The sequence below is a fragment of the Enterococcus sp. HMSC072F02 genome, from assembly GCF_001837725.1.
GTDB classification, from domain to species: domain Bacteria; phylum Bacillota; class Bacilli; order Lactobacillales; family Enterococcaceae; genus Enterococcus_B; species Enterococcus_B lactis.
On the sequence record NZ_KV833961.1, the window covers coordinates 3,716 to 61,386 of the forward strand.

At 38.5% G+C, this 57,671-nt stretch carries 48 protein-coding genes, 2 pseudogenes and 1 riboswitch; of the genes and pseudogenes, 36 read left to right on the forward strand and 14 right to left on the reverse strand.

The features are described from left to right. The first annotated feature begins 115 nt into the window (after window positions 1-115). The 4 genes and pseudogenes from HMPREF2731_RS08150 (at window position 116) to HMPREF2731_RS15540 (ending at window position 5,686) form a co-directional block, all read left to right on the forward strand. Window positions 116-1,552, forward strand: coding sequence for a glycoside hydrolase family 1 protein (locus HMPREF2731_RS08150; protein ID WP_002293561.1), 1,437 nt, complete (start codon window positions 116-118; stop codon window positions 1,550-1,552). Between the two features lie 188 nt (window positions 1,553-1,740). Beyond that, window positions 1,741-4,188, forward strand: a complete 2,448-nt coding sequence (locus tag HMPREF2731_RS08155) for a DNA translocase FtsK (protein WP_070872710.1) — start codon at window positions 1,741-1,743, stop codon at window positions 4,186-4,188. A 233-nt stretch (window positions 4,189-4,421) separates the two neighbouring features. After that, window positions 4,422-5,489 (forward strand): dual-specificity RNA methyltransferase RlmN, encoded by a 1,068-nt coding sequence (rlmN, locus tag HMPREF2731_RS08160; RefSeq protein WP_002293564.1) that lies wholly within the window; start codon window positions 4,422-4,424, stop codon window positions 5,487-5,489. Further along, window positions 5,479-5,686 (forward strand): annotated as a pseudogene (locus HMPREF2731_RS15540) (hypothetical protein). The gene rlmN and the pseudogene HMPREF2731_RS15540 overlap by 11 nt, the downstream one beginning before the upstream one ends. Here HMPREF2731_RS15540 and HMPREF2731_RS08165 read toward each other — a convergent pair. Continuing rightward, the gene (locus HMPREF2731_RS08165) at window positions 5,683-6,786 is read right to left on the reverse strand and encodes an iron-containing alcohol dehydrogenase family protein (protein WP_002293566.1); all 1,104 of its coding nucleotides are present in this window, start codon (window positions 6,784-6,786) and stop codon (window positions 5,683-5,685) included. The pseudogene HMPREF2731_RS15540 and the gene HMPREF2731_RS08165 overlap by 4 nt on opposite strands. 551 nt (window positions 6,787-7,337) lie before the next feature. Between HMPREF2731_RS08165 and aac(6') the strand changes: the two genes are divergently transcribed. Then, on the forward strand, window positions 7,338-7,886 hold the full coding sequence (gene aac(6') / locus HMPREF2731_RS08170) for an aminoglycoside N-acetyltransferase AAC(6')-Ii (protein ID WP_070872712.1): 549 nt from the start codon (window positions 7,338-7,340) through the stop codon (window positions 7,884-7,886). Window positions 7,887-8,013: 127 nt separating this feature from the next. On the opposite strand, the pseudogene HMPREF2731_RS15545 reads toward aac(6'), so the two are convergent. After that, window positions 8,014-8,115, reverse strand: a pseudogene (locus tag HMPREF2731_RS15545) (ribonuclease P); the annotation flags it as partial. A gap of 193 nt (window positions 8,116-8,308) precedes the next feature. Between HMPREF2731_RS15545 and HMPREF2731_RS08175 the strand changes: the two are divergent. Beyond that, complete coding sequence (locus HMPREF2731_RS08175) at window positions 8,309-9,970, forward strand: peptide ABC transporter substrate-binding protein (RefSeq protein WP_002289796.1); 1,662 nt, start codon at window positions 8,309-8,311, stop codon at window positions 9,968-9,970. Between the two features lie 69 nt (window positions 9,971-10,039). Here HMPREF2731_RS08175 and HMPREF2731_RS08180 read toward each other — a convergent pair whose 3' ends face one another. Beyond that, window positions 10,040-10,387 carry a DUF3899 domain-containing protein gene (locus HMPREF2731_RS08180; RefSeq protein WP_002293571.1) on the reverse strand — a complete coding sequence of 116 codons (348 nt, stop codon included), beginning with the start codon at window positions 10,385-10,387 and terminating at the stop codon, window positions 10,040-10,042. Between the two features lie 83 nt (window positions 10,388-10,470). Between HMPREF2731_RS08180 and opp3b the strand changes: the two genes are divergently transcribed. From opp3b to HMPREF2731_RS08205, 5 genes are read left to right on the forward strand one after another with little or no spacing between them, the layout of a single operon-like run. Continuing rightward, window positions 10,471-11,412 (forward strand): oligopeptide ABC transporter permease, encoded by a 942-nt coding sequence (opp3b, locus tag HMPREF2731_RS08185; RefSeq protein WP_002293573.1) that lies wholly within the window; start codon window positions 10,471-10,473, stop codon window positions 11,410-11,412. Continuing rightward, on the forward strand, window positions 11,413-12,456 hold the full coding sequence (locus HMPREF2731_RS08190; RefSeq protein ID WP_002293574.1) for an ABC transporter permease: 1,044 nt from the start codon (window positions 11,413-11,415) through the stop codon (window positions 12,454-12,456). A gap of 5 nt (window positions 12,457-12,461) precedes the next feature. Further along, window positions 12,462-13,532, forward strand: a complete 1,071-nt coding sequence (locus HMPREF2731_RS08195; RefSeq protein WP_002293575.1) for an ABC transporter ATP-binding protein — start codon at window positions 12,462-12,464, stop codon at window positions 13,530-13,532. After that, a complete protein-coding gene (locus HMPREF2731_RS08200; RefSeq protein ID WP_002293576.1) occupies window positions 13,522-14,475 on the forward strand; it encodes an ABC transporter ATP-binding protein in 954 nt (317 codons plus the stop codon). Before HMPREF2731_RS08195 ends, HMPREF2731_RS08200 begins: the two co-directional genes overlap by 11 nt. Before the next feature lie 11 nt (window positions 14,476-14,486). Then, the gene (locus tag HMPREF2731_RS08205; RefSeq protein ID WP_002293578.1) at window positions 14,487-15,497 is read left to right on the forward strand and encodes an RNA-guided endonuclease TnpB family protein; all 1,011 of its coding nucleotides are present in this window, start codon (window positions 14,487-14,489) and stop codon (window positions 15,495-15,497) included. A 282-nt stretch (window positions 15,498-15,779) separates the two neighbouring features. Here HMPREF2731_RS08205 and HMPREF2731_RS08210 read toward each other — a convergent pair whose 3' ends face one another. Together HMPREF2731_RS08210 and HMPREF2731_RS14445 are read right to left on the reverse strand one after the other, a co-directional pair. Further along, window positions 15,780-16,601, reverse strand: a complete 822-nt coding sequence (locus tag HMPREF2731_RS08210) for an NUDIX domain-containing protein (RefSeq protein WP_002293580.1) — start codon at window positions 16,599-16,601, stop codon at window positions 15,780-15,782. 97 nt (window positions 16,602-16,698) lie between these two features. Then, on the reverse strand, window positions 16,699-16,977 hold the full coding sequence (locus HMPREF2731_RS14445) for a hypothetical protein (protein WP_002293582.1): 279 nt from the start codon (window positions 16,975-16,977) through the stop codon (window positions 16,699-16,701). Between the two features lie 268 nt (window positions 16,978-17,245). On the opposite strand from HMPREF2731_RS14445, the gene metG reads away from it, so the two are divergent. Then, window positions 17,246-19,255, forward strand: coding sequence for a methionine--tRNA ligase (metG, locus tag HMPREF2731_RS08215; RefSeq protein WP_002293583.1), 2,010 nt, complete (start codon window positions 17,246-17,248; stop codon window positions 19,253-19,255). A 475-nt stretch (window positions 19,256-19,730) separates the two neighbouring features. Here the strand turns inward: metG and HMPREF2731_RS08220 are convergent, their stop codons facing one another. Beyond that, on the reverse strand, window positions 19,731-20,318 hold the full coding sequence (locus HMPREF2731_RS08220) for a hypothetical protein (RefSeq protein ID WP_002315757.1): 588 nt from the start codon (window positions 20,316-20,318) through the stop codon (window positions 19,731-19,733). 174 nt (window positions 20,319-20,492) lie between these two features. Here HMPREF2731_RS08220 and HMPREF2731_RS08225 point away from each other — a divergent pair, with 174 nt between their 5' ends. The 5 genes from HMPREF2731_RS08225 (at window position 20,493) to HMPREF2731_RS08245 (ending at window position 25,128) form a co-directional block, all read left to right on the forward strand. Continuing rightward, on the forward strand, window positions 20,493-21,815 hold the full coding sequence (locus tag HMPREF2731_RS08225; RefSeq protein WP_070872731.1) for an APC family permease: 1,323 nt from the start codon (window positions 20,493-20,495) through the stop codon (window positions 21,813-21,815). A gap of 154 nt (window positions 21,816-21,969) precedes the next feature. Beyond that, on the forward strand, window positions 21,970-22,746 hold the full coding sequence (locus tag HMPREF2731_RS08230) for a TatD family hydrolase (RefSeq protein WP_002293591.1): 777 nt from the start codon (window positions 21,970-21,972) through the stop codon (window positions 22,744-22,746). Beyond that, a complete protein-coding gene (rnmV, locus tag HMPREF2731_RS08235; RefSeq protein ID WP_002315760.1) occupies window positions 22,739-23,308 on the forward strand; it encodes a ribonuclease M5 in 570 nt (189 codons plus the stop codon). Before HMPREF2731_RS08230 ends, rnmV begins: the two co-directional genes overlap by 8 nt. Next, complete coding sequence (gene rsmA / locus HMPREF2731_RS08240) at window positions 23,301-24,185, forward strand: 16S rRNA (adenine(1518)-N(6)/adenine(1519)-N(6))-dimethyltransferase RsmA (RefSeq protein WP_002293596.1); 885 nt, start codon at window positions 23,301-23,303, stop codon at window positions 24,183-24,185. Before rnmV ends, rsmA begins: the two co-directional genes overlap by 8 nt. A 313-nt stretch (window positions 24,186-24,498) precedes the next feature. Next, entirely contained in the window at window positions 24,499-25,128 is a 630-nt protein-coding gene (locus HMPREF2731_RS08245) for a hypothetical protein (protein ID WP_002291071.1), read from the forward strand. Between the two features lie 118 nt (window positions 25,129-25,246). Here HMPREF2731_RS08245 and HMPREF2731_RS08250 read toward each other — a convergent pair whose 3' ends face one another. Further along, a complete protein-coding gene (locus HMPREF2731_RS08250) occupies window positions 25,247-26,356 on the reverse strand; it encodes an ABC transporter ATP-binding protein (protein WP_002291070.1) in 1,110 nt (369 codons plus the stop codon). Window positions 26,357-26,564: 208 nt separating this feature from the next. On the opposite strand from HMPREF2731_RS08250, the gene mgsA reads away from it, so the two are divergent. Both mgsA and HMPREF2731_RS08260 read left to right on the forward strand, forming a co-directional pair. Next, complete coding sequence (gene mgsA, locus HMPREF2731_RS08255; RefSeq protein WP_002291069.1) at window positions 26,565-26,987, forward strand: methylglyoxal synthase; 423 nt, start codon at window positions 26,565-26,567, stop codon at window positions 26,985-26,987. Between the two features lie 186 nt (window positions 26,988-27,173). Beyond that, window positions 27,174-27,272: riboswitch (THF riboswitch) on the forward strand. A gap of 37 nt (window positions 27,273-27,309) precedes the next feature. Further along, window positions 27,310-27,846, forward strand: coding sequence for a folate family ECF transporter S component (locus HMPREF2731_RS08260; RefSeq protein WP_002291062.1), 537 nt, complete (start codon window positions 27,310-27,312; stop codon window positions 27,844-27,846). Window positions 27,847-27,885: 39 nt separating this feature from the next. Here HMPREF2731_RS08260 and HMPREF2731_RS08265 read toward each other — a convergent pair whose 3' ends face one another. Next, window positions 27,886-29,649 (reverse strand): ABC transporter ATP-binding protein, encoded by a 1,764-nt coding sequence (locus HMPREF2731_RS08265; RefSeq protein WP_070872714.1) that lies wholly within the window; start codon window positions 29,647-29,649, stop codon window positions 27,886-27,888. 2 nt (window positions 29,650-29,651) lie between these two features. Beyond that, window positions 29,652-31,367: an ABC transporter ATP-binding protein gene (locus HMPREF2731_RS08270; protein ID WP_002291058.1), complete on the reverse strand. Its 1,716-nt coding sequence runs from the start codon at window positions 31,365-31,367 to the stop codon at window positions 29,652-29,654. A 598-nt stretch (window positions 31,368-31,965) separates the two neighbouring features. Between HMPREF2731_RS08270 and HMPREF2731_RS08280 the strand changes: the two genes are divergently transcribed. After that, a complete protein-coding gene (locus HMPREF2731_RS08280) occupies window positions 31,966-32,589 on the forward strand; it encodes a hypothetical protein (RefSeq protein ID WP_002291054.1) in 624 nt (207 codons plus the stop codon). Between the two features lie 249 nt (window positions 32,590-32,838). Here the strand turns inward: HMPREF2731_RS08280 and HMPREF2731_RS08285 are convergent, their stop codons facing one another. Continuing rightward, entirely contained in the window at window positions 32,839-33,063 is a 225-nt protein-coding gene (locus HMPREF2731_RS08285; RefSeq protein WP_002315767.1) for a hypothetical protein, read from the reverse strand. A 193-nt stretch (window positions 33,064-33,256) separates the two neighbouring features. Here HMPREF2731_RS08285 and HMPREF2731_RS08290 point away from each other — a divergent pair, with 193 nt between their 5' ends. The 7 genes from HMPREF2731_RS08290 to HMPREF2731_RS08320 all read left to right on the forward strand — a co-directional run bounded on the left by HMPREF2731_RS08290 (window position 33,257) and on the right by HMPREF2731_RS08320 (window position 40,703). Next, window positions 33,257-36,034: a sigma-54-dependent transcriptional regulator gene (locus HMPREF2731_RS08290; protein ID WP_176747858.1), complete on the forward strand. Its 2,778-nt coding sequence runs from the start codon at window positions 33,257-33,259 to the stop codon at window positions 36,032-36,034. Window positions 36,035-36,114: 80 nt separating this feature from the next. Beyond that, window positions 36,115-36,534, forward strand: a complete 420-nt coding sequence (locus tag HMPREF2731_RS08295) for a PTS sugar transporter subunit IIA (RefSeq protein WP_002291050.1) — start codon at window positions 36,115-36,117, stop codon at window positions 36,532-36,534. An 11-nt stretch (window positions 36,535-36,545) separates the two neighbouring features. After that, window positions 36,546-37,016, forward strand: a complete 471-nt coding sequence (locus HMPREF2731_RS08300; RefSeq protein WP_002287114.1) for a PTS sugar transporter subunit IIB — start codon at window positions 36,546-36,548, stop codon at window positions 37,014-37,016. A gap of 16 nt (window positions 37,017-37,032) precedes the next feature. Next, complete coding sequence (locus HMPREF2731_RS08305; protein WP_002291049.1) at window positions 37,033-37,812, forward strand: PTS mannose/fructose/sorbose/N-acetylgalactosamine transporter subunit IIC; 780 nt, start codon at window positions 37,033-37,035, stop codon at window positions 37,810-37,812. Then, window positions 37,799-38,620 carry a PTS system mannose/fructose/sorbose family transporter subunit IID gene (locus tag HMPREF2731_RS08310; protein WP_002291048.1) on the forward strand — a complete coding sequence of 274 codons (822 nt, stop codon included), beginning with the start codon at window positions 37,799-37,801 and terminating at the stop codon, window positions 38,618-38,620. The genes HMPREF2731_RS08305 and HMPREF2731_RS08310 overlap by 14 nt, the downstream gene beginning before the upstream one ends. A 16-nt stretch (window positions 38,621-38,636) precedes the next feature. Next, window positions 38,637-39,686 carry an SIS domain-containing protein gene (locus HMPREF2731_RS08315; RefSeq protein WP_070872718.1) on the forward strand — a complete coding sequence of 350 codons (1,050 nt, stop codon included), beginning with the start codon at window positions 38,637-38,639 and terminating at the stop codon, window positions 39,684-39,686. A 12-nt stretch (window positions 39,687-39,698) separates the two neighbouring features. Continuing rightward, window positions 39,699-40,703 carry an SIS domain-containing protein gene (locus HMPREF2731_RS08320; RefSeq protein ID WP_070872720.1) on the forward strand — a complete coding sequence of 335 codons (1,005 nt, stop codon included), beginning with the start codon at window positions 39,699-39,701 and terminating at the stop codon, window positions 40,701-40,703. Window positions 40,704-40,766: 63 nt separating this feature from the next. On the opposite strand, the gene HMPREF2731_RS08325 is transcribed toward HMPREF2731_RS08320, so the two are convergent. Then, window positions 40,767-41,411 carry a lytic polysaccharide monooxygenase auxiliary activity family 9 protein gene (locus tag HMPREF2731_RS08325; RefSeq protein ID WP_002291044.1) on the reverse strand — a complete coding sequence of 215 codons (645 nt, stop codon included), beginning with the start codon at window positions 41,409-41,411 and terminating at the stop codon, window positions 40,767-40,769. A gap of 131 nt (window positions 41,412-41,542) precedes the next feature. Further along, window positions 41,543-42,427, reverse strand: a complete 885-nt coding sequence (locus HMPREF2731_RS08330; RefSeq protein WP_002310160.1) for an Rgg family transcriptional regulator — start codon at window positions 42,425-42,427, stop codon at window positions 41,543-41,545. 206 nt (window positions 42,428-42,633) lie between these two features. Here HMPREF2731_RS08330 and HMPREF2731_RS08335 point away from each other — a divergent pair, with 206 nt between their 5' ends. From HMPREF2731_RS08335 to HMPREF2731_RS08370, 8 genes are all read left to right on the forward strand, one after another. Beyond that, window positions 42,634-44,370, forward strand: a complete 1,737-nt coding sequence (locus HMPREF2731_RS08335) for a fibronectin type III domain-containing protein (protein WP_070872723.1) — start codon at window positions 42,634-42,636, stop codon at window positions 44,368-44,370. 731 nt (window positions 44,371-45,101) lie between these two features. After that, window positions 45,102-46,121 carry an NAD(P)H-dependent glycerol-3-phosphate dehydrogenase gene (locus HMPREF2731_RS08340; RefSeq protein ID WP_070872725.1) on the forward strand — a complete coding sequence of 340 codons (1,020 nt, stop codon included), beginning with the start codon at window positions 45,102-45,104 and terminating at the stop codon, window positions 46,119-46,121. Window positions 46,122-46,163: 42 nt separating this feature from the next. Continuing rightward, window positions 46,164-47,045 carry a UTP--glucose-1-phosphate uridylyltransferase GalU gene (gene galU / locus HMPREF2731_RS08345; protein WP_002310162.1) on the forward strand — a complete coding sequence of 294 codons (882 nt, stop codon included), beginning with the start codon at window positions 46,164-46,166 and terminating at the stop codon, window positions 47,043-47,045. 300 nt (window positions 47,046-47,345) lie between these two features. Then, complete coding sequence (locus tag HMPREF2731_RS08350) at window positions 47,346-47,723, forward strand: hypothetical protein (protein ID WP_002291036.1); 378 nt, start codon at window positions 47,346-47,348, stop codon at window positions 47,721-47,723. 604 nt (window positions 47,724-48,327) lie between these two features. Continuing rightward, on the forward strand, window positions 48,328-48,942 hold the full coding sequence (locus HMPREF2731_RS08355) for an SIS domain-containing protein (RefSeq protein WP_070872727.1): 615 nt from the start codon (window positions 48,328-48,330) through the stop codon (window positions 48,940-48,942). 777 nt (window positions 48,943-49,719) lie between these two features. After that, window positions 49,720-51,459: a putative basic amino acid antiporter YfcC gene (gene yfcC, locus HMPREF2731_RS08360; protein ID WP_002291032.1), complete on the forward strand. Its 1,740-nt coding sequence runs from the start codon at window positions 49,720-49,722 to the stop codon at window positions 51,457-51,459. Between the two features lie 159 nt (window positions 51,460-51,618). Further along, window positions 51,619-52,803 (forward strand): beta-aspartyl-peptidase, encoded by a 1,185-nt coding sequence (gene iadA, locus HMPREF2731_RS08365; RefSeq protein ID WP_002310168.1) that lies wholly within the window; start codon window positions 51,619-51,621, stop codon window positions 52,801-52,803. A gap of 111 nt (window positions 52,804-52,914) precedes the next feature. Beyond that, window positions 52,915-53,118 (forward strand): CsbD family protein, encoded by a 204-nt coding sequence (locus tag HMPREF2731_RS08370; protein ID WP_002291027.1) that lies wholly within the window; start codon window positions 52,915-52,917, stop codon window positions 53,116-53,118. A gap of 114 nt (window positions 53,119-53,232) precedes the next feature. On the opposite strand, the gene HMPREF2731_RS08375 is transcribed toward HMPREF2731_RS08370, so the two are convergent. Continuing rightward, a complete protein-coding gene (locus HMPREF2731_RS08375) occupies window positions 53,233-53,895 on the reverse strand; it encodes an ABC transporter ATP-binding protein (RefSeq protein WP_047928053.1) in 663 nt (220 codons plus the stop codon). Window positions 53,896-53,907: 12 nt separating this feature from the next. Further along, a complete protein-coding gene (locus tag HMPREF2731_RS08380; RefSeq protein ID WP_065772655.1) occupies window positions 53,908-55,404 on the reverse strand; it encodes an ABC transporter permease in 1,497 nt (498 codons plus the stop codon). 547 nt (window positions 55,405-55,951) lie between these two features. On the opposite strand from HMPREF2731_RS08380, the gene HMPREF2731_RS08385 reads away from it, so the two are divergent. Further along, window positions 55,952-57,631 carry a ribonuclease J gene (locus tag HMPREF2731_RS08385; RefSeq protein WP_002287130.1) on the forward strand — a complete coding sequence of 560 codons (1,680 nt, stop codon included), beginning with the start codon at window positions 55,952-55,954 and terminating at the stop codon, window positions 57,629-57,631. Window positions 57,632-57,671: the final 40 nt, after the last annotated feature.

Genomic DNA, 57,671 nt, shown 5'->3' on the forward strand with positions numbered 1-57,671 from the left:
ATGATGTTCCCCTCTAATCTTAGTATGTTTTACATAATTTTATTTTGTTATGGAAGGGGTTTCGTGTTATTCTAAAAAGAGGAACGATTGAAGGTTATAGGAAAGGAAGAGATGAATGGAACACAAAGAACTTACCTCATTTCCAAAAGATTTTCTGTGGGGCTCTGCTTCTGCAGCGTATCAAGTAGAAGGAGCTTGGCAAGAAGATGGGAAAGGCGAATCAGTCTGGGATCGATTTGTTCGAATTCCAGGAAAGACATTTAAAGGAACAAACGGTGATCTGGCAGTAGACCACTATCATCGTTATAAAGAAGATATTGCTTTAATGAAAGAACAAGGTCTGAAAGCTTACCGCTTCTCTGTAGCTTGGACACGGATTTTTCCTAATGGGCGCGGAGAAGTCAATCAAGCTGGGCTCGCTTTTTATGAGAGATTGATCGACAAATTGATTGAAAACGGTATCGAACCTATGTTGACTTTGTATCATTGGGATCTTCCACAAGCGTTGCAAGATGAATATAATGGTTGGGAGTCACGTCAGATTATTGAAGATTTCACTCATTATGCAGAAACATTATTTGAGGCATTCCGCGGGAAAGTCCATTACTGGATTAGTTTGAATGAACAAAATATCTTCACTTCATTAGGCTATTTATTAGCAGCACATCCGCCAGGCGTGACGGATCCAAAACGAATGTATGAAGTCAACCATATCGCAAATCTAGCAAATGCATCTGTCATCAACAAATACCATGAGTTAGAAATGCCTGGGAAAATCGGACCAAGCTTTGCGTATACGCCAAATTATCCAATCGACAGTAATCCTGAAAATGTTCTGGCAGCCGAAAATGCAGAAGATCTAATGGCCAATTACTGGATGGATGTCTATATGTGGGGGAAATATCCTATTGCTGCTATGAGATTCTTAGAAGAAAAAGGATGGGCGCCAACGATTGAAGCGGGCGATGCAGAATTGCTAGAATCAGCCAAGCCAGATTTCCTTGGGATCAATTACTATCAAACAGCGACGAATGCATTCAATCCATTAGATGGGGTTGGAGCAGGAAAAATGAATACGACCGGGAAAAAAGGTTCATCAGAAGAAACAGGGGTTCCTGGAATGTATAAAAAAGTTGAGAATCCATTTGTCGAACGAACAAATTGGGACTGGGAAATCGACCCAGAAGGCTTAAGGATCGGATTGCGTCGTATCACGAGCCGTTACCGCATGCCGGTGCTGATCACGGAAAATGGCTTAGGAGAGTATGACAAGTTGACAGAAGACAAACAAATCCATGACGACTATCGAATCCATTATTTACAAAGCCATGTCAAAGCAATCAAAGAAGCAATTTCAGATGGAGCAGAAGTATTAGGCTATTGTACATGGTCTTATACAGATTTGCTTAGCTGGTTGAACGGTTATCAAAAACGATATGGATTTGTATATGTCGATCAAGATGAAACACAAGAAGGATCTTTGGAACGATATAAGAAAGACAGTTATTACTGGTACCAAAAACTGATCGAAGAAAATGGAGAGAACCTTTAGTTCTCATGCTTAAAACAAGAAGGTACGGCTGGATATGGCCGTGCCTTTTTTTGATAAAATCATTTATAAATTAAGAAAAACTGTAAAATAAGCTGAAAAGTAAAAGAAAGCGTCAGTTCTTTCAAACAAAACTTTAGTTCCCTTGCTTTTTTTTGTATAATGAAACTTGATGAAATGAGGGATAATAAATGGCACAAAAGAAACGGCCTACTAAGAAAAGGAAAAAGACGAAAAAAACGAAAAAGCAAAAACAGCAGCAAGAACAAATGCTGACGATTGGTGTTGGATTTGCCTTGATTCTATTTGCTGTATTCGGCTTTTTAAAATTAGGTTTTTTAGGAATATTGATTGCAAACGGCTTTCGGATCATTGCAGGAAATACTTACCAAATCCTCTGTCTTTTATTAGCCGTATTAGGATTTTGGATTGTCATTAAGAATACAGAGTTTTCAATTGGCAAAAACCGACGCTGGTTTGGCGGTATACTCTTTTATTTCGGTATCTTATTATTGCTACATGCCCATTTATTCGGCAAACTCCATACTGGGGAACCAAATATCATGGGAACGACATGGGACTTATTAGCTAGCGATATAAAACAAAGTCAAGTAGATAATAACGTTGGCGGAGGAATGATCGGAGCAATTCTTTATCATTTCACTTATTTCTTGATTGCACAGCCTGGAAGTTATTTAGCAGCTGTTTTATTACTGGCGGGTGGAGCATTCTTGTTCAGTAATTTGGAAGGCTATCAGCTGCTGAATGGTATCCAATCAATTGGAGAACGGGTACAGGAATTATTAGAAGGTGATCCTGCCAAGCAAGCTCAAAAGCAAGCGGCAAAGGAAGAAAGAATGAAACAGCGTGCAGAAGCGAAAGAAGCAAGACGCTTAGCGGCACAAGAAGCAGCAGAAAAAGAAGCTGCAGAATATGAGAAGAAAAAAGCTGTGAACCAGCAAAGGAAAAATACTCCTGATGAATGGCAGGAACCAGAAAATGCCGAACCTGAGCAGTTAAGTTTTGTTCCAATTGACAGTTTTCAAGAAAATATCCATCCTGCGAATCTAGAGAAACCAGTACCAGATACACCAAAACAGATCAATACAGCGGAAGGTTTAGCTGATGAGTTGCCAGAGGATGACGGTACTTCATTAGAATTTGAGATCGAAGCAGAACAGGAAAATCAAGATTATGAATTGCCGACAGTTGACTTACTTGATTCTATACCAACTGTGGATCAAAGTGATGAGTATAAAAAAATTGAAAAAAATATCGGTGTATTGGAACAAACTTTCCAAAGTTTCGGTGTGGATGCTAAGGTCGTCAAAGCTAGTTTAGGCCCATCCGTCACAAAATTCGAAGTCCAACCAGCTGTAGGGGTAAAAGTAAGTAAAATCGTGAACTTAACAGATGATATCGCACTTGCTTTAGCGGCGAAAGATGTTCGGATGGAAGCGCCGATCCCAGGTAAATCACTGATTGGTATTGAAGTACCAAATGGAAAGATCAGTATGGTTTCCTTTAGAGAAATCATCGAAGCTCAGCCAAACCATCCAGATAAATTACTGGAAGTACCTTTAGGACGTGATGTTTCTGGACGAGTACAAACGGCTGACCTTTCGAAAATGCCTCACTTACTTGTAGCTGGTTCGACTGGTAGTGGGAAGTCAGTAGCAATCAATGGAATCATTACAAGTATATTGATGCGTGCTAAGCCCCATGAAGTAAAACTGATGATGATCGATCCGAAAATGGTTGAATTAAATATGTACAACGGGATACCTCATCTGTTGACGCCGGTCGTGACGAACCCTAGAAAAGCGGCACAAGCCTTACAAAAAGTAGTACAAGAAATGGAAGAACGATATGAAAAATTTGCGGCAACTGGTGTAAGAAATATTTCTGGTTACAATGAATTTGTTCAGCAGAAAAACTTAGAAAACGGAACGAAACATCCAACCTTACCATTCATCGTAGTAATCGTAGATGAATTAGCTGACTTGATGATGGTAGCTAGCAACGAAGTCGAAGATGCGATTATTCGTTTAGCGCAAATGGCTCGGGCAGCGGGCATCCACATGATCCTAGCTACTCAACGTCCAAGTGTGGATGTTATCACAGGGATCATCAAAGCAAATGTACCTTCCAGAATGGCATTTGCTGTATCAAGCGGTACAGATTCTCGGACGATCATCGACTCTAATGGAGCAGAAAAGCTCTTAGGGCGAGGAGATATGCTGTTCTTGCCAATGGGTGAGAATAAACCTATCCGTGTGCAAGGAGCATTCATCTCTGACCATGAAGTGGAGCGGGTCGTTCAATTTGTTACAGATCAGCAAGAAGCTCACTATGAAGAGAAAATGATGCCGACAGATGAAGTTGAAACGGCAGGTGCCCCAGAACAGCCACAAGATGAACTGTTTGAGGAAGCAAAAGCACTTGTTGTTGAAATGCAAACAGCAAGTATCTCCCTTCTCCAAAGAAGGTTTCGAATCGGTTACAACCGAGCCGCTCGACTCGTAGATGAACTGGAAGCTCATGGAGTTGTTGGCCCATCAGAAGGAAGTAAGCCTCGTAAAGTATTCATTGAGCAAGAGGAAACATCAGAACCACTGCCGGAAGATAATGAAATGTAAAACTTGTTCGATGAACGGTTGAAAAACGAATAACTATATAAAAAAGACAAGACATGATGATACCAAGAGAAAAAATGGCTTTTTTCCCATCTTTTCTAATACGGTAGGATGTCTTGTCTTTTTTGCTTTTTATGAGATGAAAGTTCTATTCGATTTATTTGTGAAGTATTGCATTAACTAAACGAATCATGTATAGTATGTAGCGAAACTTTGAGAAAAAGAGGGAAAATACTTTGGAAAAACAATCCATCTATGGCTTGACGAATGAAGAATTAATCAATTGGTTTATAGAAAACGGTGAGAAAAAATTCCGAGCTGCCCAAGTTTGGGAATGGTTGTATCAAAAACGTGTAAGTAACTTCACAGAAATGACGAATCTGTCAAAACAATTGATAGAAAAATTATCGGCGCATTTTATCATCAATCCTCTGAAACAAATGGTCGTCCAAGAAGCTTCGGACGGTACAGTTAAATATTTGTTTGAACTTCCTGATAAAAATATGATCGAGACCGTACTAATGAGACAAGAATACGGCTTGTCCGTTTGCGTGACGACACAAGTAGGATGTAATATCGGCTGTACATTTTGTGCAAGCGGGTTGCTTAAAAAGAACCGTGATTTGACCGCTGGAGAAATTGTTGCGCAGATCATGATGGTTCAACATTATTTTGATGAGCGCAATCTTGGCGAACGTGTTTCCCATGTCGTCGTAATGGGAATCGGTGAGCCATTTGATAATTACGACAATGTAATGGACTTTTTGCATATTATTAATGATGCCAAAGGATTGGCGATTGGTGCGCGACATATTACAGTTTCTACTAGTGGCTTAGCACACAAAATCAAGGAATTCGCTAATAACGGCTTACAAGTCAATCTGGCTATTTCCTTGCACGCGCCGAATAATGAGGTGCGAACATCGATCATGCGGATCAACCGAAGTTTCCCAATTGAGAAATTGATGGAAGCTGTGGATGAGTATTTAGAGAAAACAAACCGTCGAATCACGTTTGAATATATCATGTTGAATCAAGTAAATGATAGACCAGAGCATGCGCAACAATTAGCAGATCTATTAAAAGATAAGAAAAAATTAGCATATGTCAACTTGATTCCATATAATCCAGTCAGTGAACATGATCAATATTCTCGCAGTCCAAAAGCTGATGTATTGAGATTTTATGATGTATTGAAGAAAAACGGCGTAAACTGTGTGATACGTAAAGAACATGGTACAGACATTGATGCAGCTTGCGGACAATTGCGAAGCAAGCAAATGAAAAAAACAGCTGCCAAATAATCGTAGCCTACTTCGTTTTTTCAATTACCATAAAAGGAGCAGTTTTCTTAATTAAGGAACTGTTCAACTTAAATAAGTGAAAAGATTCTATAGCGAAAGTTATAAAGCGTTTTTTGACAAGAAAAGCCCTCATTAAGCAAAGAAATGTCGTCAATTTGATGACAGCCTGCTTGATGGGGGTTTTAGCAATTATTTAACTGATTTTCTTATATCCTTGCTGGCTTTCTTGTGTAGCATGATAAGTTTCTACGTCAAGAATGGCCTGTTTAAATTTTTCTCGGGTGATTTCATAAGGCACATGTTTGATATCATTTGTGGTCATGGCTTTATCTAAGATTGCTTCTAAATCGGTCGTGACATTGAGATTCATGTCGGCTAACGATACTGGAAGTTGGTTCTTTTTCATAAACACATAGATTTTATCAAACAAATCGAACTGCTGATCCATCATCAATAAGGTCAGTACACCATAACTGACAGATGCTCCGTGAAGGTATCCCTCCATTTTTTCTAGAACAGTCGTACCGTAATAGAATGAGTGTGCCATAGCAGAATTATAGTTATTGTTAACTAAAACAGAAACCAATCCGGTAGTAACAATGATATCCGAAACGACTTGTTCAATTGCATATGAGGGACGATCGTCGGCACTATCTTTCAATGCTTGCGTACCATAAGTCAAGAGGCGATCAATGCACATTTTTCCAATTTGGATTCCTAATCTATCCGTGTAGCCTAGATCATCGCCACGAGCAGAAAAAGTAGATTCGACTTCTTTGGATAAAGCATCGCCAATACCTGCCCATAAGTATTTATCAGGTGCTTCGGCAATAATTGCTGTATCAATGAAGGTGTGTACAGGTGGTTTTGAAGGAAAGAAGAGTCCGTCCATTACGCCTTCTTCGTTATAGATGACACATACCGCCGTGACGGGCGAACAGTTCGAACCAATAGTGGGGAAGGTGAAGACTGGTTTAGCTAGTTTTTCACCAATGACTTTTACAGTATCGCAAGCACGGCCACCGCCGACTGCAAACAAGACGTCTGCTTTTTGGACACTTTCATGTTGGATCAACTGTTCAATATTTCCATAAGTTGAATTACCCCCGTACCAGAGACTGGCGATAACTTCTATTTCCTGAGTCAAAGCTGCTTTTATTTTGTTTTCTGCCTTTGAAAGTGCAGTCTTCCCTCCAATCAGCACTACTTTTTTCCCATATTCTTTGACGATTCCATTTGCTTTTTCATACGCATCTGTTCCAATGGTATAATTTGGTAAGAAAACACTTTGACTCATATTCTTTTCCTTCTTTCTTCGTTGAAACGGGTTAAAATTTTAAAGAGTGATCTTTCTGACCGCGGCTGTAGATGGAGTAGAGGCGAATCTAAGACAGGATAAGTAATGAATAAGGTGGCATGAACACCTTGAAATCATCAATAAGTATCCTAAAAATAAAAATAAGTACATAAACATTGAAAACGACAATAATGAATTTTTGTTCCTCCTAGTATTTCTACGATTCCTCTTGCTTATTTAAATAATCTAAAAATTCTGAACATTTAGATTATTTTATAAAAATGTGTTTCATTTGTCAATTCATAATTGGTTTTTTTAAAGCAAAAGATAATCTATATCATGATGAACAAACAGAGTTTTTTCCTCCAATTGATGGCTTTCCTGATCTTTCCTATTTTGAATAAAGTGTTTCTGTATAATTTTTTTATTTTATAAGTAAGGTTAATAATGAAAGAATAGAGATACTGATTGGTAGCTAAAGATTTTTGAGCGAGAACATTTCGTTTTTTCAAAAGGACTGTTAGAATAAGCAAGAACAAGGGGGAAGACGTATGATAATCAGTGAATTTGACCGTAATAATCCAGTATTGAAAGATCAGCTTTCTGATTTACTGAGACTGACTTGGCCGGAAGAATATGGAGACAGCTCGGCAGAAGAAGTAGAAGAAATGATGAATCCAGAACGGATCGCGGTAGCAGGGGTTGACCAAGATGAGTTAGTAGGATTTATTGGTGCAATCCCTCAATACGGTATCACAGGTTGGGAATTGCATCCATTAGTTGTAGAAAGCTCCCGACGAAAGAACCAAATAGGTACTCGATTAGTCAATTACTTAGAAAAAGAAGTAGCTTCCAGAGGAGGAATCACGATTTATTTAGGTACGGATGATTTAGACCATGGAACAACGTTAAGTCAAACGGACCTGTATGAGCATACGTTTGATAAAGTGGCCTCCATCCAGAACCTTCGTGAACATCCCTATGAGTTCTATGAAAAATTAGGTTATAAAATCGTAGGTGTCTTACCAAATGCAAGTGGTTGGGACAAACCGGATATTTGGATGGCAAAAACGATTATTCCTCGACCAGATTCTCAATAATAAAAAGAGGTGGTGAAATCAGCGTCCTGACCTGAGTATTAGAGAAACAAACGGAAAAATAGTTCCTCATATTTTGCCGTTTGTTGAGCTAATATCGAGGGTCAGCTGATTGAACACCGTTTATTCGGATAAGGAACTGTGACAAGACTTTTGTCAGAGTTCCTTTTTGTTTATTCTTTTTTATCTTTGTATGGCAATAATAGACAATATAACAAAAATTATTTAATGGCTACTGAAAGACAATAGAAAACCTTGTACAAAGCTATTTTTTCTGAAAAATTCCTTGAAACCTCACGAAAAAATCATTATTTTATGAAAAAGACAAAAAAAAGTGTTGATTTTTTAATAATTATTCATTAAACTCTTAAACAACTTCAGAAAATATTAATTATTCTGAAAATTCCAATAAAGGGGTACGTAAAATGAAAAAGAAATTTACATTTGGGTTGGTTGCGGTATGCGGCCTTGTACTTGCTGGATGTTATGGCGGCAGTTCAGCCACAAGCAGTAGTTCAGCAAAAAGCGGTTCAGCAGATGGAGGAGGCGTATTTAACTTAGTCGTGCCTCAAGAAATGCCTACAGCTGACTTATCAGTTGCAACAGATACAATCAGTTTTACAGCATTGAATAACGTTTATGAAGGTATTTACCGTCTTGATGAAGATAGCAAACCACAGCCGGCAGGAGCTAGCGAGTTGGCAGAAGTCAGTGAAGACGGATTAACTTACAAAATCAAATTACGAGAAGACGCAAAATGGTCAAATGGTGATCCTGTTACAGCAGCGGATTACGTTTATGGCTGGCAACGAACAGTAGACCCAGCTACAGCTTCTGAATATGCTTACCTGTATGCGCCAGTTGAAAATGCAGAAGACATCACAGCTGGAAAGAAAGATAAATCAGAACTAGGGATCAAAGCAGTTGGCGACTATGAATTAGAAATCAAATTGACGAAACAAACACCATATTTCCAATACCTGCTTGCTTTCCCATCATTTTTCCCACAAAAACAATCCGTAGTGGAAGAAAATGGGGATGCCTATGCATCTGCAAGTGATAAAGCTGTTTATAATGGACCATTCACATTAGAAGATTTCGATGGACCAGGAACAGATACAGAATGGACTTATAAGAAAAATGACCATTACTGGGACAAAGACACAGTAAAACTTTCTGAAATCAAAGTCAGTGTAGTAAAAGAATCTTCTACTGCTTTGAACTTATTCAAAGATGGCCAAGCAGATGATGTGATCTTGTCTGGTGAATTAGCACAGCAAAACGCAAACGATCCAGCTTATACTTCTGTTAAAGAAGCACGAACAAGCTATATCGAATTCAACCAACGCGAAAAGAATTCACCATTCAACAATGTGAACCTAAGAAAAGCTATTTCTTATTCTATCGATCGTGAAGCTTTAGTAAAACAAGTACTAGGTGACGGATCAGTTGTCTCTACAGGATTGATCCCATCAGATATGGTAAAAAGTCCAACAACGAACGAAGACTTTGCAAAAGAAGCTGGAAAATTAGTTTCTTATGACAAAGACAAAGCAAAAGAATATTGGGAAAAAGCGAAAAAAGAATTGGGCGTTGATTCTTTAGAATTTGATTTGATGGCTTCTGATGATGATTCATCGAAAAAAGTAATCGAATATGTTCAAAACTCAATCCAAGAAAACTTGGATGGCGTAACAGTCAAACCAACACCTGTTCCATTCTCTGTACGTCTTGACCGCTCAACTTCGGGTGATTTTGACGCAGTACTAGGCGGATGGGCTGCTGACTATGCAGACCCAAGCAGCTTTACTGATTTGTTTGTCACAGGTAATTCATACAACCGTGGTCGCTGGAGCAATGCAGAATATGACGAAGCAGTTAAAGCAGCTTCATCAACAGATGCTGGCGATGAACAAGCACGTTGGGATGATTTCCAAAAAGCAATCAAGATCATCTCTGATGATATGGGTGTCGTTCCGGTGTACCAAAAAGCAGAAGGTCACCTAGTGAATGAAAAAATCAAAGGTATCGTTCACCATGCTGCAGGCGCTTCATGGGATTACAAATGGACATACGTTGAAGAATAATCGTTAATACCGTGAGCATGAGAAAAAACGAGGCTGCGGCAAATGTCGCAACCTCGTTCTCATATTTACTTATCCTAACAAAGAAAAAAGCATGAAAATAGCAGAAAGAGCAATTAGTATTCCGGCAATGATCAGCCAAAAGCTGTACATACCGTAGCTGGCAGACGAGAGCGAGGAAAATTCTGGTTTTTTCTTTCGGTTCCTTGTTCGTGCAAGATGGACTGATCGCTGAAAATGATCGAAGAAACCCGAAGAAAAGACCCATAAAAAACCGCCGATAATCAGAAACGGCAATGACCATAAGAATAGATCATTAGATAATTGAATGAGTGTAAAGGAATGGTTGATGACGTTTTTTATTAAAATAACCAGAATCAGTAGAAAAGCTACTGCGTAAGGGATAGATTTTTTTTTCATTTGATTGCTCCTTTATTTTTGGTTCATTATCTAATAATGTAGCGAAACATCTGTCAGAAGTCAAAAGCTAGGGGGAAACATTAGTGAATAGTTATATCAAATATGTATTAAAACGTGTCTTTTTCATGATCATCACGCTTTGGTTAATTGCAACAATCACCTTTTTCTTGATGCAATTGCTGCCGGGCACGCCATATACGAATCAGGAACGTTTGAGTCCTGAAACAATCGAGATGCTAAATAAACAAGTCGGTTTGGATAAACCAGTTATCGTACAATATGGGATTTATCTTTCTAATTTGCTTCAAGGCGATTTTGGAATTTCCTTCCAATTTAAAAACCAGCCAGTCGCACATTTGTTAGCTGGAAGAATCGGACCATCTTTGCAATTAGGGTTACAGGCAATTATCTTTGGAACAGTCCTAGGAACGATTTTAGGAACGATTTCTGCCATGAAGCAAAATACATGGGCAGATACATCTTCTACACTTGTAGCGATATTAGGTCGTTCCATTCCAAACTTTGTATTTGCTGTTTTACTACAATATATCTTTGCAATCAAATTACAAGTTTTACCAATCGCAAAATGGGATGGCTTTGTGTACACGATCTTGCCGACAATTGCATTGGCCATGTCGCCGCTTGCTGATTCTGCTCGATTTATCCGGACGGAAATGGTGGAAGTACTGCATAGTGATTACGTGGAATTAGCAAAAGCAAAAGGGTTGAGCCGTTGGGAAATCGCCTTTAAACATGGTCTTCGAAATAGTTTGATCCCATTGATGACTTTATTAGGACCCTTGGCTGTCGCATTGATGACCGGATCACTGGTGGTAGAAAATATCTTTGCTATTCCTGGTATCGGGGAACAATTCGTTAAGTCGATCACAACAAATGATTATCCTACGATCATGGCTGTAACGATCCTTTACTCATTTATGTTGATTTTTGTTATTTTGATCGTTGATTTGTTGTACGGTCTAGTTGATCCAAGAATTCGTGTTTCAGAAGGGAGCCGAGGATAAATGGAAATGACACCAAAGCGTTATGAAACAGTCGCAGATATTCCTGCGGATGAGTTTCTTCCATTACAAAAAAATACCGAAGAAGAACGTGAGCAGATTACTGCGCCTTCTTTGAATTTTATCCAAGATTCATGGCGCCGTTTAAAGAAAAACAAAGCTGCCGTTATTTCAATGTTTTTACTGTTGGTCATCATTTTGATCTCTGTGGTCACGATCTTTGTTTCTCCACATGATCCAACTGCCCAAAATGTGGCTTATATCAATTTGCCTCCTCGTATTCCGGGAATCAATATCGATGGATTGAATGGAAAAGCAATGGTCGGCGGTGAACTGGTGGATAAATATGCTCAAGCAAACGTTCCTTCAAATGTAAGTTTCTTTTTAGGAACAGACGGTTTGGGCCGTGATGTATTAAGCCGTTTATTTATGGGAACGAGAATCTCGTTGTTGATCGCATTTATTGCTGCATTACTAGATGTAACGATTGGTGTAGCTTACGGGTTAATATCTGGTTTGTTAGGCGGACGTGTCGATAATGCGATGCAACGTTTTTTGGAAATCTTGTCAGGAATTCCAAACCTCGTTGTCATGATCTTGATGTTGGTCGTTTTTGAACCAGGAATTTTTTCCATCGTGGCTGCTATGGCCATCACAAACTGGATACCAATGGCACGTATCGTTCGTGCACAAACAATGAAATTAAAAGATCAAGAATATGTTCTAGCTGGATTGACATTAGGTGAATCAAGAATGAAAATTGCATTCAAACATATTTTGCCGAATATCTCCAGTGTCATTATTATTCAAATGATGTTTAGCATCCCATCTGCTATTTTCTTCGAAGCCTTTTTAAGTTTTATCGGTTTAGGTCTTACGCCTCCGTCAGCTTCATTAGGAACGATGTTGAGCGAAGGGTACAAGACATTCCTGTATCTGCCTTATCTGTTATGGATTCCGGCAGTAACTTTATCGGTTATCATGATTGGCTTTAACTTACTTGCTGATGGATTGCGTGATGCCTTTGATCCTAAAATGAAAGAGTGAGGACGATGACGAAAATTTTAGAAGTGAAAGACTTAGAAATCTCTTTTGATACGTATGCTGGAAAGGTACGAGCGATTCGCGGTGTCAATTTTTATTTGAATAAAGGAGAAACATTGGCGATCGTTGGGGAATCTGGAAGCGGAAAATCAGTGACGACCAGAAGCATCATGCGCTTGCTGTCAAGCAATGCCAATATAGATGCTGGGCAAATCCTCTTTAAAGGTAAAGACATCGTTGAAAAGACAGAAAGAGAGATGCAAAAAATCCGCGGAAAAGAAATAGCAATGATTTTCCAAGATCCAATGACCTCTTTAGATCCGACGATGCCTATTGGGAAACAAGTTGCTGAGTCTCTTAGAAAGCATAATAAAGTTTCGAAAAAAGAGGGACAAAAAGCTGCATTAGAACTGCTTAAATTAGTTGGTATACCTGAAGCTGAGAAACGTATCAATAGTTATCCCCATCAGTTTTCAGGAGGTCAACGCCAACGGATCGTGATTGCGATCGCACTGGTATGTTATCCGGAAATCCTGATTGCTGATGAACCCACAACAGCACTTGATGTGACTATCCAAGCACAAATTTTGGAACTGCTGAAAGAAATTCAGACAAAAATCGATACATCAATCATTTTTATCACTCATGACCTTGGTGTAGTAGCAAACGTTGCTGACCGTGTAGCTGTTATGTATGGGGGAAGAATCGTTGAAGTTGGAACATCCGAAGAGATTTTCTACAACCCGCAACATCCCTATACTTGGGGACTGCTTGGCTCAATGCCGACATTAGACAGTGCGAACGACCGATTGTATGCCATTCCTGGTTCTCCACCGGATTTACTGAATCCACCAAAAGGAGACGCATTCTACCCAAGAAATGAATTCGCGATGAAAATCGATGCAGAACAAGAACCGCCATTTTTTGAACTATCAAAAACGCACAAGGCAGCAACTTGGCTACTTGCTCCACAAGCGCCTAAAGTGACACCGCCAGAAGAAATCCAACGTCGCTGGGCTATTTTTAAAGAGAAACAAAAACATACTTATGGTCAAGGAGGAATTGCTGATGCCAAATAAACTACTTGAAGTTAAAGGACTGAAACAGTATTTCAATGTAGGAAAAAAGAATGAAGTACATGCTGTAAATGACATCAGCTTTCACATCTATGAAGGAGAAACATTTGGTTTAGTAGGAGAATCTGGAAGCGGAAAATCCACTACTGGCCGTACGATCATTCGTTTGAATGAACCTACTGACGGTGAGATATTATTCGACGGTCAAGATGTAACGAAGATCAAAGACAAAAAAGGATTGACGAAATTCCGACATGATGTTCAGATGATCTTTCAAGATCCATACGCTTCGCTGAATCCTCGGATGAAAGTCAGAGATATCATTGCGGAAGGAATTGATGTCAATGGGTTAGCTAAGTCACCAGAGGAACGTGCCAAAAAAGTCGATGATCTATTAAGAACCGTTGGATTGAATCCGAGCCATGGCACTCGTTATCCCCATGAATTTTCAGGAGGACAACGCCAGCGTATTGGTATTGCACGAGCATTAGCAGTAAAACCGCGATTTATCATTTGCGATGAACCGATTTCTGCATTAGATGTTTCCATTCAAGCCCAAGTTGTCAATTTATTGCAAGATCTCCAACGAGAACATCAATTGACCTATCTATTTATTGCGCATGATTTATCAATGGTTAAACATATCAGCGACCGAATCGGTGTAATGCATAACGGTTTGTTATTAGAAATGGGTAAAAGTGATGAAATCTATAATCATGGTGTCCATCCTTATACAGAAAGTTTGTTATCTGCTATTCCTTTGCCAGATCCAGATCATGAGAGAAAGCGCAGAAGAATCAAATATCAACCCGAACCAGATGACGGACAAGTACGTCAGCTTCGTGAAATCGCACCAGAACATTTTGTTTATGCAACTGAGCAGGAAGTCTCATATTATGCAAAAAAATTAAAACGACAAAAGGAATCTCTTCTGGTTGCTAACTAGGAGGGACATAGATGCTAAAAGCTTTTAAATTCCGTATGTATCCGACAGAAGAACAAAAACAGCAATTGATTCGTACTTTTGGCTGTGTTCGATTTACCTATAACCATTTGCTGAAAGAACGGCAGAAAAGTTGGCAACAAACAGGAGTGGCCGATTTTTCGCTCACGCCTGCTACGTTAAAAAAAGAATACCCATTCTTAAAAGAGGTAGACAGTCTTGCTTTAGCAAATGCACAGCTTAATTTGGACCGAGCTTTTCGCAATTATTTCAAGGGACGTGCCAGCTTTCCAAAGCTTAAAACGAAAAAAAGTATGTGGCAATCTTATACGACGAATAATCAAACCCATACGGTCTATCTGAAAAACGGTCACTTAAAATTACCAAAACAAAAAGAACTGATCAAGATAAACCAGCACCGTCCAGTCGAAGGCACGATTCGTTCCGCTACGATTTCTGCTCGATATAATGAAGAGTTCTATGTCGCACTACTTTGTGATGTTTCATCAATAAAAAAAGAATCTTCAGCTAAATGGATTGGGATTGCCTATCATCCAAAAACATTGATCGAAACATCGCAGCCCATAGAAGTAACTTTGCCAAAATTTGACCAGACAGAAGAAAAACTTCAGCATGCACAGCGGAAATTAAGCGTAAAAGTCCGCTCCGCTCACCATAGAAAGACCAGGTTAGATAAGGCAAGCAATTATCAGAAACAAAAGAGAAAAGTAATGGATCTTTATCTGAAACAAAAGAACCAGCGAGAAGATTATCTTGAACAATTATCTGGGAAATTGGTCAAACAATATGACTACTTATTTGTAGAATCTTTTCCAAAAGAAGAGGCACATGCTGATTTTTCTATTCATGACTGGCATAAATTAATAACAAAATTGCGTTATAAGTCCCAATGGTATAATAAAAAATTTCTTTTGATCAATACCGACGGAGCAGAAGAAAGCAATTCTGTAAGAAAGAGCCAAGTGTTAGAACAACTAGGTAGGCATTCGGTCATCAAGGAATAAAAAATGAATGAAACTGACAGGAGCGTTAGGGTTCGCCTTGTTAATAAAAAGTCTGATTGACTTTTGTTTCTAGGAATTTTCTTTTGAAGAAAAGCTCACTAATTATGACAAACCAATAAAACAATAGCAGAAAAAACTCGTACGAATTTTTTCTGCTATTGTTATTTTTTTATTCGAAGAATTTTACTGACACGCCAAAGTATAGAGCAAAAAACGCAAAACACAAAGAGCGGCTTTCCATTTTTCTTGAGTGTTCAGAACGGAGCCCTTTCTTCACAATCCTTACTCATGATGCCCCGGCTTGAGCTGATAGATTTTTGAAGGGCGACCGATTCCTACAGGACGTTCGCCAATCTCGTCGAAATATTGGAGCATAGCTTTCTTAAAATTGGAATGATCGATCGTTTTATAATCGATTCCTAAGAACTTTGCAAATACTTTTCGAGCTTCTGTAATCGTGAAATCTTTACCTAAAACTTGCAAAACTTGCGGTTCGTGTTCCATTTTATTGACTACACGGTTGAATGCTTTCAAAATGATTTGACTATGGTCAAAAGCTAAAGTATCTTTGCCAGAAGACTCTCCAGTGACTAAGTCAAGTGAGATAGCCACTTCTCCGCTCGATAAATTGATTTTGTTGCCGTGACGTTCCAATGTGAACCAGCGTACTTCTTTAGCATCATCTCCGGCGATCAGCGGTTCTTCTCCAATAAAAGCTAAGTAGCTGACTGTGACGACCCAACCTCGCGGATCTCGATTAGGCGTACTGAATGTATGCAGTTGTTCAATGTTTTCTTTAGAGATAACTACACCAGTTTCTTCTTTTGTTTCTCTTAAGACACTTTCTCCAGTTGACTCATCCTTTTGGACAAAACCACCAGGTAATGCCCATGAATTTCGATAAGGATGCCCTTTTCGTTGGATCAGCAATACTTTCAGCTGATCTTCTTCTTTGTTATAGCACATCAGTACGATATCGACAGTCAAAGAGGGCTTGTCATATTCTGGACGTTCCTGTTTTTGATACCAGTTAAGAAAATCTTCTTCACTTGCTTCATGTTCATAATATAATTTTTCTTCTTCTTTAGAAGCAAATCGGTTCATCAGACCACCTCCGTTGACATTAAAAGTACTTTTTACCTTATTGTAGCAGACTCTGAAAAAAAACCAAGGATTTACTTGAAAAATCCTTGGTTCTCCCTTAAATATGAAAAATAAATGGGAGTACTAGATTGAATAAAAAGAAAAGCAGATAAAACGGTAATACTTTATACCGCTCTTCACGAACGGCAAAGAAGCCGCAAATAACGATATATGCGTCAATGACAAAACGTAAAAGCCATGCGACTGTCATGAAACTGTTCAAATGCCCATGAAGGTTAAAATAACCATACATACGAATATAAAAATAGCTGAATATCAAATGTGCTAATGAAAGAAAAGCAATACTAAGTGTAAAAAAAAGATGTTTCTTCTGCATGATCGTTCCAGTCCCTTACTAAAATAGATAGTCTTTATTATACCACGAGTCAGAAGAGAAATAAAAAGCCGTCTCCAACTAAACATGAAACAAGATGAAAAATAGCATTTATTCCCTCTGTCCTTCCTTTTGAAGGAGGGATTCATCATAGAGAAGAAGTCATTTATCCAGACTTTTTCATTTTGAAAAAAAGCTAACAGCTTGCTTTTTTTATGGTATACTAGCAAGGAAACGAATTCGCATCATGCGATAAAGGAGGAAGAGCCCCGTGGCAGAAAAGGAAACTTTTTATATCACTACGCCAATCTATTATCCAAGCGGCAAACTTCATATCGGCAACTCATATACTACGATTGCATGTGACGCAATTGCTCGTTATAAACGGTTGATGGGCTTTGATGTGTTTTATCTCACTGGAGTGGATGAACATGGTCAAAAAATCGAAACAAAAGCAGAAGAATTAGGTGTAAAACCGCAAGAATACGTAGATAAAATGGCGGCTGATGTCAAAAAATTATGGAAAACGCTTGATATCAGTTATGACAAATTCATTCGTACGACAGATGATTACCATAAAGCAGCTGTTCAAAAAATATTTGATCGTTTATTAGAACAGGGAGACATTTACTTAGGTGAATATGAAGGCTGGTACTCTGTTTCTGACGAAGAATTCTTTACGGAAACACAACTTGCAGAAGTGTACAAAGATGATGAAGGCAATGTGATCGGCGGTAAAGCGCCAAGCGGACACGAAGTAGAATTGGTAAAAGAAGAATCTTACTTCTTCCGCATGAGCAAATACGCAGATCGTCTGTTGGAATACTATGAAGAACATCCTGAATTCATCCAACCAGAATCTCGTAAAAATGAAATGATCAACAACTTTATCAAACCAGGATTAGAAGATCTTGCAGTTTCAAGAACAACCTTTACTTGGGGGGTACCAGTCAAGAGTGATCCGAAACATGTGGTGTATGTATGGATCGATGCATTGTCCAATTACATCACTGCACTAGGCTACGGGTCCGAGGATGAAAGTCTATTCGAAAAATACTGGCCTGCAGATGTTCAGATGGTCGGTAAAGAAATCGTTCGCTTCCATACGATCTATTGGCCAATCATGCTGATGGCTCTTGATTTGCCTCTACCTAAAAAAGTATTTGGTCATGGCTGGTTATTGATGAAAGATGGAAAAATGTCTAAATCAAAAGGAAATGTCGTTTATCCTGAAATGCTTGTGGAACGTTATGGTTTAGATGCACTCCGTTATTATTTGCTTCGTGCTGTGCCATTTGGGTCAGATGGCGTCTTTACGCCAGAAGATTTTGTTTCTCGTGTCAATTATGATCTGGCAAATGATCTAGGGAACTTATTGAATCGTACGATCGCTATGATCAATAAATATTGTGATGGACTCGTTCCTGATTATGCCTCACTTGTCACTCCATTTGACAGTGAACTGTCTACGACGGCTGCTAACGTTGTCGGACGTTACCATGATGCAATGGAAAAAATGGAATTCAATACAGCGTTAGCTGAAATCTGGGTGCTGATTTCTCGTGCAAACAAATACATTGACGAAACAGAACCATGGGTATTAGCAAAAGACGAAGAAAAGAAAGCTGAATTGAATAGTGTCATGATCCATTTAGCTGAATCCTTGCGTATCGCCGCAATTTTACTTCAACCGATCATGACAGAAACGCCAGAGAAGATCTTCAATCAACTAGGGTTGGACCCTGAAACGATGAATCTTGAAGGATTGCACTTTGGCGAATTCCCTTCAGGAACAAAAGTAGTTGCAAAAGGTACACCAATCTTCCCACGTTTGGATATGGAAGAAGAAGTTGCTTTTATCCAAGAAAAAATGTCTGAAGGTACTCAAACAAACGAAGATACAGTCAAATGGGATCCAGAAGAAACAGAACTTGTTTCAACGAAAGAAAAACAAATCAAATTTGATGTATTTGAAAAAGTTGAACTAAAAGTAGCAGAAGTCATCAACTGCCAAAAAGTAGAAGGGGCAGATAAGTTGTTGCAATTCCGACTAGATGCTGGAGACAGCCAAGATCGTCAAATTTTGTCAGGAATCGCTGAATTCTATCCTGATCCAAGCGAACTGATTGGGAAAAAAGTAGTGATCGTCGCAAATCTGAAACCACGAAAGATGCGTGGACAAATCAGTCAAGGAATGATCCTTTCCGCAGAAGCACCAGATGGCTCTTTACAAGTGATTGAAGCACCAAAATCCATGCCGAATGGCTCAGAGATCGCATAAAATCATAAGAAAAACTCGCAAGACAATGTTGCTTGCGAGTTTTTTTAATTCCTGTCAATTGCCCCAATGGTGATTATGGAAGCCAATCATATAATAAAGACACATATAACCATATAAATTGTATCCTAGAAAAAGAAGGACGAGCTTTACCCACCGATGGAATCTGCAGCTTCCTAAAAACAAAAGAAAAAGTGGCTGCGAATAGTTGAATAAAATATTTGTGCTCCTTTCCTCTGTCTGCCAATTAAGAAAAAGGCTGATAGGAATCGTAAAGACAGAAAGAAGCAACATAATGATAAGTGGACGGGCGGTTTTTAATTGGTTCATCTGGCGCTCCTTTTTATTTTATTGTCTCTTACATCCAAGGATTTTGAAAGCAATAATTTGTTGACATCTACTAATAGTATTTAAAATAAAGAAAACAATCATCGATTTTGACCTCGATGATTGTTTTCTTTATTTTGTAAAAATCCGATTATTTGATTTTATGGTAACCTTTTATTTTTGTCTTCAAACGGCTTGGTAAGAGCGCAGTAAGCAGTGCAAATGGAATCGAAAAGACATACCAGAAAATCGTTCTTCCAATACCATAACGCTGATACAGTTTCGTCAACATCACATGAAGCAAGATCAATCCTAAAAGCAAGGCACCAGCTGAAAACCAATGATTATTCCAATGCATGACTTCACGAAGTGCCATCACTCCGAAGGGATAAAAATAAAAATAGATCCCTACTAAGGTCATCCGCCAGTTCTTTGTAAATGTTCCGATGTTCAATAAAAAGAAAATCGCTGAAAGCAAAATACCGATAGGTGGGAATAGCCCCACTAGAAAGGAATACAACATCCCCCACAAAATCATCACGGGGCCTTTGATCAATGCAACGATTGCGATGAACACCGTCAGCAATATCAATTTTTGTGATAACGTCGCAATGGTCAATAATCCAAATAAAATCAACGTGAACCAATGCCAACGGGACTGCTGCTGTTCTTTACGAGAAAAATCGATTCGGTTGGATAAATAATCTGCTAATTTCGGATAAGAACGCTTAAAATCCATAAACTGTTCCTCCTTCGTGGAAAAGGTAGGTTTAGTATACGCAAAATAAAGAGGAAATACATCCGTCTTAAGAGGGAGTTTTTCATTGAAAGTGGAGAAAAAAGAATGGTAAATTAAAATATTCTCAGTTATACTGAAAATTATACCAAATTTCAAAGAAGAAAGAGGATGGGAATGAAAGGCAAACTAAAACGAGAAATCAATCTGTTTGGCGCATTAGCTACCGTTATGGGAACCGTGATCGGCGCAGGGGTCTTCTTTAAAACCGCTGCTGTTACTGCAAGCACGCAGTCTACAAGTTTGACATTACTAGCTTGGCTTTTGGGTGGTTTCTTAACGATCTGTGCTGGATTGACAGTGGCTGAATTAGCTACAGCGATCCCAGAAACTGGTGGAGCTGTCAAATATATTGAAGCAGCTTATGGAAAGCTGCCCAGCTTTTTATTAGGATGGGCGCAAAGCTTGATTTATTTCCCCGCTAATATTGCTGCATTATCGATTATCTTTGCGACACAATTGACGAACTTATTACAATTATCTACCGACTACCTTTTGTTGATTGCAGTGATTACCGCTGTTTCTGTGACAGGATTGAATTTATTAGGAACAAAAGTCGGTGCGTCTGTACAATCAGTGACGCTGATTGTTAAATTGATACCAATTGCCGTGATTGTCGTATGGGGATTATTGACACCAGGACAAGGAACTGTCCAGCTATTTCCAATCGAAGCTGGAAAAGAGGTTACTTTTGTCGAAGGCTTGAGCAGTGCGTTGCTAGCAACATTGTTTGCTTATGACGGCTGGTTAGGCGTCGGCGCAATGGCTGGTGAAATGAAACGGCCGGAAAAAGATTTGCCTAAAGCGATTATACTTGGGCTGAGTTTTGTCACTGTCGTTTATTTATTGATCAATTTTGTTTTCTTGAAAACTCTGCCGATTGATCATCTTGCCGGTAATTTGAACGCAGCTTCTGAAGCATCAGACGTCATTTTTGGAGAAATCGGCGGAAAACTGGTCACTATTGGGATTTTGATTTCGGTATACGGGGCATTGAATGGGTATACCTTAACTGGGATTCGTGTGCCTTATGCGATGGCTTTGGAAGACGAGCTACCTTTCAGCAAACAGCTGACAAAGCTTTCAAAGAAATTTACGGTACCTTATGTTCCTGCGATTTTCCAGTTAGCAGTAGCTTGTATTATGATGAGCCTTGGTTCTTTCGACTTTTTAACCGACATGTTGATGTTTGTGATGTGGCTATTCAGTTTACTGATTTTTATCGGTGTCTTTATTTTAAGAAAAAAATCGCCGGAATTGCCACGCCCATATAAAGTACCACTTTATCCAATCGTTCCGATTATTGCGATTCTCGGTGCTATTTTCATTTTAGGTATGACGATGATGACGCAAACGAAATTAGCATTGATCGGTATAGGTGTTACCTTGATTGGTATCCCAGTCTATTATCAAAAAAAGAAAAAACGCTCAGAAGAGTAAAATATTTCAACAACAGATAGAAAAAGTACGAACTAAGTCCTCTGGATCTTCGTGCTTTTTCTGTTTCAACAAAACAAGTTCTTCTATTTTGATTTTTGCTACTTCTGCAAGCAGTGCTAATGTGCTAAAGTAAGAATGAAAAGGAGCGATAAACATGATATTTGATTCTCATACCCATTTAAATGCGGAACAGTTCAATGAAGATATTCCAGAAACGATTCAGCGAGCACAAGAAATGGGGGTAACGAAAATGGCGGTCGTGGGCTTCGATACGCCAACGATTGAAAAGTCTTTGCAATTAAGCCATGACTATCCAAATATATACAGTATTATCGGCTGGCATCCGACAGAGGCTGGCAGTTATACGAAAGAAATCGAAAATAAATTACAAGAACAATTGACTTTGCCAAAGGTTGTAGCATTAGGGGAAATTGGCTTGGATTATCATTGGATGGAAGACCCGAAAGAAGTCCAAGATAAAGTATTTCGCAGACAGATTGCTATCGCAAAAGAAATGAACCTTCCAATCAGTATCCATACTAGAGAAGCACTTGAAGACACGTATCAAATCCTAAAAGAAGAAGATGTTCGAGATATCGGTGGAATCATGCATAGTTTCAGCGGTGATTATGAATGGGCAAAACGATTTCTTGATTTAGGAATGCATATTTCATTTAGCGGTGTCGTCACTTTCAAAAAAGCATTAGATGTCCAAGAGGCTGCAGCAAATGTACCAATCGAACGATTACTAGTGGAAACAGATGCCCCTTATCTGGCACCAGTTCCTTTTAGAGGAAAGCGAAATGAACCAGGCTATACTCGTTATACAGTAGAAAAGATTGCTGAACTTCGGAATCTGCCAATAGAAGAAGTGGCTGCCCAAACATGGACAAATGCGCACCGATTATTTGGTCTAAGCGAACATGGATAAGATGAGGATCCAAGAGATTATAGTCGTTGAAGGAAAAGACGATACAAGAAGGCTGCGGGAAGTAGTTGATGCAGATACGATAGAAACGATCGGTTCTGCTATCAATGAAGATATCCTGATGCAAATTGAACATGCCCAAGAGACTCGAGGGGTGATCGTTTTTACCGACCCTGATTTTTCAGGAGAAAAAATAAGAAAAATCATTATGGAAGCTGTTCCTCAGGCAAAACATGCTTTTTTGCCGCGTACACAAGCTAAACCAAAGAAAAAGGGAAGTCTTGGTGTTGAACATGCAAGTGATGCTGCTATTTTAGAAGCATTGAAAAAAGTTGTGACGCCAGACATTTCCCAAACGGCTGTTTCTGAAATCACTAGACAAGACCTTTTAGACTATGGTTTAATAGCTGGAGCACAAGCAAAAGAAAAACGAGAAAAACTAGGTGATGAGTTGCGTATCGGTTATACGAACGGCAAACAATTGGAAAAACGTTTGAAGATGTTTCGTATCACGCCGAAAGAGCTCGCACAAGCAATGAAAATAGTGGAGGAACAACATGAGTGAATATCGTGAAATCGCGACACCCTCTAGAACAAAAGAGATTTTATTGAAACATGGTTTTTCATTTAAAAAAAGTTTAGGACAAAATTTTCTCACTGAACCAAATATTTTAAGAAAAATCGTAGAAACTGCGCAAATAGATGAACGAACGAACGTGATCGAAGTTGGGCCAGGAATCGGCGCATTGACAGAACAATTAGCGATGCATGCAAAGCAAGTCGTAGCATTTGAGATTGATGATCGTTTGATCCCTGTATTGGCTGATACGATGCAACCCTATGACAATGTGACCATCATACATCAAGATATTCTGAAGACGGATTTATCAACAGCCGTAAGAGAAACATTTCATGAAGAGCTTCCGTTAAAAGTCGTGGCGAATTTACCTTATTATATTACGACGCCCATCATGATGCATTTTCTTGAATCGGATTTGGTCGTGGATGAATTAGTCGTCATGATGCAAAAAGAAGTAGCTGATCGAATCTCTGCTGAACCAGGAACGAAAGCATACGGTTCATTATCGATTGCTGTTCAATATTATATGGAAGCCAGTTTAGCCTTCATCGTACCAAAAACAGTATTTGTCCCTCAGCCAAATGTAGATTCAGCGATTTTGAAACTGACAAGAAGAGATACACCGGCAGTAGAAGTGACGGACGAAAAAGCATTTTTCCGATTGACAAAAGCTGCATTTCAGCAAAGAAGAAAAACGCTTTGGAATAATTTGCAGCATTCGTATGGCAAAGATGATCAGACAAAAGCATGGTTAGCAAAAAGCTTGGAAACGGCTGGAATCGATCCAAAACGTCGTGGAGAGACGTTGTCATTACAAGAATTTGCCGCATTAAGCAATGCGATGTCAGAAAATAAGCAGTAAAAAAAGAGGTTGTGACAGAAGTGATCAGCTTCAAGAAATAAGAAGAAATTTACGAAAATTGCTTCTCCTATTTTTGATTTGGTTGGTCTTATTTCCGCAAAGGCAAGCTTTTGATTCCCATTATGAACAAGGAGATGTGACACAAATTTTGTCACATCTCCTATTTTTGTCTCTTGATCAAAAAATTCTTATACTGGATACTCACACTCATTTTGTATGGATTTAGAAAAGAATATGTGTCTTGACAGTTATTGATAAGTGAGTTATACTAAGTCGACATTTATGTGTCAAGACATATTAGGAGAGGGAAAAAATGAGAAAAAATTCAGTTCGAAAACTAACGATTTCTGCTTTATTGATTGGGATGGGGGTCATTATCCCAATGGTTATGCCTAAAATCATGATCCCACCTGCTTCTTTTACATTAGCGTCTCATGTGCCATTATTTATTGCGATGTTTTTTACACCAGGAGTTGCAGTGGCTGTTGCACTAGGTACGACATTCGGTTTCTTTTTGACAACACCAGTTATCATTGCATTGCGCGCATTGTCACATCTTGTATTTGCATTGATCGGGGCATGGTACTTGCAAAAGCATCCGAGTATCGTTTTAAAGAATGGACAGTTTACTTTTACTAATTGGCGTTTCCAAGGGTTCAATTTTGTGATAGGTGTGATTCATTCTTTAGTAGAAATGCTAGTAGTCAGCATCTTTTACTTCATCGGTAATATGCCTGACACGTATTACTCTCAAGGATATTTTTATACAGTGTTCATCTTGATGGGAATTGGTGGACTCATCCACAGTTTGGTTGATTATAATATTGCTTATTTTATAGCAGGAACACTCAGCAAATACTTTGATATCCCGGTATTTACGGCAGCAAAAAAAGGAAATCGGAAAGAATCGATTCAAGGGTACGCGAAGAAAACGACATACTAATGATCTATCAAAGAAAAACTCTCATCTGCTAACGGATAATAAATCCGCTAAGATGAGAATTTTTTGTCCTAAAAAGAGCTACACCACTATTTTCTGGCGTAGCTCTGAAGGGGGCAGATTAGGGAAGTTTGATGACTTGTTCGGTTTCTTTATCAAAGAAGTGCCCTTTATTGATGTTGAAGGCAAGGTCAACCATTTCACCTGGTTTATGGAAATCTCTTGCATCTACTTTTGAGATGAACTCAGTAGAACCAGTTTTTGTGTAAAGCATCGTTTCAGCACCAAGTAATTCGGAAACGACAACTTCTGATTTCACTACGGCTTCAGGTGAAGCTTCAAGGGCTACTTGTTCACTGTGGATGTCTTCTGGACGAATGCCGAAGATGACTTCTTTTCCTTCATAACCTTTTTCGACTAATACTTTGTTTTTCCCTTCAGGAATACGAAGCTTAAGCCCATGTCCATCTGTGATGACACCGTTTTTCAATGTCACATTAAAGAAGTTCATGGCAGGAGATCCAATAAAGCCGGCAACGAACATATTGACTGGTGTATCATAAACTTCTTTCGGTGTACCGATTTGCTGGATAAATCCGTCTTTCATGATAACGATTCGGTCAGCCATAGTCATCGCTTCTGTCTGATCATGAGTAACATAGATCGTCGTTGTTTCAAGACGTTGGTGAAGTTTGGCAATCTCAGCACGCATGGCTACACGTAATTTAGCATCTAAGTTTGACAATGGTTCATCCATCAAGAAGACTTTGGCATCCCGAACGATTGCACGTCCTAATGCTACACGTTGTCTTTGTCCACCAGATAAAGCAGCTGGTTTTCGTTTCAAGTATTCTGTCAGTCCGAGGATCTCTGCTGCATTGTCCACACGCTTTTTAATGTCTGCTTTATCATATTTACGTAATTTCAAACCAAAAGCCATATTATCATAAACAGTCATGTGAGGATACAATGCATAGTTTTGGAAAACCATGGCAATATCACGGTCTTTAGGTGCCACGTCATTCATGACTTTTCCGCCAATATTTAGTTCTCCTTCAGAGATATCTTCCAGTCCCGCAATCATTCGCAAAGTAGTTGACTTTCCACAACCGGAAGGACCAACAAAAACGATAAATTCACGGTCTTTGATTGATAGATTAAAATCAGTCACAGAATAATTTTCTGCATTATCATATTTTTTATATACGTTTTTCAGAGCCATTTCTACCATAATACGTTCCACACTTTCTTTTTTAGTTTTATTAACTGATTAAAGTATAAATGAAAGCGTTAACTAAGTTCAATGTCATGTTGAACAAGAATTTTTTCTTTTTTTTGTCAATGTGCTAGTTTTAAGCTTCAATAAATATCCATAAGAAATAAAAACTGATACACTGGAGTAAATAAGTATGTTAACCATATCAAAAGGAGTGTCTCTTATGAAAATCGCTTTGATCGCTCATGACCGAAAAAAACCTATGATGGTGAAATTAGCAACAGCGTATAAAACAATATTGGAAAAACATGAACTTTTTGCTACCGGGACGACTGGACAACGGATCACGGAAGCGACCGGATTGCCCATTCATCGGTTTAAATCCGGACCGTTAGGCGGAGATCAGCAAATTGGAGCAATGATCTCGGAGGACCAGTTAGATTTGGTGATTTTTCTTCGAGACCCCCTAGCTGCACAGCCGCATGAACCAGATGTAACAGCACTTATCCGTTTATCTGATGTTTATGAGATTCCGTTGGCTACGAATATCGGAACAGCTGAGGTGCTGCTAAGAGGACTGGAAGCCGGCTTCCTAGATTTTCGAAGAATCGTCCATGAAATAGACAAACGTCCACTTTCATTTTGATGGATAAGTGTATAGAAAAATAACGTTTAATGTTCGCCTATATGTAGCTATAAAAGCTAAACGAACTGAGAATATGCGATATAATACGAACGTATTGTATAATATAACCAATAATATTAGTTTTTCGTGTTTGCAGTAAATGTGAAAATATGCTATAGTTTCTGTGGGAAAAGATCCCAAAAATAATACAGAGTAGAAAATAAAGCGTTAAGTGCTAAGAGGATGGGATGTTGCCTCTTGGACGAAGGACGTAATGTTCGCGGTTTTATTTTCGCATTCGCTGCATGATACGATGTAGCAGCTCTTAAAGGAGATGCTAAAAATGAAGAAACACCGGTTAGACGCACGTATGATTGCTATTATGGGCTTACTGATTGCATTGATGGTCACGTTGTCCCGTCTGGTAGCAATCGAGACCCCATTTATTAAAATCAGTGTCACATTTATTCCACAAGTGATCATGGGCATTCTTTTTGGTCCTTTTTGGTCAGGGATAGGTGCAGTTTTAGCTGATTTAGTAGGAATGGCTCTCTTCTCGAAATCTGCATTTTTTATTGGATTTACATTGAATGCATTTATTGAAGGAGCAATCTACGGATTCTTTTTCTATCGAAAAGAAATCACTTGGAAAAATGCCATTTTGGCTACGCTTAGTGTCACGCTGATCATAAACTTATTTTTGACACCATTATGGCTTGCGTTGATGTACCATGTGCCATTGTTCAGCTGGGTCGTTTGGGCGCCCCGCCTGTTAAAAACAGTGATATGGTTACCGATTCAATCAATTGCCATTTATTACGTAGGACGTAGTGTTCCTTACAAAAAAATTTTAAGAAGTTTAGCGATCCACGCTAAATAAAAAACAAGCAGTCTTCCCATCCCAGAAGACTGCTTGTTTTTATTGTGCTGTGAATTGTGCTTGATAGAGCCGTCGGTAATAACCATCTTTTTGAAGCAACTCATCATGGGTGCCCATTTCGACAATGGCTCCCTGATCCATCACTAATATCTGGTCCGCATTTTTGATTGTGGACAGGCGATGGGCAATAACAAAACTGGTTTTTCCCTCCATCATTGCTAAGAAAGCTTGTTGGATTTTTTTCTCTGTCAATGTATCGACTGAGCTGGTAGCTTCATCTAAGATCAACATAGGCGGATTACTGATCATCGTTCGAGCAATCGTCAACAGTTGGCGTTGGCCATCTGATATCTTTAACCCTTGACCGCCAATCTTAGTATCTAATTTTTCCGGCAAACGTTCAACAAATTCATACATATAAGAGGCTTTTAGGGCATCATTGATTTCTACGTCACTTGCTTCCGGATTCCCAAAACGAAGATTTTCTCGCAATGTACTGTCAAATAGCCAAGTATCTTGTAACACCATTCCAAAACTTTTACGTAATGTATCACGTTGGATAGAGCGGATGTCATGGTCATCGATTGTAATCGTTCCTTTTGTTGTGTCATAAAAACGCATCAGCAAATTAACAAGTGTGGATTTTCCGGCCCCTGTTTTTCCTACTATAGCAATGGTTTGACCTGGATAAGCAGTAAAATTGAAATCTTCGATCAAACGCTGTTTGGGGTCATAAGAAAAAGAAACATGATCAAAAGAGACTTTTCCTTTGATATTTTTGGGTTCCAAGGCATAGGCATCTGGCAAATCAGGCTTTTCTTCTGGTTGATCGATCAAATCAAATGCTCGTTCTAGACCAGAAAAAGCGGTTTGCAGTTGTGTCGTGATTCCAGAAAGTTCGATAAATGGTTTAGAAAACTGACTTGAGTAGATCGTAAAACTGGAAATCACACCAACAGTGATTGACGAACCACTCTTCAATGCCAATAGGCCGCCAACTAAACCAATCGATAAATAAGCAAGGTGATCTACAAAACGAGAAGACGGGTTTGTCAAGGAAGAAGAAAATTGTGCCCGTTGTCCTTTTTGATATAGATCAGCATTTAGCAGTTCAAATTGCTGTTGACTAGCTTCTTCTTGCTGAAAAGCTTTCACGATTTTCTGATTACCGATTCGTTCGGTCACAAAGCCCGAGATCTCCCCAATGATTCTTTGCTGTCTATCGAAATTTGTTTGCGAAGCACGAGCAACGATCCAACTCACAAGGAAAATAATCGGTGTGGAACAAAGAACGACCAATGTCAGAAGTGGACTTAGACGCATCATAAAAATAAACGAAAGAAGGATGATCGCAACTCCGGAAAACAATTGATTGAAGGCAGCAGAAATCGCAATAGAAATGTTGTCCATATCATTTGTAAATCGACTGACGATATTTCCATGAGAATTTTGATCATAATAACGAAGTGGCAATCGATTCAGTTGAGCAAAAGCATCTTTTCTTAATGTTGCAACGGACAAGTAAGCTAACCGATTGCTTAATACTTGGATGAGCCATTGACTGACTACGTTGATCAAAACGATCCCACCGAACAGAATCAGTAAATGGAATAGTCGATTGAAGCGAACTTGTCCTTCTCCGATCATTTGATCGATACTTTGGCCAATTTGTAACGTCATCACAACTGTTGCGATCCCGTTGATGATCCCTAGTAATATAGCTAGCCAAATGTCTTTCGCATAAGCAGTAAGATAAGGGATGAAGCGACGGAGTGTCTGCAAGGATAATTTTTTTACTTTCATAACTATTCTTCCTCCTGTGATGCGACGATTTCCTGATATTCCGCTGATTGAGCAAGTAATTCTTCATGCGTACCTTGAGCAGCGATCTTTCCTTGATCCATCACTAAGATATGGTGGGCTTCTTGAATGGAGCGGACACGTTGGGAGATAATGATCACTGTACTGCCAAGATAAGTCTGCAGCGCCTTACGCAAATCCAAGTCAGTCTGATAATCCAACGCACTCAAAGAGTCATCTAAAATCAGTAATTCTGGCTTGGCAATCAAAGCTCTTGCAATCGTTAGTCGCTGTTTTTGACCGCCGGAGAAATTTTTTCCGTTTTCCATGACTTTTGTATCTAAACCATTTGGAAGCTGACGTACAAATTCTTCTGCCTGAGCGATTTTCAGGGCTTCCCAACACTCATCTTCTGTGGCATCTTGCTTACCCCATTGAAGGTTTTCACGAATAGTCCCAGTAAATAACACGGAAGTTTGGGGAACAAGGGCGATTTGCTGACGAAGATGATCCAGCTGCCAAGAACGAACGTCCATTCCATCCATTATGACTGTACCGGAACTGACATCATAGAAGCGCGGAATCAATTGAGTCAAAGTCGTTTTCCCGCTTCCCGTTGGACCAATGATTCCAAGGACCGTATTTCGCTTCAGCTGAAATGTAATCCCTTGAAGAGAAAGCCCAGAATCAGGAGTATAACGGAAGTCAACGTGATCAAAAGCGAGAATCGATTCAGAAGAAAAATCGGGAGTAGTACTGATCTCGGCTTCAAGAATCGAATTCTCTGTGTCTAAAACCTCTTTTACTCGATTACCTGAAGCTTCGGCACGTGTGAAGATCACGACGAGGTTTGAAACAACGATCAGTGCCAAAAGCATTTGATTCATATAATTGATCAAAGCAAGAACTTGTCCTTGTTGCAAACTCCCAATGTTTACTTTGATCCCGCCGACTGTTAGCAAACAAATGATTCCGACATTCATAATCAAGGTCGTAGCAGGTGATAAAAGGGCAGAGATATTGGAAACACGTAAATAATTGTTCGCTAGATCATTTGTGCTTTTATCAAACTTTTCTGTTTCTTTTTTTGTCTGTGCAAATGCACGTATGACACGAACGCCGCTAAGATTCTGGCTGACGTGTTCATTGAGCTGGTCTAGTTTTTCTTGCACTTTTTGATAGAGAGGAACAGTTTTTCTGATGATAAAAAATAAGATGATGGAGAAAATAGGCAATAATGCTAAGAAAAACAGACCTACTTCCCAGTCGATCACAAAAGCCATGACTACTGAACCGATGCTTAAAAATGGTGCTCTAATCAATAAACGAATGACCATTGCTAAAGCTAGTTGAAGCTGATTGATGTCGTTTGTCATTCGAGTGATCAAGGTATCTGTTCCAAAATGATTCAACTCGTTGTGAGAGAAAGTATTGATTTTTTTGATCAGCTGATTTCGCAACTCTGTACCAAATCCTTGTGAAGCTATTGAAGCGTAGTATTGGCAAATGATAGCACAAATCAGACCAATCACAGACATAGCGACCATCCATAAGCCCATTTCAATGATTTTTCCTCGGTCATTCATTTTTAATCCATTATCGATCAAGGAAGCCATCATTAAAGGTAGGACAAGTTCGAAGACAGCCTCAAGAAACTTGAAGAACGGACCCAAAATGATTTGCTTACGATAATCTTTTGCATAACGTAATAACTGAATCATATGATTCCTCCTATTATTTATTTGTCTACAGTTGAAAAAACAAGTACTACCACATTGTAGCTTAGGAAATTTAGAATGAAAAGAGAACAAGCCTTTTCATAAATGAAAGTTTTATTATGAAGAGATTTTAGAGATTGAATAGAATATTTTTTAGAAAAAAAGAAAGAGAACGGGAAATTCATCCCGGTCTCTTCATTCCTCCAAACGTCTATTTTGTCCGATTTTTTATAAATGAATCGTGTGCAAAAGGTGGATCAGGTACAGAATCATCAATGGAGCGCTATTTATTTTTTGAAAATAAAAAAGTAGTGATTCCATGATTTAAGTAAAAAACAGCGAGTATAAAGCAAATGATCTTAGTAATGAATAAAATCTCATAAAATGGAGAGGGCGAAGCTTCATTTTCCATAAAAACCATCGTTATTTTTGGTGAAAAAATTAAAAGTAACGATGTTATTAAATCTAATAACAGCTTTGTTTTCATAGTTTATTCTCCTTTTTTAAAAGTTATTGAAATCGTTTTCTTTTTATGCTGTAAAGTTATTGTAACAAATTGTTTGTGGGAAAGCTAATTAATGTTGAAAGAAGGGATATGAGAATGAAAAAATCGTTGATTGGTTTATTATGTGTGGCAGCTTTAGGGGGGGTAAGTAATATCGGACAGCCTGTGTTTGCTGTAGAAGTGGATGCATCAGTGATCGACATATCAAATGAAAAGAAAGAGATAAACATAAGTCCCGTACTCACTTTTGATGAAATGGTGCGAGAAGTAGCAAAAGAAAACGGCATCCCTATTATCCAAGCACAACAAGAGCTTGGATTCACAGATGAAAGTGCAAGACAAGCACGTACAGCAAGAGCAACATACAGAACATTATCGCAATCTTTCACAGTCAATGCTAGTTATAGACCCACGATGCGCTTTTATTGGGAGACCAGTGAAAGTGGAAATTTTAGGGCTATCAAAAGAATCGTACGAGTTGAAATGATCCGCGGATATAATGGTTTGTCGAAACAATTTGGTGGAACTGTTTATGTTCATTTAGAAGATGCTAACCGTATTTTTTACATTGTAAATGGCGACTTCTTCAATAATGGTTCAACAACTTGGAATGCAGGGGTGAACATCGGAGTAGGAAGAAACGCTTCTATTAAGTTTGGTGTAACGAATACAACCTCTCATTATCAATATCGCTATGTAGAAAGTCGTTTGCGATTTTGATATCAAAACAGCACACGAAAAAGAAAACAAGGCAGGAACAGTGATGTTTCTACCTTGTTTTCTTAATCAATGGGAAAAAACTAAGAGTGGTGTACGTAATCAATAAAAAGGATGGTGACAACAGTACCTCTTCACTCTCTGAAAGCATCATAACTCGTTTTTCCTCGTTACGCCAATAAATTGTTGTTATACCAGATATAAGGATTTGTAATAACAAAAAGCAGACAGAAAAATTGAGAGCTGTGCCTCCTATTTTGTGTGGAAGGATTTATAGAACGCAAAAATCAAGATAAAGATAAATAAAAATCCTGTTTCGGCTATATATTGCGTATCTACATCAATAAAACGGGTTTGTTCTGTCATAGCCATATAAAGCAAAGGTAAAAACACAACCACAGCGAGATAAGATCCGATGATTTCGCGAAAAGTTTTCCAAGAAGTATACTTCCTCTTTTTAGATTTATCCGATTTCATTGAATAGTCATAGCCTCCTTGTTCTTTCTTTATTGTTTGGAAATCCCAGTATAAAAACCGGAAGGAACTGTTCTTTTTTAGAATAAAAATTATAAGGGATAAGTGAGCTGCTGTCTATAACAAGACATATTTTTCAACTCTTTATTAAAGATTTTATTGACAAAATGAATCCGTTTTCTATGATGGAGTAGGGGTGAATAAGTTGTTAAAAAACGAAATTTTATGCTACTTAGAGAACCAGACAGCCTTTTTCGATCTCAACCATATGAACGAGGTCTTTACAGCACAAAGATTGGCTGAACATTTTGGGGTAAAAAGAAACACAGTCAGTCATTATTTGAACCAGTTGAATGAGGAGAAACTACTAGTCAAAATCAATTCTCGTCCAGTGGTTTATTTCCACAAAGAAGCTTTTGAAAAACAATTTTTTCAGTTACGTACGAATTTTTATTTTTCTATCAATGAACTTAAAGAAGAACAGCCTTTTTTCGCACAACCAAAAGATTTATTCTCTTTTATGATCGGACACGACGCCAGTTTGAAAGAAAGTATCGAACAAATCAAAACAGCTCTTTACTATCCAGATGGCGGACTGCCACTTTTGATCACAGGCGAAAGCGGCACAGGTAAAAGTTATTTAGTCCATTTAGTCTATCAGTATTGTCTACTTCATGATTTACTAGAGGACTCTGCACCATTCATCACTTTCAATTGTGCACAATATGCAGATAATCCTGAACTGTTGACTAGCAATTTGTTTGGACATGTCAAAGGAGCTTACACTGGAGCAGAAGAAAATAAAAAAGGGGCTTTCGAAGCAGCAGATGGTGGAATCTTGTTTTTAGACGAGGTACATCGCTTAACACCAGAAGGGCAGGAAAAACTATTCACCTATCTTGATCAAGGTGTGATTTATCGTATGGGAGAACCTAATGTGTCACGGCGGATCAAAACACGTCTTTTTTTTGCCACAACAGAGGAGACCACTAGTCATTTCTTAACCACTTTCATTCGAAGAATACCTATCCGAATCGAACTACCTGCACTCAATCAGCGTAGTCGAAATGAACGGCTAGAACTGGTTTACTCTTTTTTTATCGAGGAACAAAGAAAAATGGGGAGCCCTTTGTCAGTCAGTGGCCCAGTTTTGTCACTTCTAGCAGGTCAAAACTTATCTGGAAACATAGGAGAGCTGAAAAATATTGTCAAAGTTTCAGCGGCAAAAGCGTATGCTGAACAACGTGAACAGTCGGAGATCCATGTCACCATCCATCATTTGCAAAAAGAACTACTCGCTGAGCCCATTACCAAAAATACAGCACAGCAAGGAATCTATATCACGCAAGACCAGACCTTAGAACAATTGATGGAAAAGCAACAACCAGAACAGCAACGAATCGTTAAAAGTTTTGAGCAGATCCTGCTTGATTTCAAAAAAAATGAGTGTCTTCTATATTCTTGCGAAGGAAAACTAAAACAAGAAGTGATCCAATTATTTGATTTTTTGCTGTTTGAGACCAGTAGACAAGAAAAACACGAGCTGTTGGTTTATTGGACTCAATCTATCCGTGAGACCTTTCGACAAATGGAGTCTGCCTATCAAATCAAGTTCGATGGAAACAGTGTCTATGCCTTGAGTTACTATCTTTATCAGCGAAGCACTGTCAAATGGTTACCGGAAGAACATGCGATTATCCAACTAATCAAAGAATTAGAAAAACAGGTTTCTCAATCTTATCCATCTAGCTATCATTATGTCCAGCGAATCTTGGAACTGAGTAAGATTAAATTAGATATTGAAGTCACTAGTATGGATCGGATTTTACTGACGATATATCTAAAAAAAGCAAAATGGTCAAAAGAAAAACGACTGCCAAAAGCAATGATTGCTGCGCACGGTTATGCAACTGCTAGCAGTATGGCAAATGTGGTCAATCGTTTATTACAAGAAGATCTATTTGAATCATTTGATATGCCGCTAGATGTCACTCCACAGCAGATTGCTTCAGAAATTGTGGATTATTGCGAAAACAGCGATGTTTCAAATGGATTGATCATATTAGTAGATATGGGATCTCTGAAAGAAATCCATCAGTTTTTTAAAAAACAACTATCTGTACCACTTTTGATTTTAAATAATGTGACGACACCTTTAGCCATCACAGTAGGGGAATGCTTGCAAAAAAATGCAGCATTAGAAGAAATAGCAGAAGAGGCTGTTCGTCAAACCAAACCAGAATGGCGGCTCCTCTATCCACAAGAAAATAAACCCAAAGCACTCATTACTACCTGCTTCACTGGAATCGGCACGGCGGCTCACCTAAGTGCACTGCTAGAGAAAAGCTTGCCTACGACTTGTCAGTTGAAAATCATCCCATATGAATATCAGCGATTAAAAGATAAGAAAAACAGGGACCCACTGTTTTCCATATACGAAATCGTAGGGATCATAGGTAACGCAGATCCTGCTATCACCGATATCGACTATCTTTCATTAGAAGACCTCATCTCAGGAGAGAAGATGTCTGTACTGGCAGAATGGTTGGATTCTGCTATGAATGTTTCAGATAAGGAAACATTCAACCAGAACATCATTCGCAATTTTTCATTGGAGAAAGTACTGGACTCTGTGACTATTCTAGATACAGAAAAGGTGATGGAGGAAATCGATCATTTTATGCGAGAATTAGAGGTGCAGTTGAATCGAAGAATCAGTAATCCCAAAAAACTAGCGTTATATGTCCATGTGAGTTGTCTAATCGAACGTTTGATTCGACAAATGCCAATTGAAACCTATCAAGGATTAGAGAAATGGGAACAGTGTCAAAAAGAAGAGATATTTGCCATTAAATCTGCATTTAGTGTCATTGAAGAGCATTATAGTGTCATGATCCCTCGTTCTGAGATTGCCTATATCTGTGATATTTTGAGTGAAAGTACAGAGTTACTCTCGATAGAAGAAGAATTTTGAACATAAGCAAGTTGTGGCCACTAACTTTGGCACACAACTTGCTTTTTTAGTATGTGTAAGTAAAAAGAGGAGATGAAAAAGTGGACAGAGAAATTATCTTAGCTTCCCATGGTAAATTTGCTTCAGGGATACTAGATTCATTAGAGCTAATCTATGGGAAAAATCATTCTATTACTGCATTGGACTGCTATACTGATGAGAATTTTGATTTAACGGAATCAGTAAGTCAGCTGTTTATGAGGTACAAAGATAAAGAAATCATTGTTCTGACGGATCTTTTTGGCGGAAGTGTCAACAATGAATTCTTACAATATATCAATCAGGATCATGTCTATCTTGTTGCCGGATTGAATTTGCCACTCTTGATTGAGCTAGTATCTAGGTTGGACGCTGAAGTACAGACAACTGTTTTGATCCAGCAGGTGCTAACTGATTCAAAAAAAATGATCCAGTTTTGTAACGAACGGATCAATCAGGAAATAGAAGAAGATGAATTTTAGGAGGAAGAAGAATGATTGTATTGACAAGAGTTGACCATCGGTTATTACACGGACAAGTAGCTTTTTCTTGGACACAAACAATAGGTGCAGATTGTATTTTGATTGCGAATGATGATGTGCCTACTAATGAGATACGAAAGACAACGATCAAATTAGCCAAGCCGCAAGGAGTCAAACTAGTAATCAAATCCATTGATGACTCGATTGCCGCATTGAAAAGCGGGGTGACAGATAAATATAAGCTATTCATCGTAGTGGAATCAATCGAGGACGCATATAAGCTGGCAGAAGCGTATCCAGAAATCAAAACCATCAACTTAGGAGGAATCAAGGCGAAACCTGGTACTCGCAGTATTGGAAAAGCGGTGAATATTTTACCAGAAGAGGAGGAACGATTGAAAAGATTGATTGACAAACAAATAGAAGTGGAGATCCGTCAAGTACCGGCAGATAAAAAAGTGGACGTAAGGGAAGTTTTGTAAGAAAGGAAGAAACTCAATGATTGTACAAGCAGTCTTATTAGGAATCGTTGCATTTATCGCACAATCAGAATATGCATTAGGGACATCACTGCTTTCTCGTCCAATTGTGACGGGACTGTTTACAGGAATCGTGTTGGGTGATGTAAAAACTGGGATCATCATGGGCGCCACTTTGGAGTTAGCATTTATCGGATCATTCTCAGTAGGTGCTTCGATCCCCCCTGATGTGGTGACCGGAGGAATTTTAGGCACGGCTTTTGCTATCACAGCTGGAGCTGGTACGGAAACGGCACTTTTACTAGGTTTACCAATTGCTACGTTGACATTGATATTGAAAAATATTTACTTAGGTCTTTTGATTCCAATTATGAACCATAAAGCGGACAGTTATGCAGAAGAAGGAAACTATAAAGGAGTCGAGCATATGCACTTGCTTGCCGGGTTCGGTCTTTCCTTGATGCTTGGTGTTGTAGTAATGGTTTCGTATATGGTGGGAAGCAATACGATCGGGAATCTACTCAATAAGATTCCTGACTTCGTTCAGAATGGCTTGTCAGTAGCTACAGGGTTGATTCCAGCTCTTGGTTTCGCGATGCTCGCTCGCTTGCTGATTAACAAACAAGTTGCACCATACTTTTTCTTAGGTTTCGCTATAGCTTCTTACTTAAAGATTCCTGTGACCGGAGTAGCTATTTTTGGTGCAATTTTAGCCGTTGTGGTAGTCAATATCATGAATGTTCGTCAACTGCCACTTCAAACCACTGTAGGGGAGGTCGAAGAAGATGAAGAATTCTGAGAGTAAAAATAGCAAAATAACGAAAAAAGAACTGAATCATGTATTCTGGCGTTCTTTTCAAATGGAGTTTTCTTGGAACTATGAACGACAGATGAATATGGCTTATGTTTACGCAATGATTCCGATTTTGAAAAAGTTATATCAGTCGAAAGAAGAAATGGCAGCAGCTTTGAAACGGCATCTAGAGTTTTTCAACACGACCCCACATATCGTTACATTGATTTTAGGGATCACGGCTGCAATGGAGGAAGAAAATAAGGATGATCCTGAATTTGATGTGACCGCGATCGACAGTATCAAAACATCTTTGATGGGACCCCTTGCAGGGTTAGGGGATTCTTTCTTTTGGGGAACTTTGCGATTGATTGCCACAGGTGTGGGCACCTCTTTAGCCATGCAAGGAAATATTTTAGGACCTATCTTGTTCATTTTGATTTTCAATATTCCGCACATTCTGTTCCGCTATCTAGCAACAGGTTGGGGTTATCGCTTAGGCACGGGTTTTTTGAAAAAGATTCAGGCAAACGGGATGATGGAAAGTTTGACATTAGGCGCGTCTATCATTGGGTTGATGGTCGTCGGAGCAATGACTGCCACGATGATTACCATCAATATTCCTTTAAAAATCGGTTCAGGAGAAAATGCTGTGACTGTTCAAAGTATTTTTGATGATATTGTCCCAAATATCTTATGTCTGGGTGCATTTGGTGTAGTGTTTTATCTATTGAAAAAAGAAGTAAAACCATTAACGATTTTGATCGGACTAGCTTTCTTTGGGATTTTTGGTTCGTGGATAGGGATTTTTTAGAAAAGGAGCAGAGAAAATGGTTACGATGCAAGATTATATTTATGAAGAAAAGGAAGTACTAAGTACGATCTTGAAAAAGAATGATTTTTCGACAAGAAAACAAATGAAAAAAACAACGAATCTGCTGATGCTAGCAACGGGTTCTTCTTACAACGCTTGTTTAGCAGCGAAGCCGGCATTGGAATCTTATGGCGAGCTAACTGTCGATATTCAAGAACCTTTTCATTTTGCTCATTATGGAAAACTTTCTCCATCAATCGATACTGTGATTGCTGTGTCACAAAGTGGGAAAAGTGCTTCTACTGTTGAAGCAGTAAAAATGATCCAAAAACAAGAAATACCGATTATTGCTGTCACAAATGACGTACAAAGTCCACTTGCTTTAGAAGCTACACAGATTATTGATTTAGGTGCTGGGATAGAAACAGTTGGCTTCGTTACAAAAGGCTATTCTGCTACTGTCTTACAGTTACTACTCTTAGGGCTAGGAATTGGGATAAGTAAAAATAATATCAGCAAAGAAATAGAACAAAACTACATGCAACAGTTACACAAAATAATCAATCATTTACCAGTGATTATTCAAAAAACGGAAGAATTTTTTGATGAACATCAAAGTTTGTTTCGTTTAACACAACGCTTCATCACTATTGGTTATGGTCCAAACTGGGGAACAGCGAAAGAAGCAGAAACGAAATTGACGGAAACAATCCGTGTCCCGTCACAAGGATTTGAGTTAGAAGCTTACATGCATGGCCCATATCTAGAGGCTGATGCTTCCCATTTGTTGTTCTTTATTGAAGGTGACAATGAAAATAAGGAACGTTCAAAAAAGTTGCGGAGATATATGAGTCAGTATGTTGGAGAGACTCTCACAATTACCACAAAAAAAGCAAGAGACGAAAAAACACTTGGATTAGCAATAGAATGTAATGAATATCTGTCTATATTAGCACTTGTCGTTCCATTTCAACTATTCGCTTATAAAATCGCAGCAGCTAAAGGAATCGACTTGAACAAAAAAATCTTTGAAGACTTTGATACAGTCTTGAAAAGTAAATTATAAGAGGGGGAAATCATGTTGAAATTCAATGAAGAAGAACAAATCAAAGCAATAAAAGGGGCACTAGCTTTACGTCCGCAAGTAGAAAAAATCATCGATAAACTTTATACGAAAAAATTCGATGCTGTTTATTATTTAGGAATCGGTGGAACGTATGCTTCTTCGATGCAAGCTGTCACTTATATGAATGGGAAAAGCAACTTGCCTGTCTTTGTACAGCATGCTGCAGAATATTACACTACTGGGAACAAAAGATTAACAAAAGATTCTATCGTTGTCGTGTCCTCTGTTACTGGGACAACCCAAGAAGTAGTGAAAGCAGTAGAAGAAATCAAGAAAGTAGGAGCGACACTGATTGGATTTATCGATAAAGCGGAGAGTAAGTTGTCTCAACTATGCGATTTTGTGGTTACTTATCCAGCTCCCGGAACAGAACAAATCAAATTTTTTATGGTAGCAGATCGATTGATGTATTTGCATGGGGAATTCGAAGATTACTCAGAGTACTATGAACAGCTCGAACATTATTTGCCAACAGGGTTAGTTGAAGCAGAGAAAAAAGCAGATGCATTTGGCTTATCATTTGCAGAAAAGCATCGACGTGATAGCATGCATTATTTTATCGGAGCAGGGAATCAATGGGGAGCTGTTTATTCATATGCCATGTGTTATTGGGAAGAACAAAGCTGGCTCCCATCGAAATCTATCCATGCTGCCGAGTTTCTTCATGGGACGTTAGAGATCGTTGAAGAAACGACCCCAGTCACTTTATTTTTAGGCGAAGATGAACAGAGAGCGTTATCTGAACGTGTAGCTAAACTTTTGCCAAAAATTTGTAGTAATTATACATTGATAGATACAAAAGACTATCCAGTAGAAGGTATCAGCGAAAAATATCGCGGACGTGTGTTGTCTTTCTTATTGATGCATGCAGTGACACAGCGTATCGATGCACATGTCGAACAGCTGAATTGTCATCCATTAGAGATACGCCGCTACTATCGTCAGTTTGATTATTAGGATCGATTGGATGAAAAGAATATAAAAAATAAAGAGAGCAGCGACAACTGCTCCCTTTATTTTTTAGTTGTTTTCCAAGTCAGTTAATGCATTACGATTTTGAACATTGACATCGATTACATTATAAAATGCGTTATCTGTGTCAGCTACATCCCAAACTGCTAAAATGACATGATACCCCAGACGATTGCTAGGAATATTGATTGTATGAGTCGGATTAGTAATAGACGAATTACCACCATTATTTACTTCACCAATGAATTCCAGGTCATTTCTATTCAATGGGGCATTTGGATTCCAACCATTTTTAGTCATGTAATAGTGCCATTTCGTCGTTGCGTGGTCAGCTGTGAAATGCCAAGTGAATCGGTTTGCCCCAGTAGTTAAGTTGTTTTTTGTCCATAACGTAGCTGTTTGTTTATCCAAAACAAAGTCACCTACTGCACCATTAGCAGAAGCAATCCGACCATTTGCAGGTCCAGCCGAAGGGAATCCTTTTGGTGCCTCTAAAGATTGTGGTTCGTTGATGATACGACCATACTTTTCAAAAGCACTTTGCCAATTATTCCTACTATCTAGAGCACCTTGATAGCCACGGCTGATAGGTTGTGAAACATAGCCATGAGCCGAGACATCTACAGAAGACAAAGCGGCGATTCCTGTTGTAGCAAGTAACATTCCTAATCCCAATAAAGTACTTTTTTTCATTTGATGATTCCTCCAGTTAGATAAAATATTTTAAGAAAAGGTTTCCTTTTCGTAAGATAGTATAAAATGTATTATTTAAATATTATTTTTTTGTATGGTATTGCAACAAAAATAAAAAACTAGAAGAATGACTATTGATAAATAGCCTTATCATTTTTATGTATAGTTTTTTTCAAAAGAGAATCTCTCAATTCAATGATCTCTTCTTTCACTTCCTCTAGTCCTAGCCATTCAAAGAAATGGATTGCTTCGTCAATTTCTTCTAGTGCTCGTTCATTGCCATCTGCTAATAGAGCTAAAGCAGTGAATGCTTTGTAACGGGCTAAGTCTAACGTATGTTTATAACGGTCACTTACTTTTTTCCATTCTCCTAAAAATAGTTTTCTAAGAAAAACAGAAGAACGATGAAAAGATAGATGTATCCCGTTCAAAAGAAAATTTGATAATAATTCGGAATAATGAGCAGTATCGACGTATGCTTTCATTTTTGTGACACTACGCTGAAAAGAATGATAAATATACTCGTCATCGAATATAAATAAACAATTGGAAAAAATAGAAAGTTCATAGTGTCCCCATGTATCGATACCTTCCAAGTACTTTTTGATAATAGAAACTTCTGTCAAAGTTTCCGAACGAGTGAGTTTTCGGTTTCCCAGATATTGATCAATTAGTATACGTTGCGTATATAGCAGGCGATAATAAATATTCCCAGTTTTTTTATATTCTTTTAGTAGTTCATTCTCTTGCTCTTTTGTTAAATATTTTGTTGTGATCAGGTAATTAGAAAGTTTTTGTTTACCTGTAAGAGTATTGTTGTTCAGCAAAAATTGATATTCTTCAAGTGTGACATTCATCCGTTCAAGGTAATCCACTAACAATTCAAAACTGATTTTTGTTCCTCTAGATTCAAAAGCAGCTAATGTCCCTCGCTGAGAAAGCCCCTCTGTTAATTGAGCTTGTGTCAGTCCACGTTCTTTTCTTAGTTTTCGAATTAAAGAAGCATGTTTTATCATGTAAGTTACCTCCATACGTTTTTTATGAATATAAGATAACACAAGGCTGTTATCTAAGGACGAAAATGTCAATTATGCACTATTTTTGATAAAAAGTGCTCATTCTTTAAAAGCAATTTTTATTTATGTTGTAATAACATACAAAAAATGAAAAACAGTCGTTGTTAAAATAAACTATAGTTACCAAATATTAGGAGGTATGATGAATGAAAAAAATTTTTTGGCTGTCATTGGCAGCAATCGGCTGTTTCGCTGGAGGTGGACAAACTATATATGCTGCACAAGATTCTGCGGCATTGATGCCGGATATCTCAGAAAAGCAAATTGCTGTTGGTTATTATCATAATTGGGTACCAGAGCAAGGTGCGGGATATAGAGGTGGGAAACCAGCAGAGACAGACATAGGAAAGATCAATCCGTTTTATAATGTCATCGCAGTATCTTTTATGAAAGGCGAAGGGATTCCTACATTTGAGCCATTTAATATGAGTGATGAAGAATTCAGAAGCAAAGTGGCTGCCCTAAATGAAGAAGGACGCTCAGTTATCATTTCTCTAGGCGGAGCGGATTCCCATATCGAATTGTATCGAGGGCAAGAACAAGCATTTGCAGATGAAGTGATTCGATTGGTAGAAACCTATGGATTTGATGGGTTAGACATTGATTTAGAACAAAGCGCCATTACGGCAGGTGATAACCAGCAAGTGATTCCAGAAGCGTTGAAAATCGTGCGAGATCATTATAAAAAGCAAGGAAAACACTTTATTATTTCTATGGCACCTGAATTCCCTTATTTGAGAACAGCGGGAGGCTATGTCCCATATATCACTGCATTAGAAAATGAGTACGATTTTATTGCACCACAACTATATAATCAGGCGGGCGACGGATTAAGCGTGGGCGACGAATGGATTGCTCAGAACAATGACAGTCGAAAATATGATTTCTTATATGGTATGTCAAAAGCCTTGCATAACGGAGAGAGTGGATACATTCGGATACCAGCAGATCGTCTGGCTTTGGGGATTCCAGCAAATAACGATGCGGCAGCCAACGGTTATGTGCAAGATCCATCCGTTGTCTATCAAGTATTCGAACAAATGGAAAAAGAACGTACACCTTTAAAAGGTTTGATGACTTGGAGCGTGAACTGGGACGAAGGGGTAAACTCAGCTGGTATTTCTTATAATGAATCATTTGCGAAAGCTTATCAAAATCTATTTAAGGAACAAGAACCAGATACAGAGAAACCTTCTAAACCGGCCAATCTTCGAGGAACAGCAACAAGTACGACGGTCACATTGTCTTGGACTGAATCAACAGATAACGTCCGTGTGTCACATTATAATATTTATGAAAACAATCGATTAGTAGGAACAAGCAACACTACGAATTATATACATACAGGTTTACAACCAGAAACGACTTATTCTTATACGATTGAAGCTGTCGATACATCAGGAAATATTTCTGCACGTTCTGATGATTTGAACATTCGCACTCAAGAAGCAGCAGTTTTACCAGCACCTTCTATACCAAACGGGTTGAGCATCAATCATGTGACACAATCAACAGTTCGTTTGGTATGGCAAGAAAACAGCTTATTGGAAGAAGTACTTTATTATGAAATATACAGAGATGGCAAGAAGATCGCTACCTCACAAACCGCTGTATTTGAAGATCAAAATTTGACAGCTTCTACTGCGTATCGCTATCAAGTTCGTGCAGTCAATCAGACAGGCGCTTCTTTACTAAGCCAGTCTGTCACGGCAAGAACCCTAGACGAGAACGGCCAAGGAAATTCTTGGACAGTCGGTACTTTTTATCAAGTAGGAGACATAGTCACATATAATGGTATTCAATATCGTTGCGTGCAAGCGCATATTGCAGCCGCACATTGGGCACCAGATACGGCCTTCTCTTTATGGCAAAAAATAAGTTGATGATGAGGTCGTGATAGAGGCTACTTCTGTAACACCGTTTATATCAAGCGGTTGTGGAATCAGTATTTTGACCTAAATATTACAGAAACAAAACGGCAAAATAGTTTTTCATATTTTGCCGTTTTTTAATCTAATATCGAGGGTGAGCTGATTGAACACTGTGTATCAAGAAACGATAAGCCTGATGTATAACTGCATGTCACATCATTTACTCGGAATAAGGAGGATACGACTGTTATCAAAATTTCTACCATGTGTTGACTTAAACAAAGAGCGTGAGACAAAAGTGTTCTTTACTTTTGTCTCACGCTCTAAACACGTATAACCGGCGGAAGCAGAAGCAACTCCTTCGGAAATAAGCTGAAATTCACAAAAATTTGAAAAGCAATTTTCGTGAATTTCTTCTTATTTCTTAGAGTTAAACGCTTCTGTCCCAGCCTCTTCTTGTATGTAGCTTCAATTAAGGGTTGTTAGGAGAAACTTCCCAGCCTCCCAATGGTAAGGGTAATGGAAACATAGTCAAACCTCCTTTCTCTTAGTGACAAATAAAGTATAACAAGTGTAAAAAGAAAAAAATTAAAATGTACGCTATTGCAACATTAAATAGATTATTTTAAGTGAAAGTCGATAAAAGAATTAAACAAACACTTAAAAACAATGGAAATTAGTCCAAACTTTAAGAAATGTATACTATAATGGAAATTATCAATTATTTATTTGGAGGAATATCCATGAAACAAAAAATCGCAGTTCTTGGTCCTGGATCATGGGGCACTGCTTTAGCACAGACATTGGCAGAAAACGGGCATGATGTCCGTATTTGGGGAAATGTACCTGAACAGATTGACGAAATCAATACGTATCATACAAACCAACATTTTTTACCTGATTTGACGATTCCAGAATCGATTATCGGATATAAAGAATTGGCAGAAGCAGTGGATGACGCAGATGCTATTTTGTTTGTCGTTCCGACAAAAGCGATCCGTTCAGTCGCTCAGGAACTTATTGGTAAAATGAATACTAAGCCCGTCATTATCCATGCAAGTAAAGGCCTAGAACAAGATACGCATAAACGAATCTCAGAATTTTTGGCTGAAGAAATTCCAGAAGATAAACGACAGGCAATCGTCGTATTATCTGGCCCTAGTCATGCGGAAGAAGTAGCAGTTCATGATATCACAACGATTACAGCTGCAAGTATTGATCAAAAAGCAGCTGCTTATGTACAAGAATTATTCATGAATGATTATTTCAGGATTTATACAAATAATGATGTGATTGGTGTAGAAACTGGCGCAGCATTAAAAAATATCATTGCTATTGGTACCGGTGCTATCCATGGGCTAGGGTTCGGAGACGATGCAAAAGCGGCAATCATGACTCGCGGATTAGCAGAAATTAGTCGTCTTGGTGTAGCAATGGGTGCCAATCCGCTGACGTTTATCGGTTTGAGCGGCGTTGGGGATTTGATTGTTACTTGTACAAGTGTTCATTCCCGTAATTGGCGTGCCGGTAACTTACTAGGACAAGGGCATAAACTGGAAGAAGTTTTGGAAAACATGGGAATGGTCGTTGAAGGTGTGGCAACGACAAAAGCAGCAGTCGAGCTAGCACAACAGCTAGGTGTTGAGATGCCAATTACTCAAACCATCTATAATGTTTTGTATAATGGAGAAGATATTAAAAAAGCCGCAAAAGAAATCATGCTACGTGACGGAAAAATGGAGAATGAATTTTCTCTTCGTTAAATAGATGATTAACAGGTAATCGTCGTTTAGGAGGAACAGCAAGTGAAGGTCAAAAAAGCAGTTATTCCTGCCGCTGGGCTAGGAACACGTTTTTTGCCGGCAACAAAAGCCATGGCAAAAGAAATGCTTCCAATCGTGGATAAGCCAACGATCCAATTTATTGTGGAAGAAGCATTGAATTCGGGAATTGAAGATATCTTGATCGTAACGGGAAAAGAAAAGAGACCCATCGAAGATCATTTTGATGCAAATATCGAATTGGAAAACAATTTGCGAGAAAAGGAAAAAACAGAACTACTCGCTTTAGTTGAAGAAACGACTCATGTCAATCTTCACTTCATCCGTCAATCTCATCCAAGAGGACTGGGGGATGCCGTTCTTCAAGCAAAAGCATTCATAGGGAATGAACCATTTGTTGTCATGCTCGGGGATGATTTGATGAAAGATGATATCCCACTGACTCAACAATTGATGATGGATTATGAAGAAACACAATCTTCTGCTGTTGCCGTCATGCGTGTACCAGAAAATGAAACCTCTAAATATGGAATTATTGATCCTAAAACGGATAACGAAAAGGGACGTTGCAGAGTAAATGGTTTTGTAGAAAAACCTGAACTTGGAAAAGCACCAAGCAATTTAGCCATTATCGGACGTTATCTGCTGACTCCCAAAATATTTGAGATATTAGCAACTCAAGAACCAGGAGCAGGGAACGAGATACAACTAACGGATGCGCTCCAGACCCTTAACCAAACAGAAGCGGTCTATGCGAGAGAATTTAAAGGAAAAAGATATGATGTAGGCGATAAGCTAGGATATATGAAGACAAATATTGAATATGGACTTCATCATCCGGAAATCGGTGCATCGTTAAGCGCATATATTATCCAGTTGGGCAAAGAGCTAAGAACAGAAAATTAACTGGAAATAAGTGACCTGCTGAGAATAAAAATCAAATGGGTGTTAAAGCGGCAGCTTGTGCGTCATTTGCGCAACTGTCGTTTTTATTTTTTGACGTTAAGTGAATGAAGACGAGGAAAAATGAAAGATAAAAAAAGACTTTCGTGAATATATTTAGGAAATTTTCTGCTAATGGTTTAATTTTTTTTTAAGTTACATAAAAGAAAATGATTACATAAGAGAAATGAAAGCCAATCCAGAAGATTCATAGTAGAATAAAAAGGCGAATTTTTTTAATTATAAAAAAGGTGTGTGTCCACTATGGGAAAATTAGTCGCTGTTGCGCAGTCGCTACTTGATATACTCAAGTGGCTGATGGAAGGAAGTAACTGGGTATTTGTGTTACCGCTATTGCTCATTAGTCTATTTATCATGTTCAAAATGGTCAGAAAAAAAGAAAGATTCCTGATTTTTATCTGGTATGCAGCGTCTGTTGCAGTTGCTAGCTTGATGATTGAACTGGCGTTAGGTAGTTGGGAAGCTTGCATATTTGCCTTATTTTTTGCTGTATTGTATCTGATCATTTATATTCCTTATAGGAAAAGAAAGTCTCGGATCGGAAAAAAGGGTAGACATGCCGCTACTTTTTCTAGTACAGATTCTCCAGAACAAAGCAGAAGAGCGAGAAGAAGACGGTAATATTTAGTATGTATACGCAAAAAAAGATAAAAGAATGGATAAATTATTGAGTTGAGAGATTTATTTAATTGGTGAAAAAAAACTTTTTTACTTATTTAAAAGAATCTTTTCAAAAAGGAATGCTTGCTACATAGGGACAAGTCATTCCTTTTTTTATGTTATTTATTTGTAAAAAAATCATACCAATGTTTTTTTGTATTTTCGTACTTGCACTTGAATAAGAGATTACTTACAATGAGTTCAGATAGAAACAGCTGAATAAAAAAAGGCTCCCTGACCCTTAGTTGGCGCTAAGAATCAGGGAATGACCAGTCACACTCATACACCCTGACCGATCATTTTGCCATAGTCAATGCAGTGCATCGACCTTATTTATTGTACCTAATCTAAGGGGAAAATTCTACCCCTATGTAGAGATTTTCTATGGTCTGCACGTTGTTTTATTTGCTATGTCAAGGTATTGGGCGTATTCGTTCAATACCTTTTTTGCGTTTGAAACAGCAAAGACCGCATGTGTTACTGTTTATCTTCTGTTTTTTATGTAGTTCCTTAGATTAGGCAGCTGTTTCTATTCATGTCAAGTATAGCTAGGCGGGAGAGAAAAATGAGTTTATGTTATTTTGACTATTATTACCAATTGGAAGAGAAATTAAAGATAGAAGAGCCGTTGATGGTTCAAGCAGGAACTTGGATTGCGAAACAAATCAATCAAGGCGGCAGATTGCAGATATATGCTAGCCGCACACTAAGTGGTGTAGCATTTGAATTTTGGGATCAAACACCGGACCTTGTGCCAAGTATATTGATTGAGAACCCAGCCGGAGGTGTCTATGAAACGCTAGAAGGGGCAGGACAAGCGATTATTGATGAGCTTTCTGTCAAACCAGAAGACATTTTTCTTCTTCTTTCGAATGAAGGAAGAAATCCAGCAATCATTGAGTTGGCTCAATGGATCAAAGAAAATGGACATCCTTTGATCATTGTTACTGGGTTTGATTTGTCACGAAGCATCAAGTCCCAGCATAGCAGTGGTTTGAGATTATTTGAATTTGCTGATTTAGTTTTGGATAACCATGCCAATCTGCATGATGCAGTCTTGACTTTGCCGAATTTAGATCCAGCAATCTGTGGAACAGCCTCTCTTGCAACGATCTTTTTGCTTCAACAAGTTTTGTATTTTACAGCAAAACAGCTAGTTCAGGAAACAAGAGGAAAATAGTTTTCCACATAATGACCAAATTTTCTTTAAAAAAATGGTGTTCCACGTAAATATGGAGTGTTTGAAACAAAGAAAACGATTTTTAAAGAAGAGCAGTAATGATCATTTTTTATTTTTTTGTTATTTTAAGTTTGTTTAGCTCCAGAGGTCAGCCTTTTTTTTCGAAAGTGCGTTATTTTTATAAGTTGTTTCACAATGAGAAAAAAAGAGCTACAAAAATATGTAATGCTAGATAGACAAAAAAATAGCGGAAAAAGAGACAAGAAAGAATCCGAATGGATTCTTTCTTGTCTCTTAATACACGTTGATGAAAGAGTCTTCCCCAAAACTCTTTACAACGTAATTATAGTACATTTGTTATCATTATTGCAATGAAGTTTACCTGATATAACAAAATTGTCGAAGAATATTCTTTTTTCTAATAGAAAGAAAATATACAAAAAATGAAAGATATGAGATGGATATTTATTATTATTTTTTGTTTTTTTGCAATGAAATACAATTTATTCACGATTATAATAAAATGAAAAAATCAGGACGGGATTTCCGCTAATCTAAAAATAAAAAAAGAATTTTAAGGAAAAACAGAGAAATAAAATACTTAATATAAATGGAAAAAGAAAAAAATAGTCATACATATGAGAAAAAAAGCAAAATAGAAAAAAGTGATTTTCTAATAAATTATTCATGTGAAATTGACATTTTTACTGTATAATTCATTTGATTATCCATTTTTTATTCATCAAAATTACTGAGAAAAGAAAGGAAGAAATAAATTTGAAGAAAACAAATTCTTCAGGAAAACCGAAACGTGACTTCACTAAATTATCGACACCGCATACGTATGTCATTATTTTTGGTGTAGTCATCTTTGCATGGATACTGACTTTTGTCGTACCAGCAGGAAAGTTCAGCACGCAAGACATTGAATATAAAGATGCGAATGGCGAAACAAGTACTCGTACTGTTTTACGCCAAGATTCCTTCCGTTATGCTTACGAGCTGGATAAATCGTATGTATTTGATCAATTAGAAGAACTGCAAGACCATCCAGCAGAACGTGAAAAATTGGATGTTCCTGAAAAAGGATTGGAAAAAGTCATTGCTGACGGAGAAAAAAATCTTACGCAAGAAAAACTAGATGAAATTTCCTTAACAGATGATGTTCTTTATGATGAGTATGGCGAAAATATCTATGATACTTCTAAAAAATTGCATAAAACAGCCAAAATATGGGGAACAGACGATTTTGGTGGCTTTGGCTTCTTAAATTTTGTTTTTGAAGGTCTAGTATCTGGAGATAAATATGGATCTGCTGTAGGAATTGCTGCATTGATCCTTGTTGTCGGAGGTGCTTTTGGTATTATTATGCGTACCGGAGCGATTGATGCAGGAATCTATGCGTTTATCAGTAAAACGAAGGGACTGGAGCGTTTAGCTTTACCGCTATTATTCTTTGCTTTTTCATTCGGGGGCGCCACATTTGGGATGGCAGAAGAGGTAATTCCATTCTCAATGGTGATGGTTCCATTCGTCATTGCCTTAGGATATGACTCGATCGTAGCAGTAACCGTGACTTATGTCGCATCTCAAGTCGGAAATGCGACCTCTTGGATGAGTCCGTTTAGCGTAGCTGTGGCTCAAGGGATTGCTGGAATCCCAGTGTTGTCTGGTGCGACATTCCGATTGATTATGTGGGTAGTTGTTACTGCCTTAGCAGCTGGATATATGATGATATATGCAGAAAAAATCCGTAAAAAACCGGAAAGTTCGTTGACTTACAAATCAGATGATTATTTTCGTTCTCATATCAAAAAGACATCTGATGAAAATAAAAAATTCATGCTTGGCCATAAACTGATTTTAGTAGAGATGTTAGCTGTTCTTGTTTGGATCGTTTGGGGCGTGACTCAAAAAGGCTATTACATCCCCGAAATCGCTTCTCAATTCTTTGTGATGGGATTAGTTGCCGGAATCATTGCTGTTCTTTTCAAACTAGATGGAATGAAAGTCAATGACATCGCTTCTTCTTTCCAATCTGGTGCAGCTGATTTAGCTGGTACAGCAATCGTAGTAGGGATGGCCAAAGGAATCCTTCTCGTCTTAGGTGGATCCGATGCGTCTGTTCCTTCAGCTTTGAATACGATTTTGCATGGAATCGGGACGGCATTGACCGGTGTGCCAGCTGTCATTGGCGCTTGGGCGATGTACATCTTCCAAAGTTTGTTCAACTTAGTTGTTACATCAAATTCAGGACAAGCAGCTTTGACCATGCCGATTATGGCTCCATTGGCAGATTTAGTCGGTGTATCTAGACAAGTAGCAGTTCTTGCTTATCAGCTTGGTTCTGGTTTCATGGATGCTTTTACGCCCGTATCAGCTAGCTTGATTGGTGTGTTAGGTGTTGCACGAATCGAATGGGCAAAATGGGCAAGGTTCCAAATCAAGATGCAAGGATTCCTGTTTGTTTTGGGAACTATTTTCATCATGATTGCTATTGCGATCGGTCTGCAGTAGTACTGGAGACATAAGTAAATAAAAAAGTAATCCAAACAGTAGACAAATGACTCCAAGAACCGTTATTTTACGGTAAAATCAAAGGAGTAAAGATTCTATCGTTTGGATTATTTTTTAAGATCCTATCATCAGCTATACTTAAAGAAAGAGGAAAAATGTATGAAGATCATCCGACAAATTGAAGTGTTTGCACCAGATTACTTAGGAAAAATGGACGTATTGATTGCCGGTGGGAAGATTTTGGCTGTAGAAGAACAGCTAGAAGGCGGCTATGAAGGAGTAGAAGTAGAAGAACTTTCAGGTGAGGGGAAAGTACTGACTCCAGGTTTCATTGACTGTCATTTCCATATTTTAGGCGGAGGAGGAGAAGGCGGTTATCAAAACCGAACACCAGAAGTTACATTAAGTCAATTGACTACAGCTGGTGTAACGACAGTTGTCGGTTGCTTGGGAACAGACGGAGAAGGTCGTGATATGACTGCTTTGATCAGCAAAGCGAAAGGACTTGAAGCAGAAGGAATCTCTACTTATGTGTACGAGGGTTCGTACCGATTGCCGGTAAAAACAGTAACAGATTCGATCATCAAAGACTTTTTAACAATCGATAAAATCATCGGAATCGGAGAAATCGCAGTATCCGATCACCGTTCTTCTCAGCCAAGTTTTGAAGAGTTCGCCCGTGCAGCAGCAGACGCTCGTGTAGGAGGCATGTTGTCGGGAAAAGCTGGGATCATCAATGTCCACTTAGGCGGAGGAAAAAGAAAGCTAGAGTTATTGACACGAATTGTAGAAGAAACAGAAATTCCGATCACACAGTTTTTGCCTACTCATGCGAATCGTACACCAGAATTATTTGAAGCTTGCGTGGCATTTGCTAAACGTGGCGGCACGATTGACTTCACCGCTAGCGAAGATCCTGATTTTTGGGAGAAGACAGATGGGGAAGTGCGCTTCAGTAAAGCACTGAAACGATTGATTGAGGAAGATGTTTCTTTAGATAATTTCACGATGACCTCAGATGGACAAGGAAGCTTGCCTTATTTTGATGAAAACAATCATTTCCTAGGGCTAGGAGTAGGAAGTGCTAAGGCATTGCTAGTAGGGATCAAAGAAGCTGTGCAAAAGGAAAATATTCCTCTGGAAATCGCCTTGCGAGCTATAACCAGTAACCCAGCACGTATATTGAAATTGGATAAAAAAGGAAAAATTGAAATTGGCGCAGATGCAGACTTGTGTATCTTGGACAAAGAAACGCTTGATATCGATACAGTTATTGCTAAAGGAGAAATAATGATCCAAGAAAAAGAAGTCAAAGTATGGGGAACTTTCGAAAAAAGTTTTTGATTCACTATCTGACGCATCCTTTTTTAGAAAACGAGCGTTCTGTTTGTCTGTATCTGTTGTTGATGTTACCCTGAAAGTAGATCAATAAACAAATTAAGAGGAGGAAACACAATGGCAGATTTAAAAGGACGTTCTAAAGACATGAAAGACAAAGTAGTCGGTAAAGGAAAAGAAGCATACGGCAAAGCAACAGACGACAAGAGCAAAGAAACAGAAGGAAAAGCACAATCACTAGGTTCTGATATCAAAGAAAAAGCTCGTGATTTGGGCGATGAAATCAAAGACAAATTCTCTCGAAAAGATGAAAACAAATAAACAACGTTCATTACTAAATGAATCAAGCAAATAGAAATCCGAACCGTATCTGCTTCATAGATATGGTTCGGATTTTTTGTTTGAAAGTTATCCTGTTTTTTAAACTTCTATTTTTTAAACTTCTATTTTTTGAAATTCTTTATTTTTTAGTTCAAAGACTTCATCGCAGCTTTTTGCTACTTCGACCTCATGGGTCACGATGATAATACAGCGATTTTGTTCATGGGCGATTTCTTGGAAAAGTTTAACGATATCTTGTGATGCGGTCTCATCCAGATTCCCAGTAGGTTCATCAGCTACAATCAGTTGATGTTCGCAACAGATAGCACGAACGATAGCGACTCGCTGTTGCTGACCTCCTGAAAGTTTGGTCACCTGTTTTTTTGCTAATACTTCATCAATTCCTACACGAGCTAGTCGATCTAAAGCAACTTGACGATAATTTTCTTGTTTGGTTTTAGTAATCTCCATTGCTGTTATGACATTGTCTAGAGCTGATAAATAAGGAAGCAAGTTATAAGCTTGGAAAATAATCGAGACATCATTTTGACGATAACTTCTTAACCCGATTTTGTTCAGTGAACGATCCTGATAGTATACCTTTCCTTCTTTTGGTGTATCTAATCCGGAAATAAGCGAAAGAAAAGTCGTTTTTCCAGAACCACTTGCTCCTAAAATAGCGTACATTTTTCCAGCTTCGAAATTCAGTTCTACATCTTTATAAAGCGCATCTTGCGGATCTTGATACCAAAATCCCAATTGTTCTGTCCGTAACATCAAATTCCTCCTTTAATTTAATAGGATTTTTCTTGGGTTTAACCTTAATATCCCTATAGAAGCTAAAAAGACAGAAAGCAGGCTGATTCCAAATGCTACTCCGGCTAGTAGTCCTAATTGTGTAGGTTTGACATTGATTTCCAATTCGCTGACTTGATCAGAAACAGCAAATGGATTATTCGTGTTTCCTTGCTGACCACCACGCTGACCGCCTTGTTCGTTACCTGGCATTTGTCCACCGCCAGGAGCTTGTTGGTCTTGTGTCGTGGTTTCTGTCTGTTGGTCAAGTAGCTGCTGCCCCACGGCATTCGCGACGACGTTCCCGCTAATCGAAGCAACTCCTAATGCAAGAATCATACAAATAGCAACTTCGGTAAACAATTGGAGAATGATTTTACTTCTGGATTCTCCTAAAGATAACAAGACGCCTAACTCATGCCGACGCTCCCGGATGGTAATCATAATAATAAGAGTAAGTATGATAATGCCGGCTACAGCCACTAGTAAAACAACATTTTTAGAAAAACTTGCCACATTGTTTAAAGGTTCCAACATTGACTGATACATTGAATCATTTGATTGTAAGCTAAATGTATCTGTGTCGATCAGCTTCTCTGCTTTTTCGAGAAACTCATCCATTTCATCTGGATCAGATAGAGTGTAAATAGCAGAATCTATCGTGTTATCGTCAGATGTCCCATTTAATTCATTTGCAAAAGTATAAGAGGTGTAAAGTGTATTCGACGGATTCATGAAGTTGAATTTCATACCCATACTGCTACTTGTTTCGCTAGATTCATAAATTCCTTTGACCGTCATTTCATAAGTGGTATCTTCATCTTCAGTACTCGTGATTGTGAAAGTATCTCCGACTGTCAGGTCATTTGCTTCTGCTAGCGTAGAATCAATGACTACGTTGTTTGTGCCTTTGTCGCTGTCATCTATTCCTTCACCATCCGTGATTTTTGCTGTTCCATCAGAAAAAGTACTATTTTGTGCAGTTGCTGACACACCGCTGATTTGGAAATCTGCTTGAGTCATTTGCGGATTTCCGCCCATTCCTCCGGCAGGACCACCGCCTGCATCGGTAGTTTCTGAACTGTCTTCACTTGAATCAGAACTAGTGATGGCAGTTATTCCATCTTTTGCCATAGCTGAGGCGGAACTTTCAAAGGAATAGCTTTTTACATTATCTAATTTAGCTATTTTTTCCGCGTCCGTTAAGGATACTGGGGTAAGAGAAAAACTGCCCGGATCTGGACGTTCTTCAGCGGTAGAATTGCTTGAAGAAGTTTGTTCCTGTTTTTTAAATGAAGCTTCTCGATTGGCACTTAAAGTCACTGTTGCTCCAACTTCTTTTTGTGCTTGATTCGCTGCTTCTTCTGCAGCGCTTCGAATCGTGAGGCCAGCTAGCACAAAAATAAGAATGGCTGTGAACACGGCAAACAATAACAATGAACGTCCCCATTTTACTTTTGTACTTTTCCATGCACGTTTCATAAAATTCATATCTTGCATCCCTCCTAGTAGATGCATTTGATAATAGACAACCAATCTTAAAGCTAGCTTAAATCTTATGCTGTTTGCACATCATCAACACGAGGTTCTGCATATATAAAAAGTCACTATAGTTATTGCAAAAAATGTGGTAAAATGAAAAAAGTATGTTTCAAACCGACGAAGAAGAGATGAAAGAGAAACAGCAAAAGAAATCCTAGATGTTACAGAGGAATTTTCATTTGTTTAGTGATTCTAACAATTGCTGATACTAGCGATTTAGTTCATTTGTTGTATAATAATGGGGAACAGCCGAATACTCATATAAGTATTCTGGCTATAGCGTTTCGCAAAAGATCCATTTTGTTAATGAAGTATATCCAAAATAAAATGCCCAACCAACTGTCAGAACGCGGATGTGCTGGTAATTTTCCTGCTGATTCTCCATAAGTTGAGAACTAGTGATTTTGCATGTGCTTCATTGGAATGGCTCGTAAATTTAGATAAAGAAGAAAATCGACATCTTTAAACTTGGATGTCATAAGAAGAGGTGAAATTTGTGAGTACCATTAAAATTATCCCATTAGGCGGCGTTCGCGAAAATGGAAAAAACATGTATGTCGCAGAAGTGGGCGAGGATATTTTCATATTAGATTGTGGGCTAAAATATCCTGAAAATGAGTTGTTGGGGATCGACGTCGTCATCCCAGATTTTACGTATTTAGAAGAAAACATTGATCGTGTAGCTGGTGTCTTTTTAACACATGGGCACGCAGATGCGATCGGGGCGCTTCCCTACTTGTTGTCGAAAATTTCTGTACCAGTATTTGGAACGGAGTTGACGATCGAGTTAGCAAAATTGAATGTCAGTCGTAACGAAGCAGCCAAAGGATTTAAGGATTTCCATGTGGTAGATGAGCATACAGAAATCGACTTTGGTGAAACAGTAGTGAGCTTTTTCCGTACCACTCACACGATACCAGATTCAGTGGGGATCAATCTGAAAACAAAAGAAGGTAGTATCGTTTATACGGGAGATTTTAAATTTGATCAAACGGCTATCCCGATGTATCAAACAGATTATGCACGATTGGCAGAAATCGGCAAAGAAGGAGTCTTAGCTTTACTGAGTGAATCGGCAAATGCAGAGAATCCTCAACCAGTAGCTTCTGAAGCTCAGATAGCAGATGAAGTATTTGATACAATCAAATATTGGGAAGGACGCATCATCGTCGCCTGTGTAGCAAGTAATTTGCAACGAGTGCAACAAGTATTGGACGCAGCAGAAAAAGCACAACGAAAAGTTGTCTTGACTGGTCAAGATTTTGAACGAATTATTCGAACAGCGATGCGTTTAGAAAAACTTCAATTACCAAGTGAAGATTTACTTGTTACATTGAAAGACATGAAAAACTATGATCCAGAAGAACTGATCATTTTAGAAACTGGCCGAATGGGTGAACCCATCAAGTCTCTGCAAAAAATGGCAAACGGCACACACCGTAATGTCAAGATCGAAGAAGGCGATTTGGTTTATATCACTACTACGCCAAGCATCGCGATGGAAACAATCGTGGCGAAAACGGAAGATATCATTTATCGAGCTGGTGGAACAGTGAAATTGATCTCTGAGAATATGCGTGTTTCTGGTCATGCCAATCCTAATGATTTGCAATTGATGATCAATTTGATGAAGCCGACATATTTTGTGCCAGTTCAAGGGGAATATCGGGAATTAGCTGCTCACGCAGATTTGGCTCATGCAGTAGGGATGCCTTACAAAAATATCTATATTACTGGACGCGGAGATGTGCTGGAATATAAGAATAAGCGTATGAGTGTTGCAGGAACTACAAGTGCAGAAAATGTAATGATTGATGGTTTAGGCATAGGCGATATCGGAAACATTGTTTTACGTGATCGGAAAATCTTATCAGAAGATGGGATTTTCGTAGCGGTTGTCACTATCAGCCGAAGAGAGAAGAAAATCATCTCAAAACCTCAAATCACTTCACGAGGATTCGTTTACGTAAAAGCTAGCCGTGATCTGATGAAAGAAAGTAGCAATATGATTGAAACAATCGTTGAGAAACATTTAGAAAGCAATGATTTTGAGTGGAGCAAATTAAAGCAAGACATTCGTGATCAATTAGGTCGTTACTTATTTGAACAAACAAAACGACGTCCTGTGATCTTGCCAGTCATTATGGAAGCTACTCAACGTCGAAATAAGAAATAAACAAAGAGTAAGATGGCTCTCCCTATAGAGTGCTCGTCTT

Bases quoted from the DNA above. Each gene is read 5' to 3' on its own strand.
- HMPREF2731_RS08375 (WP_047928053.1), bottom strand. From the start codon at position 53,895: ATGTTACGGACAGAACAATTGGGATTTTGGTATCAAGATCCGCAAGAT.
- HMPREF2731_RS08180 (WP_002293571.1), bottom strand. From the start codon at position 10,387: ATGAAAAAAAAATCTATCCCTTACGCAGTAGCTTTTCTACTGATTCTG.
- HMPREF2731_RS08265 (WP_070872714.1), bottom strand. From the start codon at position 29,649: ATGAAAGTAAAAAAATTATCCTTGCAGACACTCCGTCGCTTCATCCCT.
- HMPREF2731_RS08280 (WP_002291054.1), top strand. From the start codon at position 31,966: ATGAAAAAATCGTTGATTGGTTTATTATGTGTGGCAGCTTTAGGGGGG.
- HMPREF2731_RS08300 (WP_002287114.1), top strand. From the start codon at position 36,546: ATGATTGTATTGACAAGAGTTGACCATCGGTTATTACACGGACAAGTA.
- HMPREF2731_RS08220 (WP_002315757.1), bottom strand. From the start codon at position 20,318: ATGGATTTTAAGCGTTCTTATCCGAAATTAGCAGATTATTTATCCAAC.
- HMPREF2731_RS08310 (WP_002291048.1), top strand. From the start codon at position 37,799: ATGAAGAATTCTGAGAGTAAAAATAGCAAAATAACGAAAAAAGAACTG.
- HMPREF2731_RS08195 (WP_002293575.1), top strand. From the start codon at position 12,462: ATGACGAAAATTTTAGAAGTGAAAGACTTAGAAATCTCTTTTGATACG.
- HMPREF2731_RS08210 (WP_002293580.1), bottom strand. From the start codon at position 16,601: ATGAACCGATTTGCTTCTAAAGAAGAAGAAAAATTATATTATGAACAT.
- iadA (WP_002310168.1), top strand. From the start codon at position 51,619: ATGAAGATCATCCGACAAATTGAAGTGTTTGCACCAGATTACTTAGGA.
- HMPREF2731_RS08250 (WP_002291070.1), bottom strand. From the start codon at position 26,356: ATGGTAGAAATGGCTCTGAAAAACGTATATAAAAAATATGATAATGCA.
- HMPREF2731_RS14445 (WP_002293582.1), bottom strand. From the start codon at position 16,977: ATGCAGAAGAAACATCTTTTTTTTACACTTAGTATTGCTTTTCTTTCA.
- mgsA (WP_002291069.1), top strand. From the start codon at position 26,565: ATGAAAATCGCTTTGATCGCTCATGACCGAAAAAAACCTATGATGGTG.
- HMPREF2731_RS08200 (WP_002293576.1), top strand. From the start codon at position 13,522: ATGCCAAATAAACTACTTGAAGTTAAAGGACTGAAACAGTATTTCAAT.
- HMPREF2731_RS08320 (WP_070872720.1), top strand. From the start codon at position 39,699: ATGTTGAAATTCAATGAAGAAGAACAAATCAAAGCAATAAAAGGGGCA.
- HMPREF2731_RS08335 (WP_070872723.1), top strand. From the start codon at position 42,634: ATGAAAAAAATTTTTTGGCTGTCATTGGCAGCAATCGGCTGTTTCGCT.
- HMPREF2731_RS08225 (WP_070872731.1), top strand. From the start codon at position 20,493: ATGAAAGGCAAACTAAAACGAGAAATCAATCTGTTTGGCGCATTAGCT.
- rnmV (WP_002315760.1), top strand. From the start codon at position 22,739: ATGGATAAGATGAGGATCCAAGAGATTATAGTCGTTGAAGGAAAAGAC.
- HMPREF2731_RS08230 (WP_002293591.1), top strand. From the start codon at position 21,970: ATGATATTTGATTCTCATACCCATTTAAATGCGGAACAGTTCAATGAA.
- HMPREF2731_RS08270 (WP_002291058.1), bottom strand. From the start codon at position 31,367: ATGATTCAGTTATTACGTTATGCAAAAGATTATCGTAAGCAAATCATT.
- HMPREF2731_RS08260 (WP_002291062.1), top strand. From the start codon at position 27,310: ATGAAGAAACACCGGTTAGACGCACGTATGATTGCTATTATGGGCTTA.
- HMPREF2731_RS08165 (WP_002293566.1), bottom strand. From the start codon at position 6,786: ATGAGTCAAAGTGTTTTCTTACCAAATTATACCATTGGAACAGATGCG.
- HMPREF2731_RS08205 (WP_002293578.1), top strand. From the start codon at position 14,487: ATGCTAAAAGCTTTTAAATTCCGTATGTATCCGACAGAAGAACAAAAA.
- HMPREF2731_RS08285 (WP_002315767.1), bottom strand. From the start codon at position 33,063: ATGAAATCGGATAAATCTAAAAAGAGGAAGTATACTTCTTGGAAAACT.
- HMPREF2731_RS08340 (WP_070872725.1), top strand. From the start codon at position 45,102: ATGAAACAAAAAATCGCAGTTCTTGGTCCTGGATCATGGGGCACTGCT.
- HMPREF2731_RS08325 (WP_002291044.1), bottom strand. From the start codon at position 41,411: ATGAAAAAAAGTACTTTATTGGGATTAGGAATGTTACTTGCTACAACA.
- HMPREF2731_RS08155 (WP_070872710.1), top strand. From the start codon at position 1,741: ATGGCACAAAAGAAACGGCCTACTAAGAAAAGGAAAAAGACGAAAAAA.
- HMPREF2731_RS08190 (WP_002293574.1), top strand. From the start codon at position 11,413: ATGGAAATGACACCAAAGCGTTATGAAACAGTCGCAGATATTCCTGCG.
- rsmA (WP_002293596.1), top strand. From the start codon at position 23,301: ATGAGTGAATATCGTGAAATCGCGACACCCTCTAGAACAAAAGAGATT.
- HMPREF2731_RS08380 (WP_065772655.1), bottom strand. From the start codon at position 55,404: ATGAATTTTATGAAACGTGCATGGAAAAGTACAAAAGTAAAATGGGGA.
- HMPREF2731_RS08355 (WP_070872727.1), top strand. From the start codon at position 48,328: ATGAGTTTATGTTATTTTGACTATTATTACCAATTGGAAGAGAAATTA.
- HMPREF2731_RS08330 (WP_002310160.1), bottom strand. From the start codon at position 42,427: ATGATAAAACATGCTTCTTTAATTCGAAAACTAAGAAAAGAACGTGGA.
- HMPREF2731_RS08305 (WP_002291049.1), top strand. From the start codon at position 37,033: ATGATTGTACAAGCAGTCTTATTAGGAATCGTTGCATTTATCGCACAA.
- HMPREF2731_RS08350 (WP_002291036.1), top strand. From the start codon at position 47,346: ATGGGAAAATTAGTCGCTGTTGCGCAGTCGCTACTTGATATACTCAAG.
- HMPREF2731_RS08150 (WP_002293561.1), top strand. From the start codon at position 116: ATGGAACACAAAGAACTTACCTCATTTCCAAAAGATTTTCTGTGGGGC.
- HMPREF2731_RS08370 (WP_002291027.1), top strand. From the start codon at position 52,915: ATGGCAGATTTAAAAGGACGTTCTAAAGACATGAAAGACAAAGTAGTC.
- HMPREF2731_RS08175 (WP_002289796.1), top strand. From the start codon at position 8,309: ATGAAAAAGAAATTTACATTTGGGTTGGTTGCGGTATGCGGCCTTGTA.
- HMPREF2731_RS08245 (WP_002291071.1), top strand. From the start codon at position 24,499: ATGAGAAAAAATTCAGTTCGAAAACTAACGATTTCTGCTTTATTGATT.
- HMPREF2731_RS08315 (WP_070872718.1), top strand. From the start codon at position 38,637: ATGGTTACGATGCAAGATTATATTTATGAAGAAAAGGAAGTACTAAGT.